Annotated in this window: 56 protein-coding genes and 1 pseudogene (1 of these 57 running past the window's edge); 30 read left to right on the plus strand and 27 right to left on the minus strand. The window is 44.0% G+C overall.

The features are described from left to right. The first annotated feature begins 503 nt into the window (after window positions 1–503). The 5 genes from F6K46_RS16600 to F6K46_RS16620 all read left to right on the plus strand — a co-directional run bounded on the left by F6K46_RS16600 (window position 504) and on the right by F6K46_RS16620 (window position 5,307). Entirely contained in the window at window positions 504–1,715 is a 1,212-nt protein-coding gene (locus F6K46_RS16600) for a transposase (RefSeq protein ID WP_293059982.1), read from the plus strand. A gap of 105 nt (window positions 1,716–1,820) precedes the next feature. After that, a complete protein-coding gene (locus F6K46_RS16605; protein ID WP_293059985.1) occupies window positions 1,821–2,663 on the plus strand; it encodes a YaaW family protein in 843 nt (280 codons plus the stop codon). Window positions 2,664–2,695: 32 nt separating this feature from the next. Then, window positions 2,696–3,991, plus strand: a complete 1,296-nt coding sequence (locus F6K46_RS16610) for an O-antigen ligase family protein (protein ID WP_293059988.1) — start codon at window positions 2,696–2,698, stop codon at window positions 3,989–3,991. Between the two features lie 218 nt (window positions 3,992–4,209). Next, complete coding sequence (locus tag F6K46_RS16615; protein WP_075903979.1) at window positions 4,210–4,830, plus strand: DnaJ domain-containing protein; 621 nt, start codon at window positions 4,210–4,212, stop codon at window positions 4,828–4,830. 204 nt (window positions 4,831–5,034) lie between these two features. Next, complete coding sequence (locus F6K46_RS16620; RefSeq protein ID WP_070395455.1) at window positions 5,035–5,307, plus strand: DUF3143 domain-containing protein; 273 nt, start codon at window positions 5,035–5,037, stop codon at window positions 5,305–5,307. A gap of 176 nt (window positions 5,308–5,483) precedes the next feature. Here the strand turns inward: F6K46_RS16620 and F6K46_RS16625 are convergent, their stop codons facing one another. The 3 genes from F6K46_RS16625 to lysA form a co-directional block, all read right to left on the minus strand. Next, window positions 5,484–6,224 carry an isoprenyl transferase gene (locus F6K46_RS16625; RefSeq protein WP_293017925.1) on the minus strand — a complete coding sequence of 247 codons (741 nt, stop codon included), beginning with the start codon at window positions 6,222–6,224 and terminating at the stop codon, window positions 5,484–5,486. Window positions 6,225–6,229: 5 nt separating this feature from the next. Beyond that, window positions 6,230–7,150, minus strand: coding sequence for a diadenylate cyclase CdaA (gene cdaA, locus F6K46_RS16630; protein WP_070395453.1), 921 nt, complete (start codon window positions 7,148–7,150; stop codon window positions 6,230–6,232). Window positions 7,151–7,330: 180 nt separating this feature from the next. Then, window positions 7,331–8,746, minus strand: coding sequence for a diaminopimelate decarboxylase (lysA, locus tag F6K46_RS16635; RefSeq protein ID WP_075903975.1), 1,416 nt, complete (start codon window positions 8,744–8,746; stop codon window positions 7,331–7,333). Window positions 8,747–8,819: 73 nt separating this feature from the next. Here lysA and rimI point away from each other — a divergent pair, with 73 nt between their 5' ends. The 6 genes from rimI to F6K46_RS16665 all read left to right on the plus strand — a co-directional run bounded on the left by rimI (window position 8,820) and on the right by F6K46_RS16665 (window position 15,633). After that, window positions 8,820–9,413: a ribosomal protein S18-alanine N-acetyltransferase gene (gene rimI / locus F6K46_RS16640; protein WP_293059994.1), complete on the plus strand. Its 594-nt coding sequence runs from the start codon at window positions 8,820–8,822 to the stop codon at window positions 9,411–9,413. 141 nt (window positions 9,414–9,554) lie between these two features. Next, a complete protein-coding gene (locus F6K46_RS16645; protein WP_075903969.1) occupies window positions 9,555–12,023 on the plus strand; it encodes an ATP-dependent Clp protease ATP-binding subunit in 2,469 nt (822 codons plus the stop codon). Between the two features lie 172 nt (window positions 12,024–12,195). Continuing rightward, window positions 12,196–12,399: a DUF751 family protein gene (locus F6K46_RS16650; RefSeq protein WP_075903966.1), complete on the plus strand. Its 204-nt coding sequence runs from the start codon at window positions 12,196–12,198 to the stop codon at window positions 12,397–12,399. A gap of 74 nt (window positions 12,400–12,473) precedes the next feature. Beyond that, window positions 12,474–12,872, plus strand: a complete 399-nt coding sequence (gene rbfA / locus F6K46_RS16655) for a 30S ribosome-binding factor RbfA (RefSeq protein ID WP_075903963.1) — start codon at window positions 12,474–12,476, stop codon at window positions 12,870–12,872. Then, window positions 12,869–14,629 (plus strand): glycoside hydrolase family 3 N-terminal domain-containing protein, encoded by a 1,761-nt coding sequence (locus tag F6K46_RS16660; protein WP_075903961.1) that lies wholly within the window; start codon window positions 12,869–12,871, stop codon window positions 14,627–14,629. Before rbfA ends, F6K46_RS16660 begins: the two co-directional genes overlap by 4 nt. 761 nt (window positions 14,630–15,390) lie before the next feature. After that, on the plus strand, window positions 15,391–15,633 hold the full coding sequence (locus F6K46_RS16665) for a DUF4327 family protein (protein WP_070395448.1): 243 nt from the start codon (window positions 15,391–15,393) through the stop codon (window positions 15,631–15,633). A 373-nt stretch (window positions 15,634–16,006) separates the two neighbouring features. On the opposite strand, the gene F6K46_RS16670 is transcribed toward F6K46_RS16665, so the two are convergent. From F6K46_RS16670 to F6K46_RS16685, 4 genes are all read right to left on the minus strand, one after another. Next, on the minus strand, window positions 16,007–16,399 hold the full coding sequence (locus F6K46_RS16670) for a hypothetical protein (RefSeq protein WP_075903958.1): 393 nt from the start codon (window positions 16,397–16,399) through the stop codon (window positions 16,007–16,009). Between the two features lie 218 nt (window positions 16,400–16,617). After that, window positions 16,618–16,965, minus strand: coding sequence for a hypothetical protein (locus tag F6K46_RS16675; protein ID WP_075903956.1), 348 nt, complete (start codon window positions 16,963–16,965; stop codon window positions 16,618–16,620). 224 nt (window positions 16,966–17,189) lie between these two features. Continuing rightward, window positions 17,190–17,771, minus strand: coding sequence for a protoporphyrinogen oxidase HemJ (gene hemJ, locus F6K46_RS16680; protein WP_075903953.1), 582 nt, complete (start codon window positions 17,769–17,771; stop codon window positions 17,190–17,192). Between the two features lie 215 nt (window positions 17,772–17,986). After that, the gene (locus F6K46_RS16685; protein WP_293060004.1) at window positions 17,987–18,175 is read right to left on the minus strand and encodes a hypothetical protein; all 189 of its coding nucleotides are present in this window, start codon (window positions 18,173–18,175) and stop codon (window positions 17,987–17,989) included. Here F6K46_RS16685 and F6K46_RS16690 point away from each other — a divergent pair. The 3 genes from F6K46_RS16690 (at window position 18,174) to F6K46_RS16700 (ending at window position 20,767) form a co-directional block, all read left to right on the plus strand. Continuing rightward, window positions 18,174–18,629, plus strand: a complete 456-nt coding sequence (locus tag F6K46_RS16690; protein WP_075903951.1) for a PilZ domain-containing protein — start codon at window positions 18,174–18,176, stop codon at window positions 18,627–18,629. The genes F6K46_RS16685 and F6K46_RS16690 overlap by 2 nt on opposite strands. 1,043 nt (window positions 18,630–19,672) lie before the next feature. Then, window positions 19,673–19,885 carry a HetP family heterocyst commitment protein gene (locus tag F6K46_RS16695; protein ID WP_070395443.1) on the plus strand — a complete coding sequence of 71 codons (213 nt, stop codon included), beginning with the start codon at window positions 19,673–19,675 and terminating at the stop codon, window positions 19,883–19,885. 189 nt (window positions 19,886–20,074) lie between these two features. Beyond that, a complete protein-coding gene (locus F6K46_RS16700) occupies window positions 20,075–20,767 on the plus strand; it encodes a PilZ domain-containing protein (protein ID WP_293060009.1) in 693 nt (230 codons plus the stop codon). Window positions 20,768–21,472: 705 nt separating this feature from the next. On the opposite strand, the gene F6K46_RS16705 is transcribed toward F6K46_RS16700, so the two are convergent. Continuing rightward, window positions 21,473–21,607 carry a hypothetical protein gene (locus F6K46_RS16705; protein WP_293060014.1) on the minus strand — a complete coding sequence of 45 codons (135 nt, stop codon included), beginning with the start codon at window positions 21,605–21,607 and terminating at the stop codon, window positions 21,473–21,475. A gap of 1,647 nt (window positions 21,608–23,254) precedes the next feature. Here F6K46_RS16705 and F6K46_RS16710 point away from each other — a divergent pair. After that, on the plus strand, window positions 23,255–23,968 hold the full coding sequence (locus F6K46_RS16710; RefSeq protein WP_293060017.1) for a choice-of-anchor E domain-containing protein: 714 nt from the start codon (window positions 23,255–23,257) through the stop codon (window positions 23,966–23,968). A 301-nt stretch (window positions 23,969–24,269) separates the two neighbouring features. Here the strand turns inward: F6K46_RS16710 and guaA are convergent, their stop codons facing one another. From guaA to F6K46_RS16735, 5 genes are all read right to left on the minus strand, one after another. After that, the gene (gene guaA, locus F6K46_RS16715; RefSeq protein ID WP_366510725.1) at window positions 24,270–25,913 is read right to left on the minus strand and encodes a glutamine-hydrolyzing GMP synthase; all 1,644 of its coding nucleotides are present in this window, start codon (window positions 25,911–25,913) and stop codon (window positions 24,270–24,272) included. Window positions 25,914–26,075: 162 nt separating this feature from the next. Continuing rightward, a complete protein-coding gene (locus tag F6K46_RS16720; protein WP_293060020.1) occupies window positions 26,076–26,213 on the minus strand; it encodes a hypothetical protein in 138 nt (45 codons plus the stop codon). 130 nt (window positions 26,214–26,343) lie between these two features. Further along, window positions 26,344–27,489 (minus strand): cobalt-precorrin-5B (C(1))-methyltransferase CbiD, encoded by a 1,146-nt coding sequence (cbiD, locus tag F6K46_RS16725; RefSeq protein WP_293060023.1) that lies wholly within the window; start codon window positions 27,487–27,489, stop codon window positions 26,344–26,346. 238 nt (window positions 27,490–27,727) lie between these two features. Next, on the minus strand, window positions 27,728–27,868 hold the full coding sequence (locus F6K46_RS16730; protein WP_293060026.1) for a hypothetical protein: 141 nt from the start codon (window positions 27,866–27,868) through the stop codon (window positions 27,728–27,730). Window positions 27,869–27,937: 69 nt separating this feature from the next. Further along, window positions 27,938–28,843 (minus strand): alpha/beta hydrolase, encoded by a 906-nt coding sequence (locus F6K46_RS16735; RefSeq protein ID WP_293060029.1) that lies wholly within the window; start codon window positions 28,841–28,843, stop codon window positions 27,938–27,940. 258 nt (window positions 28,844–29,101) lie between these two features. Between F6K46_RS16735 and moaA the strand changes: the two genes are divergently transcribed. Continuing rightward, window positions 29,102–30,088, plus strand: a complete 987-nt coding sequence (gene moaA, locus F6K46_RS16740; protein WP_293060089.1) for a GTP 3',8-cyclase MoaA — start codon at window positions 29,102–29,104, stop codon at window positions 30,086–30,088. Window positions 30,089–30,480: 392 nt separating this feature from the next. Here the strand turns inward: moaA and rpsD are convergent, their stop codons facing one another. Then, a complete protein-coding gene (rpsD, locus tag F6K46_RS16745; protein ID WP_070395435.1) occupies window positions 30,481–31,089 on the minus strand; it encodes a 30S ribosomal protein S4 in 609 nt (202 codons plus the stop codon). Window positions 31,090–31,168: 79 nt separating this feature from the next. Here rpsD and F6K46_RS16750 point away from each other — a divergent pair, with 79 nt between their 5' ends. Beyond that, entirely contained in the window at window positions 31,169–31,351 is a 183-nt protein-coding gene (locus tag F6K46_RS16750; protein WP_293017902.1) for a hypothetical protein, read from the plus strand. 123 nt (window positions 31,352–31,474) lie between these two features. Here F6K46_RS16750 and F6K46_RS16755 read toward each other — a convergent pair. Together F6K46_RS16755 and F6K46_RS16760 are read right to left on the minus strand one after the other, a co-directional pair. After that, a pseudogene (locus F6K46_RS16755) lies at window positions 31,475–32,161 on the minus strand (deoxyhypusine synthase family protein). A 103-nt stretch (window positions 32,162–32,264) separates the two neighbouring features. Further along, entirely contained in the window at window positions 32,265–32,555 is a 291-nt protein-coding gene (locus F6K46_RS16760) for a deoxyhypusine synthase family protein (RefSeq protein ID WP_293060032.1), read from the minus strand. Between the two features lie 780 nt (window positions 32,556–33,335). Here F6K46_RS16760 and F6K46_RS16765 point away from each other — a divergent pair. From F6K46_RS16765 to F6K46_RS16780, 4 genes are all read left to right on the plus strand, one after another. Then, window positions 33,336–34,052: a thermonuclease family protein gene (locus F6K46_RS16765; RefSeq protein WP_293060035.1), complete on the plus strand. Its 717-nt coding sequence runs from the start codon at window positions 33,336–33,338 to the stop codon at window positions 34,050–34,052. Window positions 34,053–34,178: 126 nt separating this feature from the next. Beyond that, the gene (locus tag F6K46_RS16770) at window positions 34,179–34,358 is read left to right on the plus strand and encodes a hypothetical protein (protein WP_293060038.1); all 180 of its coding nucleotides are present in this window, start codon (window positions 34,179–34,181) and stop codon (window positions 34,356–34,358) included. A 199-nt stretch (window positions 34,359–34,557) separates the two neighbouring features. Further along, the gene (locus F6K46_RS16775; protein ID WP_293060041.1) at window positions 34,558–34,692 is read left to right on the plus strand and encodes a hypothetical protein; all 135 of its coding nucleotides are present in this window, start codon (window positions 34,558–34,560) and stop codon (window positions 34,690–34,692) included. A gap of 204 nt (window positions 34,693–34,896) precedes the next feature. After that, a complete protein-coding gene (locus F6K46_RS16780) occupies window positions 34,897–35,349 on the plus strand; it encodes a hypothetical protein (protein WP_293060045.1) in 453 nt (150 codons plus the stop codon). A gap of 439 nt (window positions 35,350–35,788) precedes the next feature. Here F6K46_RS16780 and F6K46_RS16785 read toward each other — a convergent pair whose 3' ends face one another. From F6K46_RS16785 to F6K46_RS16800, 4 genes are all read right to left on the minus strand, one after another. After that, complete coding sequence (locus F6K46_RS16785; protein WP_293060048.1) at window positions 35,789–37,495, minus strand: HEAT repeat domain-containing protein; 1,707 nt, start codon at window positions 37,493–37,495, stop codon at window positions 35,789–35,791. Then, a complete protein-coding gene (locus tag F6K46_RS16790; RefSeq protein ID WP_293060050.1) occupies window positions 37,438–38,037 on the minus strand; it encodes an NACHT domain-containing protein in 600 nt (199 codons plus the stop codon). Before F6K46_RS16790 ends, F6K46_RS16785 begins: the two co-directional genes overlap by 58 nt. 113 nt (window positions 38,038–38,150) lie before the next feature. After that, window positions 38,151–38,666 (minus strand): hypothetical protein, encoded by a 516-nt coding sequence (locus F6K46_RS16795; protein ID WP_293060052.1) that lies wholly within the window; start codon window positions 38,664–38,666, stop codon window positions 38,151–38,153. Then, a complete protein-coding gene (locus tag F6K46_RS16800; protein WP_293060055.1) occupies window positions 38,632–38,856 on the minus strand; it encodes a hypothetical protein in 225 nt (74 codons plus the stop codon). The genes F6K46_RS16795 and F6K46_RS16800 overlap by 35 nt, the downstream gene beginning before the upstream one ends. Before the next feature lie 158 nt (window positions 38,857–39,014). Here F6K46_RS16800 and F6K46_RS16805 point away from each other — a divergent pair, with 158 nt between their 5' ends. The 3 genes from F6K46_RS16805 (at window position 39,015) to F6K46_RS16815 (ending at window position 41,261) form a co-directional block, all read left to right on the plus strand. Then, entirely contained in the window at window positions 39,015–39,824 is an 810-nt protein-coding gene (locus F6K46_RS16805) for a carbonic anhydrase family protein (protein ID WP_293060058.1), read from the plus strand. Between the two features lie 268 nt (window positions 39,825–40,092). Then, window positions 40,093–40,950 (plus strand): Uma2 family endonuclease, encoded by an 858-nt coding sequence (locus F6K46_RS16810; RefSeq protein WP_293060061.1) that lies wholly within the window; start codon window positions 40,093–40,095, stop codon window positions 40,948–40,950. 149 nt (window positions 40,951–41,099) lie between these two features. Next, on the plus strand, window positions 41,100–41,261 hold the full coding sequence (locus F6K46_RS16815; RefSeq protein WP_008190829.1) for a hypothetical protein: 162 nt from the start codon (window positions 41,100–41,102) through the stop codon (window positions 41,259–41,261). A gap of 209 nt (window positions 41,262–41,470) precedes the next feature. Here F6K46_RS16815 and F6K46_RS16820 read toward each other — a convergent pair whose 3' ends face one another. Together F6K46_RS16820 and F6K46_RS16825 are read right to left on the minus strand one after the other, a co-directional pair. Beyond that, complete coding sequence (locus tag F6K46_RS16820; protein WP_293060068.1) at window positions 41,471–42,613, minus strand: agmatine/peptidylarginine deiminase; 1,143 nt, start codon at window positions 42,611–42,613, stop codon at window positions 41,471–41,473. Between the two features lie 26 nt (window positions 42,614–42,639). Then, the gene (locus F6K46_RS16825) at window positions 42,640–42,825 is read right to left on the minus strand and encodes a hypothetical protein (RefSeq protein WP_293060070.1); all 186 of its coding nucleotides are present in this window, start codon (window positions 42,823–42,825) and stop codon (window positions 42,640–42,642) included. Window positions 42,826–43,089: 264 nt separating this feature from the next. Between F6K46_RS16825 and F6K46_RS16830 the strand changes: the two genes are divergently transcribed. After that, window positions 43,090–44,001 (plus strand): Uma2 family endonuclease, encoded by a 912-nt coding sequence (locus tag F6K46_RS16830; RefSeq protein WP_293060072.1) that lies wholly within the window; start codon window positions 43,090–43,092, stop codon window positions 43,999–44,001. An 83-nt stretch (window positions 44,002–44,084) separates the two neighbouring features. Further along, window positions 44,085–44,834, plus strand: a complete 750-nt coding sequence (locus F6K46_RS16835) for a Uma2 family endonuclease (RefSeq protein ID WP_293060074.1) — start codon at window positions 44,085–44,087, stop codon at window positions 44,832–44,834. 56 nt (window positions 44,835–44,890) lie between these two features. On the opposite strand, the gene F6K46_RS16840 is transcribed toward F6K46_RS16835, so the two are convergent. From F6K46_RS16840 to F6K46_RS16860, 5 genes are all read right to left on the minus strand, one after another. Further along, window positions 44,891–45,502: a Uma2 family endonuclease gene (locus F6K46_RS16840; RefSeq protein WP_293060076.1), complete on the minus strand. Its 612-nt coding sequence runs from the start codon at window positions 45,500–45,502 to the stop codon at window positions 44,891–44,893. A gap of 450 nt (window positions 45,503–45,952) precedes the next feature. Next, entirely contained in the window at window positions 45,953–47,551 is a 1,599-nt protein-coding gene (locus F6K46_RS16845; RefSeq protein WP_293060078.1) for an NAD(P)H-quinone oxidoreductase subunit 4, read from the minus strand. A gap of 104 nt (window positions 47,552–47,655) precedes the next feature. Continuing rightward, window positions 47,656–49,722 carry an NAD(P)H-quinone oxidoreductase subunit 5 gene (locus tag F6K46_RS16850; RefSeq protein WP_293060080.1) on the minus strand — a complete coding sequence of 689 codons (2,067 nt, stop codon included), beginning with the start codon at window positions 49,720–49,722 and terminating at the stop codon, window positions 47,656–47,658. A gap of 734 nt (window positions 49,723–50,456) precedes the next feature. Then, the gene (trxA, locus tag F6K46_RS16855; RefSeq protein ID WP_293060083.1) at window positions 50,457–50,888 is read right to left on the minus strand and encodes a thioredoxin; all 432 of its coding nucleotides are present in this window, start codon (window positions 50,886–50,888) and stop codon (window positions 50,457–50,459) included. An 86-nt stretch (window positions 50,889–50,974) separates the two neighbouring features. Next, entirely contained in the window at window positions 50,975–51,691 is a 717-nt protein-coding gene (locus tag F6K46_RS16860; RefSeq protein ID WP_293039625.1) for an NnrU family protein, read from the minus strand. A gap of 217 nt (window positions 51,692–51,908) precedes the next feature. On the opposite strand from F6K46_RS16860, the gene F6K46_RS16865 reads away from it, so the two are divergent. The 4 genes from F6K46_RS16865 to F6K46_RS16880 form a co-directional block, all read left to right on the plus strand. Then, window positions 51,909–52,922, plus strand: coding sequence for a LysR family transcriptional regulator (locus F6K46_RS16865; protein WP_293017627.1), 1,014 nt, complete (start codon window positions 51,909–51,911; stop codon window positions 52,920–52,922). A 354-nt stretch (window positions 52,923–53,276) separates the two neighbouring features. Beyond that, the gene (locus tag F6K46_RS16870; protein WP_293039624.1) at window positions 53,277–54,701 is read left to right on the plus strand and encodes a serine/threonine-protein kinase; all 1,425 of its coding nucleotides are present in this window, start codon (window positions 53,277–53,279) and stop codon (window positions 54,699–54,701) included. 59 nt (window positions 54,702–54,760) lie between these two features. Next, complete coding sequence (locus F6K46_RS16875) at window positions 54,761–56,197, plus strand: ABC transporter substrate-binding protein (RefSeq protein ID WP_293117173.1); 1,437 nt, start codon at window positions 54,761–54,763, stop codon at window positions 56,195–56,197. 500 nt (window positions 56,198–56,697) lie between these two features. After that, window positions 56,698–57,671 carry the 5' portion of an ABC transporter substrate-binding protein gene (locus tag F6K46_RS16880; protein ID WP_366510848.1) on the plus strand. 355 nt of this gene lie beyond the right edge of the window, so the window shows 974 of its 1,329 coding nt (coding positions 1–974); the start codon lies at window positions 56,698–56,700; its stop codon lies off the right edge, out of view.

Below are 57,671 nucleotides of genomic sequence, written 5' to 3' on the forward strand. Positions count from 1 at the left end.
CTTTTTTTGAGAAGACATCATGCCCTCAGCTGGTTCACTGTTACCGTGCTCATTGCATCCTCAAGGGATGGGGGTTAGGCATAGCCTAGTTGTGAAGAGTGTAATCGGATGAGCTGAGCATCGAGTGCGAGTGGGTCAGCGGTTCATCCTTCTGTTTCACCATTATCCGCAGCTGCTCAAGCATTTCTACCGCGCTGCACTAGTGCAGCCGACTGCATTGCTTGATTAAATCAAAAAAAAACCTGAAACTCTTGTCCGTGTCTTGATGCAAAGCACGAGTGGGACAAATCTCCCCATAAAGGCCAACCCACCGCTTCAGCATAACTGCCAAATGCCTAACAGCTTACGAGGGAGGCAAAGCCCTTCATCCCCGGGTATTTATTTATACCGGCTATGAAGGGCACTAGCAGCTTTAGCCGCCGTGAAAAAAATATTTTGAGAATTTTCAGGAATTTTATTCTAGATGTTGTAGAATAAAGTAAAGCGGGAGAGGTCGATAACCGATGATCATTCTGGAATTCAAAGCCAAAGGAAAAAAGAGTCAATACTCAGCCATAGATGAAGCCATTCGGACTGTAAAATTTATCCGAAATAGCTGCATCCGTTTATGGATGGACAATAAGGGGACAAACAAATTCGATCTCAGCAAGTACAGTAAAGTGTTGGCTCATCAATTCCCATTTGCTAATGAGTTAAACTCAACAGCTCGCCAGGCAGCATCAGAAAGAGCATGGTCATCGATTACTCGTTTTTCGGAAAATTGCAAGAAAAAGGTACCTGGCAAAAAGGGGTTTCCCAGATTCCAAAAGCATTGCAGATCGGTCGAATACAAACAATCAGGATGGAAGTTGTCCCCTGATAAAAAGTCAATCGTGTTCACTGACAAGAAGGCAATAGGGAAGCTTAAGCTGAAGGGTACATGGGACTTGTGGCGTTTCGGTAAGAAGCAAATTAAGCGAGTCCGGATAGTCAAGCGAGCCGATGGCTATTATGTCCAGTTTTGTGTTTCCGTTGATTGTAAGGAATCTTTAAAACCTACTGGCAATACTGTCGGTTTAGATGTGGGGCTAAAAGATTTCTACACCGACTCTAATGGCCACACAGAATCCTTACCCAGATTTTACAGAACAGGGGAAAAACGGCTTAAGTTTTATCAACGCCGAGTTTCCCGAAAAAAGAAAGGCTCAGCTAACCGCAGAAAAGCGATTAATAGACTAGGTAGGGCACACCTCAAGATAAGTAGGCAGCGTGAAGAACATGCCAAGAGACTGGCACGTTGCGTAATCCAATCTAACGATCTGGTCGCCTACGAAGACTTAAGGGTCAAAAATCTGGTTAAAAATCACTGTCTAGCCAAGTCTATTAATGATGCAGGTTGGTATCAGTTTAGAAGATGGTTGGAGCACTTTGGGCAAAAGTTTAGCAGGGCAACTGTTGCAGTAAACCCTGCCTATACCAGCCAAAATTGTTCTCAATGCGGCGAGATAGTCAAGAAGTCTCTATCAACCAGGACTCATAGCTGTAAGTGTGGTTGTCATTTAGACCGCGACCACAACGCTGCAATCAACATTCTTGAGAGAGCCTTGGGTACGGTGGGGCACACCGGAACCTGGATTTTAAATCCGAACTCTTCGGGAGATCTGTCCTCTACTCTTCTTGGTTCCGGCCAGGTTGAGCAAGACGGGTCATTGAGCGAAGAATCCCCGCGTCTTTAGGCCGGGGAGTGTCAATACATCAAACTAGATTCAAACTCCTACTAGAAAACTGATAGGAGTAGAATAGAGGACAGCACTAAAAACGGGGTTGTGGAGGGAAGAACGTTGGATGAGCTGAGAACTGCGTTAGAGTTAGCAACCGTTGAAGAGTTACAACAAGTGACAGACATTCTATTCTGTCGTAGGTTTAATCCCTTAGATTACCTTCAGCTCCCTGAGCCAATCGATATCCAAAGCCAAAACCGTGAAGCTTGGTTGGATTCCCTCGAAGAGCGATTTCGCTTCTTGGCAGCAGATGGAGTAACAGTACTCAAGGGACGCACGAGTGAAGTAACCTACCGACAAGCCCTGATTCAAGTTTGTCGTTACCTCAAAATTCCTTACTCTCAACGTCTGACTACAACTGACTTGGAAGCAGAAATATTTCTTCACCTAATGGAGAAAACCTGGAAACGCTTACCAACCCAAGAGCAGCAATCCCTAACAGTACAGGTACAAAAATGCTTAGCTAAGTCAAAACTCCCTGAACCCTTACCTGTACAAATCCAGCACAATCCTATAGAATTTTTACTCAAAGGTGGTAGCGCCCTAGCATTGACCTCGATTCTAAAGCCAATAATACTGCAACAGGTGGCACGTCAGTTTGCCCTGCATTTCGCTCGCTATCAGGTGGCTAAACAAGCCCTAGTCAAGGGAGGTTTGGCAGCAGCAGCTCAGTTTCAGAACTACTTTACACTACAAACAGCACGACAGGGAATGGCACTAAGTGCTGCTCGTTATGGAGTTACTCGGAGTGTTTTTGCCTGCCTAGGTCCGATCATGTGGAGCTATTTCTTTGTTGACTTAGGCTGGAGAGCGATCGCAACCAACTACGGTCGGATTATTCCAACAATCTTAACCTTAGCACAAATCCGCCTGACTCGTGCTGAGTGCTGGGAACCAGTTTAGATTGATAGTAGTGGTTAGTGGTTAATTGGTTCTTGGGAAAGAATAGACATTCAGACAATCACCTAGAAATAGCTTGGAACTGCGCTAAGCTGGGAACTCTTATCTTTCCCCTGTTTCCAGCTTTAGGCGCAGTGGGGTTAGTACTAGCTGTGGGAGATACTTGGCGGCAAAAGTACGCCAGTATGATCTCAAAACCCCTAAACTGGGGCTTGGCTATTTTGAGTATCTGGTTGCTCATTACTGCTAGCTTAGCCTTTAACCCCACAGAAGCGTTCCTAGGTTTAGGCAATTTTATCCCCTTCTTCGCCGTTTTCGCTGGTTTGTCTACCCTCATCAAAACCCCAGCACAGCTGAGGCAATTAGCCTGGATTCTAGTTATTCCTTCCCTAGCAGTAACCATCCTGGGTTTTGCTCAGATGGTTTTGGGTTGGACTAGCCCAAAACTCTTATCACTAGTCTTTGGTTCAACCTTGGTAGCTAACGGTAATCCTCCAGGTCGGATGGATTCAGTGTTTTTGTATGCCAATATCCTAGCCGCTTATCTACAAATACCATTAATTTTAGGGATAGGACTGTGGATTGAGAGGTTTCAAGCTAGGGGTTGGAGCTGGCATCGATTCGATTATCCGCTGTTGTTCTTGAGTGTGGTGGTGATCGGTAATGCGATCGCATTAGTTTTGACCAACTCCCGCAATGCTTGGATAATCGCTGTTTTGGCTTGCCTTGCCTTTGCCATTTACTTAGGTTGGTACTGGCTGGTGACAGCAGTTACTGCTGCTGTTGGTAGTGTTCTGTGGGCATCATTTGGTCCAATGCTAGGGCGTCAATGGCTGCGTAGTATTGTCCCAGCATACTTTTGGATGCGATTGTCTGACCAGTTGTATCCCAACCGACCCATCGCTACCTTGAGGACAACCCAGTGGAAATTTACTTGGTCAATGATTCAGGAACGTCCCTGGTTTGGTTGGGGGTTACGCAATTTCACTCCTCTTTACCAGTCACAAATGGAAGTCTGGCTTGGTCATCCCCATAATCTACCTCTAATGTTGACTGCTGAAACTGGCATCCCAGGCACACTGATGTTGAGTGGCTTAGTTGGCTGGATTATAGTACAAGGTATCCAACTATTAAGGGTTTGGTCAACCGTTGCGACCACTACCACTAGACAAGATTGGCATCAAGACAACTTAATTCTGTTCAGTTATCTGGTGGCTTTTGGCAGCTGTACTCTATTCAATCTGCTGGATGTAACTCTGTTTGATTTTCGGGTTAATACCTTGGGGTGGCTGTTGTTGTCAGCAATTCGTGGCGTGGCGTGTCACATTTAACCTAATTTAGTTCTTGATATTGCAATTAGCTAAACCTTAGTTGAAAAGGAATGGTTTAACCACGGGTCAGGATAACCGTTCCCATGTTGCCTAGAATAGGTGAAGTTAAGCTTAGTTTACCGAAATTGTCGGATTTTGTGGGATGATTAAAAGATCAGGATCCTTCCAAATGTCACAATAATCGAAAGCGTTGTCTAACCAGTTAGGATAAAACTGCAGTGGCACAAGATCGGGTCAGACAAAACATTAGGAATCGCGAAAGCCCAAACTCCACGACTTATTACGAAATACTGGGATTGCACCCTAGTGCATCACCCATAGCTATCCGACGTGCCTATCGGCAACTCAGTAAGCGCTATCATCCTGATACAACCGACTTACCCACTGAAACTGCCACGATTAAATTCCAAAAGCTGAACCAAGCCTATGCTACCCTGAGTAATCCAGAGCGACGAGCAATCTATGACCAAAAAATTGGTTATTCCCGCCTCAATGTGATTCAGCCACCCCCTAGTTTAAACAATCCAGTTAATCAAAAGCCACCAAGCTCCTCGTCCTCAGCTTACCTTGATCCCACTGACCGCCCCCTTTCAGCTGGGGAGATTTTTGTCTTATTCATTTTAGGACTAACCTTTTTAGGCTGCTTACTACTAGCCATAGCGATTGGATTAACCCAAGGTGAATCTGCTCTGCTAATTTCTAAACCCAGTGGCAATGATTTGCTTACCTTACCCGAGATTAATTTTATTCAACAGGCGAAACCTGATAATTTGGATAGTCAAATACCGGTTAATAACCAATCAGCCCAAAATACCCAGATAACCCATCTCTCAGAATAACTGATCAAGAATAACTTATAATATTAAGTCTGTTTAATCCCTTATAATGTTAATCCCTTATAATAGGGTTTATCCCATAAATGTTAATTGTCTTAATTGTTAATTGTCTTAATTTTTAATTGAAAATGGTCACGTGACCATTGACAATGTTCAATTTTCTACTGATGTACCACCAAGAATTATAAATAGTTAATCGGACTCGATATGACACTTCCGCCAGGTGATACCCCCTTGTATAACCACCCTCTACCTGAAATAGAGAGGTGGCTGAAAATACTAGGATGTGAACAAGACAGTAATGATCTACATTGCTGGCGTGTTGATCGACCTACCTGGAAAGCAGAACTTTGCCTTGAGGTAGAGGAGTTAATCGTGCGCTACGTCAAGTCTGGGGAAGATGGACAAGATATTCAACGATCTTTCAAGTATTCCCTCAGCCGCAAAGATATAGAAGATGCAGTTTTCTGTGGTCCTTAGTAGGTGAAGGGTCTGCGGTCGTTGAACGTTATAAGGTTGTCCCTTGTAGCGTGGCCTTTTGGCCAAGGTTAGAAGGTTGAAAGTTATAAGGTTGTTCCCTAGGCGAACAACTAAAAAACCTACCCTACAAGGAACGCCAAAAGCGAACAACTAAAAAACCTTTCACCATTCTTATCTTAGACTTTTCCAAACCGACGTTCACGCTGCTGATAAGTAGACAAAGCACGGTGAAACTGTCCACGGTCAAAATCCGGCCATAGGGTATCTGTGATGTAAAGTTCCCCATAAGCCATTTGCCAAAGTAGGAAATTGCTCAAGCGCATTTCCCCACTAGTGCGAATTAGCAAGTCTGGGTCACAGATATTGGCAGTGTAGAGATGGCGTGAAAATAGGGCTTCGTCAATGTCATCTGGTTGGATGTGACCAAGTTGGACCTGAGTAGCAATGGCTCGACAGGCTTGTATAATTTCCTGGCGGGCCCCGTAGTTAGTAGCCACAGTAAACTGAATGCCAGTATTATTGAGAGTTTCATTCATAGAATGCTCAATTTGTGCTTGCAACGATTGCGGTAAGGCGGTCAAATTTCCCACAAACTGAATCCGAACATTCTCCTCCATCATTTCTTGAAGTTCTCTAGCCAAAACCCGCTCAAACAAGGTCATCAGAAACTCCACCTCTTCTAAGGGGCGTCCCCAGTTTTCTGTAGAAAATGCATAGGCGGTAAGGGCTTTGATTCCCCAATCATCACAACAACGAAGTAGTTTTTTGAGAGCCTCCACCCCTTGCCGATGTCCTATAACTCGAGGTAGTCCCCGGCGTTTTGCCCAGCGACCATTGCCATCCATAATCACTGCCACATGTCTAGGCAAACGGTCTGGTGAAAGGTCGCTTGGTAATTTGTTTAGGATAGTTTGCATAGCAGTTATTTTTTCTCTTGAGACGTTGATGATGGAAGACGGAGGAAACGTGAAACTAGCACCCGTCCCTGGGACTTGAATTGGCGACCTAGGTTGCGTAGACCTGGAGCAACTACCTCACGATCCACGACTGGAGAAAATCGTTCCTCTAGCAATTGTTTGAGTTTCGTGCTAGTTAGTGGTCGGTACAATCCTCCTTTTTCCGCCAAAGAAATTGAACCCGTCTCTTCAGATACAACAATACAAAGGCAATTTTCGACACGTTCTGTAATTCCCATGGCAGCCCGATGGCGGGTACCCAGCTTCCGAGAGGCTGTGCGCTCAGAAAGAGGCAAAATCACCCCCGCAGCCACAACCCGAGAGCCACGAATTAATACAGCTCCATCGTGTAACAACGTAGTTGTTTGGAAAATGGTTTGCAGTAGTTCTTTAGAAATTTCAGCATTTAGCTGAACACCGGGTACAGAAACATCCCGCTCATCAATTGGACCATTGGTTTCTAAAGTTATCAAAGCGCCAACTCGATTTTGAGACAACTCTTTGACCGCGTCTACGATTTCATTGATTACACTGTCAGGCTTAGGAGTGGGACGTCGTTGTCCTTGAAACAACTGCACAATCTCTCCTCGACCTAACTGTTCAAGAAATCGACGAAACTCTGATTGGAAGATGACAGCCATTGCCACAGCTGAGCCAACCACCAACTTTTCTAGCACAAAACTCAATAGCGTCAACCCTAACCTATTACTTACTGCTGCGGCTAACATCAGGACAATTAGCCCTCGAACCATCCATAAGGTGCGTCGCTCCCCAATGATGAGGAGCACAAGATAAGTAAGGGCTAGAACCAACCCAACATCGATGCTGTGAAGCAACAATGACTGAGCCCAGCTATGGTCAGTACCAGGACCCGGCAACGGAGGCATTGAACGTTCAGGAAAGAATTAAGGATGGAGATGGAATCGAACTGGCTTGATTTTAGCGTCAGCCAAGTGATTAGTTATTAAAAAGTTAATGGTTAATGGTTAATGGTTAATGATTGGCGGTTAGCCAAAAGTCAACCATCAACAACCAATAGCTTTTAGCTTTTAGCTTTTAGCTTTTAGCTAATTTATGCTCTGGGTGAGTCGTTCTGGGATTCGATCTAGGCGAATTAAATCTTGGTAAGTTTCCCGCTGCACAATCACCTGGGCTTCTCCGTCCTTGACTAAAACTGCTGCTGGTCTAGGTAACCGATTGTAATTAGATGCCATGCTGTAATTGTAGGCACCAGTAGCCATTACCACTAAAATATCTCCTGGTTGAGTTTGAGGTAAGGTGGCATCTTTAATCAGAATGTCCCCTGATTCACAATGTTTACCAGCAATTGTGATTTTTTCGGTTAGGGGATCTGACATCCGGTTGGCAACCACAGAGCGATAAACGGATTGGTAGGTAATCGGACGCGGATTATCTGACATACCCCCATCAACCGTCAAGTAAGTCCGGATTTCGGGGATGACTTTAGAACTGCCTAGAGTGTAGGCGGTTACACAGGCTGGACCAACAATGGAACGCCCGGGTTCCGATAGCAGTTTTGGTAGGACGAGTTGCCGAGAGGTGCAAGCAGCAACAACAGATTCACAGATTCCCTTGACCCAATCATCAATAGTAGGAGGGTCATCGGATTCTAGATAACAAATCCCTAAGCCTCCTCCTACATTGATCTGTTCTACTGACAAACCGTAGTCAGCCGCTTTAACAATACACTCCACTAGCACTTTAGCCAGATCTTGATGGGGTTGCCTCTCAAAAATCTGAGAGCCAATGTGGGCGTGTAAACCAACAAAGTTGAGGGTTGGGTGTTGACTGATAAAGGTAAAAACTTCATCCCAGGTATCGGGATCAAAGCCAAACTTACTGTCTAGGTGACCAGTGCGAATGTAATCGTGGGTGTGACACTCGATCCCTGGGGTCAAGCGAATCATGATCCGGATACTCTCTTGTGGTAAAGAAGCCAGGGCTTTTAACTCCAGCCAGTTATCCACTACGATGGTGCAGCCACTCTCGGTAGCTAGTTCCAGTTCACTAGTAGATTTATTATTGCCATGGAAATAGAGTTTGTCAGCACTAACACCAGCTTGTAGAGCAGTGTAGAGTTCACCACCAGAAACCACATCGATTCCGAGGCTTTCAGAGTTTGCGATCGCACAAATTGCTAAACAATTCCAGGCTTTAGAAGCATAGAGGACTAGGGATTCTCCGGGATAATAGTTAGCAAAGGCTTCCCGATACTGATGACAAGCAGTTCTAAAGGTTACTTCGTCCACAATGTAAAGGGGGGAGCCAAATTGCTCGACTAGAGTCGTCACATCGCAACCACCAATTTCCAAGCAGTCACGGCTGTTAACTTTGGCGGTTAGAGGTAGCAGTTTCTGATTCGGTGAGGGGTTTGACCCACCATTATTTGGGTCTGGAGTGATAGATGAATCGAGATACTGAAGCCCTGAATTCTTAACCTGAGTGGGTTGAGTCGATAGCATTATGTAATTATTTTCCTGATTTTGCTTTAGAGTTGGAACTTGCGTCTCGTTAATCAGTGTACAATTGAAGGCTGTGACTGTCTTAAAACTTAAACCCCTCAAAGCAGAGCACCTAAGTGCCGCAGTGGCACTAGATCAGCTGTGTTTTGGTGGACTTTGGACTCGGTCGGGTTACGAGCGAGAGTTGGATAGCCCCAACAGTCAGTTGTTGGTTTTGGAAGCTCCTCCAAAAGGGGGCAAAAAAGAAACTTTGCTTGAAGGCACAGGTGTTCCCATCACCTCATTACCCAATTGCCTGGTAGGCTTAGGTTGTTTTTGGTCAATTTTGGAGGAAGCCCATATTATCATTCTGGCAGTGCATCCTGACTACCAACGTCAAGGTTTGGGTCAATTACTGCTTTATTCCTTGCTAGAGGATGCTAAACAGCGTAATTTAGAGTGGGCAACCTTAGAGGTGAAACCATCTAATCAAGCAGCACTGGCTCTTTACCAAAAGTTCGGCTTTACTGAAGCAGGACGACGTAGAAACTATTACAAAGACACTGGGGAGGATGCTCTGATTTTATGGCGGGGGGGTCTGAAAACCCCTGAATTTGAAAAAACAATGGCCGATTGTTACCAGGAAATTAAACAGCGCTTGGCCACTAAAGACCTGGAAATTGCTTAATGGCTAATCACCAGAAATGGCATCGGAAGTAAGTAAATAACTGTTTCAATTGCTGGGAGTTGTGTAAAAATCAACGGTGGGCTGATTTACCTGTGCTAGAATCAGCTTACACGGGCATGCAACAGGTGATGGGAATACGCCATGTTTGAACGCTTTACAGAAAAAGCCATTAAGGTGATCATGCTGGCTCAGGAAGAAGCACGTCGCCTAGGTCATAATTTCGTAGGCACAGAGCAAATCCTCCTGGGTCTGATCGGAGAAGGAACTGGCGTAGCTGCCAAGGTCCTCAAATCTATGGGCGTAAATCTCAAAGACGCTCGAATTGAAGTTGAGAAAATTATTGGCAGGGGTTCCGGCTTCGTTGCTGTCGAAATCCCCTTTACCCCCAGAGCAAAGCGGGTTCTGGAGCTATCCCTAGAAGAAGCTCGCCAGCTAGGCCATAACTACATTGGTACAGAACATCTGCTACTTGGGTTAATACGGGAGGGAGAAGGCGTAGCGGCTAGGGTTCTGGAGAACCTAGGAGTAGACCTGTCTAAAGTCAGAACCCAAGTTATCCGAATGTTGGGTGAAACGGCGGAAGTCACAGCAGGAGCATCTCAAGGTCGTACAAAGACTCCTACTCTCGATGAGTTTGGCTCGAACCTAACCCAGATGGCTAGTGAAGGCAAGCTAGATCCAGTAGTAGGACGGGAAAAGGAAATAGAACGGGTAATCCAGATATTGGGACGCCGTACCAAGAATAACCCAGTATTGATCGGAGAACCAGGGGTAGGGAAAACTGCGATCGCAGAAGGCTTAGCCCAACGAATCGCTAACAATGATGTTCCAGACATTTTGGAAGAAAAGCGAGTCGTTACCCTCGATATTGGCTTACTGGTCGCTGGAACCAAATACCGGGGTGAGTTTGAAGAACGCCTGAAAAAAATTATGGATGAGATTCGTCAGGCATCTAACGTAATCCTGGTGATTGACGAGGTTCATACCCTGATTGGTGCAGGTGCAGCTGAAGGCGCAATTGATGCGGCAAATATCCTCAAACCAGCCTTAGCAAGGGGAGAATTGCAGTGCATTGGAGCGACAACTTTGGATGAGTACCGCAAACACATTGAGCGGGATGCAGCCTTAGAACGTCGTTTCCAACCAGTAATGGTCGGTGAACCGTCAGTAGAAGAAACTATTGAGATTCTATACGGCTTGCGGGAGCGCTACGAGCAACACCACAAATTGAAAATTTCCGATGAGGCTCTCGAAGCAGCAGCAAACCTCTCAGACCGTTATATTTCCGACCGTTACCTGCCAGATAAGGCAATTGACCTGATCGATGAAGCAGGAAGCCGAGTGCGTTTGATTAACTCCCAGTTGCCCCCAGCAGCAAAAGAGCTAGATAAAGAACTGCGTCAGGTCCTAAAAGAAAAAGATGATGCGGTACGCTCCCAGGACTTTGATCGAGCTGGGGAACTACGCGATCGCGAAATGGAAATAAAGGCGGAAATTCGCTCAATTGCCCAAAGCAAGAAGAGCGAGTCTCGGGGTACTGATGACAGCCCAGTTGTAGATGAAGAGGACATTGCTCACATTGTTGCCTCTTGGACTGGTGTGCCGGTACAAAAACTGACTGAATCAGAGTCAGAGAAACTACTGCACATGGAAGATACCCTGCATCAGCGCCTGATTGGTCAGGAAGATGCGGTTAAAGCCGTTTCCCGAGCAATTCGTCGAGCTAGGGTAGGCTTAAAGAATCCCAACCGTCCGATTGCCAGTTTTGTCTTCTCTGGACCTACAGGGGTCGGTAAGACAGAATTAGCTAAATCATTGGCAGCTTACTTCTTTGGGTCTGAAGAAGCCATGGTGCGCCTAGATATGTCCGAATACATGGAGCGCCATACGGTAAGTAAGTTGGTAGGTTCTCCTCCTGGATATGTGGGCTACAACGAAGGTGGTCAACTAACTGAGGCAGTGCGTCGTCGTCCTTACACAGTAGTGCTGTTCGATGAAATTGAAAAGGCACACCCAGATGTGTTCAATATGCTGCTGCAAATCCTAGAGGATGGCAGGTTGACTGACTCCAAGGGTCGGACGGTAGACTTTAAAAACACCCTGCTGATCATGACCTCGAATATCGGTTCCAAGGTTATTGAAAAAGGTGGCGGACAACTGGGCTTCGAGTTCAGCGATAATCAAGCGGAATCCCAATATAATCGAATTCGGAATCTAGTGAACGAAGAACTTAAACAGTACTTCCGCCCAGAGTTCCTGAATCGTTTAGATGAGATTATCGTCTTCCGTCAGTTGACCAAAGAAGAAGTCAAGGACATTGCCAAGATTCTGTTAAAAGAAGTGTTTGGTCGTCTGTACGAACAAGGCATTACTCTAGAAGTCAGCGAGAAATTCAAAGACCGTTTGATCGAAGAGGGTTACAACCCCAGCTACGGTGCCAGACCATTACGCCGAGCCATCATGCGGTTGTTGGAGGATGTGCTGGCAGAAGAAATTCTCTCCAGTCGCATTAAGGAAGGAGATATTGCCTATGTTGATGTCAATGAAGAGGGTAAGGTACAAGTCAGTCGTAAGGAAAACCGAGAGCTTTTGCCTCAAGGAGTTGAGTAAGTGATTGTAGGGTAAAGCTCCTAATTATCCTGTGCTAACTCCCCTTAATCCCCCCTTACTAAGAGGGGGGAAATTTTTGGCATTGTTTATGACAAATTACCAGAATACGTACGGAAGAAGCTAAAAAAGTGCTACCAGTATTAAAAATGGCACTATAAGAGTTTATAGGATAATGGAAGACTTTTTTAAAAATGTATCTCGTTACCCACGCTACCTAATCAGTATTACTCTAGGAATATTCTATTCCGTGTTTTTGCTGGTAAAACCACTACTGAACCGCCCCCTAACTGCGATCGCATTAATTGGCATAGCCGTAGGAGTTTCTCTATTCATGGTTTTCACCCTACGTGGGATGCTCGGCTTCAGTCCGGTTTAGACTAGGTTTAGACTAGGTTTAGACTGGGTGCGCGCAGCTTTCGATGATGCCCATACTTTAACAAAGGGAACGTCATGACTACAAATCGCCGTGTTTATCGGGTTTCCTCCCTAATTCAACAGGAGGTTAGTCAAATGTTGCTTAACGATATCAAAGATGACCGGGTCGGTAGTGGGATGGTTAGCATTACCAACGTTGATGTCTCTGGCGACTTGCAGCACGCTAAGATCTATGTCAGTATCTATGGCACTGATGAGGCAAGATCTAAAACAATGGCTGGATTAAAATCAGCTACAGGTTATGTCCGTCGAGAACTAGGTCGGCGGATTCGCCTGCGCCGCACACCAGAGGTGATGTTTATTGAAGACCGTGGTCTCGAAGGAGGCGATCAGATGCTGAACTTACTGAATCAGCTTTCTCAAGAACGCCAGAGCAAGCAACTCGAAGACGATATTTCTGGAGCACAAGCTTGAATTCTCTCCCAAAGTCACTGCCTGATCTAAATAACCTTTCCCTAGCAGAACAGGTGGCGCAAATGGTAGTGGTTCGAGCATCCGGCTACCTATTTGATCACCAAATTCAGTATCCAATTTGGGAACCCCCAGCCGAGCAATTGCAGCGTTGGTTGCAAGAGTTAGGTATTGGGGGTGTTATTTTACTAGGCGGGAGTGCTGTGGAACTCGCCCTCAGGTCGAAACAACTCCAAGAGTGGGCAAAAATTCCCTTACTCATAGCTGCTGATATTGAAGAAGGTGTGGGTCAAAGGTTTGCCGGTGCCACTTGGTTTCCTCCACCGATGGCACTGGGAGCGATTGCCCAAAACGATCCTGAGCCAGCTTTGCAGTATGTCCGTACCATGGGAGAAATCACGGCTACTGAAGCGTTGGCCATTGGGATTAACTGGATCCTGGCACCAGTTGTTGATGTCAACAACAATTCCAAAAATCCTGTTATCAATGTCCGGTCGTTTGGTGATAACCCTCAAATCGTTAGCCAATTGGCTTCTGCCTTTATCCAAGGAACCCGACAGTATCCAGTCTTAACCACTGCCAAGCATTTTCCCGGTCATGGGGATACCGCGACAGATTCCCATCTGGATTTACCAGTCTTGCCCCACTCACCCCCCCGACTAGCTACGGTTGAATTGCCTCCCTTTACCAATGCGATCGCTGCTGGGGTAGATGCCATCATGACCGCTCACCTCCTAATTACAGCTTGGGATGACCAACACCCCGCCACCCTGTCTGAGCGAATTTTGACTCAACTGTTGCGCACAGACTTGGGATTTGAAGGACTGATTGTGACAGATGCTCTAGTAATGGGGGCAATTGCTAATCGCTATGGTGCGGATGAAGCGACAGTCATGGCTGTAGAAGCCGGTGCTGATATTCTCTTGATGCCGGTTAATCCCGAAACAGCAATTCAGGCAGTGTGTCAAGCAGTCGAACAGGGACGCATCTCACGGTCGCGGATTCAGGCATCAGTAGAGCGGATAAGTCGTGCCAAACGCAAAGTGGGGTATCACTGTCAAAGAGAGGGTTTAGAGGAACACTCCGCTGCACAACAAATACCATCTCTACAAAACCCGCCCTCACAACCTGTCCTGGAGTCGGGCTTAGACGATGATCCAGCTCAACAACCGATAACATTTCAACCCAACCCCAATTGGCTGTCGCAACTAGCTCAACCAACCACAATCACGACTGTAGCCGATATTCTCCAAGCTTCCCAGATAACTAGAGGTTTTCTAGCTTTATCATCAATACCCAGCAGCAGTAATCAACCGTTACGTAATCTAATTTTGGTCGATGATCTCTTAGCTTGTGACTTTTTGGGGCAGCACACACCAGCAGTCGCTTTACCAAGAAGGCTGGGTTACAAACTCCAACTGGTTGATAGTCACACTACCCTACCTTCGGAAGTAGTAGATAATTTTGTTGGTGCTAAAACTACTCTGCTACAGCTATTTATCCGAGGTAACCCGTTTCGGGGTAGTGCTGGATTGACAGCAGTAGCTAGGGCATGGCTTAAGATGTTGTTGAAAACTGGGGATTTACAAGCTCTCGTGATTTACGGTAGTCCTTATGTGTTAGAGCAGTTCCTTCCAGAGTTGCCACCGGAAACACCATATGTATTTTCTTACGGGCAGATGCCAGCAGCTCAAGCGATCGCTCTTAAAGCATTGTTACCGGAAAGCCCAACAATAGATACTTTTGTGAGATTTATTTAATTTTTAGGGAGTTTTAAGCTAATTTCTGCTAATTTGCCCCTCTACAGCTTGATTAGAGGAGAAGATGGATATGAACTACTGCAAGACCTATAGTAAATATTTTTTTTAATAAAACCGATATTATAACAGAAGCATATACCTCTGGTCAATTAATAGGAGTTGACAAAATACCCAATCCAATCTCAAAAAACACCGAGAATTCCAGCTTTACTCCTATCCCCTATTCCCTGATTATTGAGAGACTCTTTATAAAAGACTATTTATAAAGTAAATCTTAATACAGCTAGAGTAATGAAAATGGGTGGGTTACGGTGGACAGCTCTGTTATAAGATGAGCTTTTATCTTGGTGCGCGTTCACGCTTGTCGGGAAACCCGACCGGGGTCGGATCGCTACAGCACTCGCCCCCTATCCCACCCATTTAAGCTTTATTTAACAAACAGTCTCTAAAATATATCCGATATTGTGATTACTTAACCAATGCAGACAGGTTTGACAGCCAGGTGGTCCATAGAGAGACAGGGGGTTTGAGAGGAAGGTAGCTCCTACAGCCAATGACCAATGGCTCAGTCATAACCCAGTAGGCATTTTAGCTGAGCATGGGTTAGACTTTGACAACTTGCCCAAGGTATTTGAAGATCCTTATCAACAAATCTTGGTCAATGGTAACTTCTTATACTGAAATAATTTTAGTTCACAGTAAATAAATTTGGATTAATATAATCGTATCCCCGTTTTTTAGATCAAGCTGATAAGATATCCATGAGTGTTAACACAGTGCCATCTACCCCTTCTATCCGTTACTCAATCGATGTGATCCAAGACGAAGCACGTCGCTTGGTGGATAAAGGATTTGTCAGTCGTCAACAGCCCATTTACGTTCTTTGCCAATATATTCCAGCTCGAGAATGGCTGTGTGTGGAGTGTGAGCTAGAGCAGTGCGAATTCCTGCTAAGAGACCGCATTGCTGACCTGATCGGTTCTCAACAATGGGAAAATGACTAAGGGACCTCAGTGACACAGCATAGAAGCTGATCCTTAGACAAAAAAGTGCGATCAAGTCGGTAACCAGCAAAACCCCATCAATGCCACCGATAAAGGCTATAGTGACTTACCGGATTGGTTGGGCAACCGTCAGCGGTTGAGTAGATCTCAGCAAACTTCAGGGAATGGTGTTGGGGAGTAACAAAGCTGCCATTTTTAGTAAAAAGCCTTGAGTTGATGGTATCTCAGCGCTGAGTGGGTAAATCCATGTTTATGGGAACAGAAATGTCAGAGATTGAGCGGAGTTTCTGTTTCCCGTGCTTGATTTCTTGCCTATTAGGCTCCCGCTCTAGTCTCCCACTCAGACCTGAGTTTTTTCACGCTCCGCGTAAATCTAACTATTACTGTCTGATTTACGCAACTCCTCTAACTCCTTACGAAGATCAGCAAGTTGTGTTGTCAGTTCCTCAATATCATCCTGTGCATTGGACTGAACAGGATTGTTAGATGATGGTGCAGTAGGATCACTGGAGGTACCTGTTGTCGGTGGATCCACGGAATTACCTGGTTGATTCCACATCTGCTCAATAAAACGTCGGGCTTCAAGTTCAGTAGTCTCTCCTTTTTCCGCCCACTCAGTCATCTGTTGATTGAAATCTGACTGAAACTGAGCCAGACTTTCTTCACGCTTGTCAGGGTCTTGCAGGGTTTCAACGAAAGAGGCTGTTGCCCCCAAGGAGGCGCGAAACCCAGTTTGCAGTAATTCCAGGAGATTGTTGGAGTTCATTTATACTAACGATTTCCCATAAATTTTTTCTTAAGAACGTCCCACGGACGTGCAGTTCATCTGCTATGGAAGAGCCGAAACGGTTAACAAATTCTTCCCCATCTTAACCATCTCCCCCTGTTGCCTCTGACCCGCCTGTTGCCTCTGACCTTAGTTTCTTGAGAGACATTAGGCAGGATCTGACACGACAACAGTTGCTGGAAATGACACCCAAGCCTTCAGCTGACTTGTTCCAAATACAGGTTAACATCTTCTACCACACGAGTCAGTTCAGCTTCCGTACTCAAGCGGATGCGATCATCTCTGAGAGTAATTAAGACAATAGCCGCAAATGGAGAAGGATAGATATTGGGATTGCAGAAAATCTCAAGAAAGACATCCCCAGTAAATTGGTACTCCATCGGTTTTTGAGGCTTGGGTCTACCACCACTAGATACCTGAGCAGCAGCTTTCAGACTCTGCATCAGTTGGTAAAGCTCACCTTGCAATTTTTTGGCAGCATCGGCGGTGAATGGAAAAGACACCGAACCATCATTAAGATTTAATTTAAGTGGTATAGCGGACATAAGGCAAATCTGAGATGTTATCGATTGTTTGTTAATCGTTGTTGATAAGTTAAGTCGGGAAAAATAAACGAAACATTCTACCCAGGCGATGCAGTTCACGTCAACGGTCAACGGTTAACTTCAAGGGCAAAAAGATTAAGCCCTTATTATACTTTCCTATTGGGATTATACTTTCCTTTGGGGACTAACATCGGTCCCCAATGACTATTAATCAAAGTTGATAATCAAAGCTGAGGCTCTGCTTGGGACGTGGTAGCCAAGCTTTTCTCTTTGTCCCGCTTCCGCTTTTTGGCATACAGCTGAATTGAGGCAGCCATTACTATAATCATCGCAAGAATTAACCAAGAGGTAATATCTGTAGGCAAACTGTTCTTAAACACTGCCAGTAAAACAATTACCATCAGCAAGACAGTAGGTGCCTCATTGAGAGCACGAAACTGCTGACCAGTCCAACTGCATTCATTGGCAGCCAGCCGTCGCATAATCCTACCGCAATAGAAATGATAGACCAGTAAAAGGGCTACAAAAGCCAGCTTGATATGTAACCAACCTTGCTTGAGCACTTCTGGTTCTGTTAGCAGTAAACCAATTGCCATCGCTACCGTTACCACCATACCTGGGGTAGTAATTATGTGATAGAGACGTTTTTCCATAATCTCATACTGATTTTTGAGAATGGTTTGGGCAGGTTCGGGCTCTTGTGAAGCCTCTGCATGATAGACAAACAGACGCACCAGATAAAACAGACCGGCAAACCAAACCACTACACCAATCAAGTGAAACGCCTTGAACCAGAAATAAGCCATAGATTGTGTCCTCCATTATTACAACAGCGTCATGCAGCTCAGCAGTGTCTAGCCTCCTGACTTCAGCTATAGCGCTTGTCGCGTATCAGTTATCAGGTTCTTGAGGGAAGTCCCACGAATAATCATATACTCACGGTCCTGAGCCAAATGCCTAAGTTTTCCTTGCTTCAAAAGCTTAGTAGACCAGAGCTGATCGCTAAATGCTTACGATTATCTCATGTCTTCTTTAACTCATACAAAAACCATACAGAGTCAAACAGATAGATGAACCATAGCGTAAACCTGGGGTTGAGACAATGGACAAATAAAAAGCGATGCAGAGGTGCGACCCGTGGCGAATTTAATTCGACGACTGTAAGCACACCATTACGGTCTTGGGGTAAACCCCCACTCGCGCTTTGCATGGCTGACAGGGAAACGTTTTACTTAACCAATGTCAAGCATATGATTAATGCCAGCAGCATGCGAGAAAAAAGAAGATCACCTCGCCAACAAACCTCTATTTCTTATCGATTGGCTGGTCTCCTCTCAGCTCGTCAGCCAGTCGTTAATATTAGTAGAGGAGGTTGCAGCATTTGCAGTGAAAAACCTATCCCAGTCGGTCAAGTTATAAAAATACAGTTTTTCTTGCCACAAAATCACACAGTTACTGCTACAGTTAAAGTCATGTGGTGCAAAGGATCTAAAGGAAATTCTCTAGGAAACTATAGAGCTGGTTTAGAGTTTGTAACAGTCTCACCAGACAATATAGATTGTCTGTTGGGTCTGCCAGCAACACCTATTTCAACGCCTCAACTTCAGCTGAATAAGTTACTAAGAAATTATCCGGCTAAGACTTCTAACACCTGCTATACCTAATCCTCAGACTAAGTTGCGCTTCCAGAAAAGATATTACCCTTTTAACAGATGACGGGTGATGGGATTAATGATTAATAGGGTAAGCAGTTACTACTGATTAATTTTAAGTATTAATTTTAAGTAAACTTGGTATAAGTTGCAATCAAATATAGTTCATGTCTTTATGCAGTCGCTCATTGAAGTCCCCCCTATGAGCGACTGCATCGCTTTGTCAACGTGCTCATCAGGAGTGAACATCAAGGACAGTCAATCTTAACTATTAGACCATTTTCAGTTATTAAGGCTAAAGATGATTGACTGGTAATTGGGAAGAAGGTAATTGGGAATTGACCAAGGAATTACCGATTAGCGATTACTACGAAACAGTATGTATTTATAACAAGCGTACACAGAAATTAGAATTATCTGATTAGTTATTTATACTGATCAAATTATACTGATCAACTTAATGTCAAGGAACACAAACCAGCTTGTGGTTATTAAAACGATTGACGTAGATAAGCCCACTAAATTCAACTAATATTTACAACTTAATAAGGTTATTATTCACAAGTTTATGCGTTTAATTTAGTTAATTGGTGACCAAATATTTACTGGGCATTGCTTTCAGAGTAAAAAATCTGTTGATAAAGTCAAATTTTTGCCCAGTAAGGCGATAAGCAATTGGGGGTTATTGAGCAGACTATCTACAGAAGAGCTCTTAATCAGTGATATCCAATAAGTTAACTGCCATGGACTATGTCAAGGTTAATGGCAGTTTTACTGTGCTTTTTTTTTCGTTGTTAATGATCAAGTATAACATTTTTTGAATGCTCATATACCTCAAAAAAAAAGTATACATAAATATACAGAAATCATACTAAATCAAACCTGAACGCAAACCTAAACGTAAACCTATGGTCTAAAGAATAGATTTATACACAGCAGGATCGGTAATCTTACCATCTGCTATCATTTCAGAACTTCACCTAGCACAAGTTGCTTAGGAGTTGTTACAGTGAATTAAACCCTTTGCTTAGTTGCATCTACCTTTATATAGATTTATGAGTACTGAACAATTAAATCAAGTTATAGAAGCAATAATTTCTGGCAAGTATTCCTGGGCTTGTGTATTGATATTACGGTTTTCTGGCTACAATCCTTTGCAATATATGCCCTATCGAACTTACAATCGGTTAATCAAACAAAACTATAACTTAGGTAATCGGAATAAAACCTCATCCTCTCAACCATCAAAAATACTCAACAGGTGTTAATCATCAAGACAAGCACAATAAGAAATTACTCAAAAATCCTAGGCCCTAGGCTGTGAACTTTAGATCTTAGGTATTAACCCAGGCATTAAGTCCTAAAACCATTACTCATTAACCAAACACCAAACACCAAACACCAAACCCCTAACTCCTAAAACAAAAATCCTAATACCTATCTTTCAGGAGATTAATTTGACTAACACTCATCTACTTAAAGATCGGAGGAAATTTCCACGTCATATAACCTTACTAAATTATCAGATAGAAGGACTGATTTCCGAACAAAATGATTTAGTAGTTAATCTGAGTCGAGGCGGTGGCAAAATTTACATTAACAAACCCTTAAAAACTGGGGAACATAAAAAAATTAAGTTCTGCTTACCAGGCATAAGTTACACAGCTACTTCTATGGTTAAAATTGCCTGGCAAAGGGAAATTGCTTTAGATTCACCAGCTAAATATGAAGCAGGATTGACGTTTTTAGATATCTCACCAGTCAAGCTTAATACACTATTAGAACGGAAACAACTTATCTTCAGCAATCACTTTCAGTTCAAAGTATTACTGAAAACGTTTGCTGCTGCTGCCTGTATAGTTTCTGCACTTGCTCAGTTAGCTAGTAGTCAAACCGTTGCACCAGGAACTATTCTCAGTATTTTGCTGGAGGGTCTTAATGATCGTATCTCTTGGGTAGCAAGTCAAAATCTCACTGATGAAGCTAGCTTCAGCTGGCAGCAATCTCCTAGGCAGCATCCGATTGGATTTCACTTTAATCAGTCTTTAGTGAGTGTTGATGATTTAGAGTCTGCTCCTGAGCCAATAACGATGGCTAGTTTGGTCTTATTAGGTGCTACATTTCTGATCCCATGTCGTGACCTAGACTAGAGTAGTAATACCAAGTTAGCTTAATTCCCTATGGTGGCAGGATTAGATTAAGGGGTAAGGTTATGATTTTAAGCTTTCTGTTTTTTTTGCCTTGTTTTTAATTTTTTTTATGGCAGTTATTTTTATTAAAAATAAGTATTTTTATTGATGAAATTTAATTAGTTAGCTACAATATAAATATGAGCACTTAGGTTAAATCCCCTGCCTTCAGGTAGGGGATTTCTTAATGGTATTAATTAGTCAATTTACAAAGTATAGGGGTTTGCGAGTTTTTAAGTACATATTTATTTTTTAGGGAACAGGGAACAGCGGATCACCGGAACAGCGGATCGGGAGCATGTCACTTATGCAGCAACATTAGTACTAAGGTAATAGGTAATAGGTAATGGGTAATAGCGTGATTTGCGCGGTCTTGGGGAGGCAGTGCCGCCAAAGGGGGTTCCCCGGAGACGAAACCTGATTACGTTGAGCCTTTATGGTTGGTAGGTTATGCAGAAAAGGGTTAAAACTTATTGATTAGCGTGATTTGCGCGGTCTTGGGGAGGCAGTGCGGTCTTGGGGGTTTCCCCCATGAGCAACTGCCGTGGTTTCCCCCGGAGACCAAACCTTAGACAGGCTCGCCTTTATGGTTGTTCGGCTATGCAGAAAAGGGGTAAAACTTATGGATTAAGGCTCAACTGTCTTACGGTAAATTCAAACCACTCGCTATTGCATCAAGACAAGGCTCAACTGTCTTACGGTAACTTGGCCGTAGGCCACGCTTGGCCGTAGGCCACGCCAAAGGCGAACGCGAACAAACCATGAGCAACTGCCGTGGTTTCCCCCACTCGCGCTTTGCATCAAGACGGTAATAGGTAATAGGTCATCAGGGGAGCTAGTCCTGGATGAATATTTGTACATTATCTATAGCCCCCTCATGGGTAATTGCTTGCTCTACTGGAAAATAGTACTAATGTTTAAGCATTGCAAGACCTGCTCCCCAGCGGATCTGGGAATAGAGCAGTTGGCATCTAAACTAATTTATTTATTCTTGCCAATTAAGAAGTGGACTTTATCTTTTTCACCCCATTTTAATAATTAACTTATCTACAAATTCCTATAAATAAAAAATAATCAGTTAACTATTGACCCATACTTGAACATGAACACACCAGGTATAAATTCCAGGTTGAAGCTTATTTGCTTGTTCGCGTACCGTGGCCGTTCGCGCAGCGTGGCCTACGGCCTTAAGGCCAAGATTCAGAAGATAACTTTTAACCTAGCAACCTAGTAACCTGGTAATAGCGTTTCGGTTTACATATTAATTGTAAACATTGATGGAGAGATGGGCGGATGGGAAGAGAGTTAATTGAGACAAATGCAAGTTGTAAACAATTCCGATGCTATCAGATTTGATATAACCTGTAACCCTGGTTGACTGACAAAAGTTTGCGAGCGAAGCCCTAAAACTCTCTATAGACAAAGGTTCTAGGTCTTACAGGAAATGCACTTATGCATTGATCGTTTTGGGCTTCAGATTTTCAGCTTGATCATTTGCCTTCAAACCTTGCAACTATTGGGCTTCGCCGGGTTCGCTCGGAGAATGCTGAAACCCTTATTGAGCAGTCGATCTGAAATGTTTTGTCAGTCAACCAGCCTGTAACCTATAACCTATAACCGGCAACCTGTAACCTGTAACCTATAACCTGTAACCTGTAACCTGTAACCTGTAACCTGTAACCTGTAACCTGTAACCTGTAACCTGTAACCTGTAACCTGTAACCTATAACCTGTAACCTGTAACCTGTAACCTCCTCACCATCTGTAGCTCGAATAAATCAAATTGGGATCAGGTTTACTTTATGAATAAGATTTAAAGTTATAGCCCTAAAAATAAAGGGATTATAAATACGGATTTTGTACAAAAAGTATTTATACAAAAAATCTACATTAAAAATACATTTTAAGCTTAATTTAAACCTGATGAAAAACACGAGGTTCCTAGGATAAGTTTATAGCCAAAAAAAATTGTAATTGACTGATTGAGCCACCATGAACAACCCTATGGCTATCCCATAAAACCACAGTTTGCTCTTCCAATTGCATCACTATTATGGTCAGCTTTTAGAAGTTTGTTGAGCTGGTTTTGCAAGCTCAACCCAGTCCCAGTGGTAAGTACCTGAAAATAAATAAAGTTAACGTTGTCAACAATTGTCAAGGCATTGAATCCCTCTCTGTTTCGTGTTGCCTTGTCCGAAGGTTCCTTTTCTTAACAGTTTACTTTAATTTTATTCTACTACTTAACCGCTTAACCGCATCTATACTGACAAACCCGTAAAACTGGTGGTAATTCCTAAATTTTAGGATTTTTGTCGGAAATCAGGCAATTTATGCCATCGCTAGAGTTGCTTAGCTCAAAGAGACACAAATTAGCTCTCCACCTAAATGCGAAGTTGGAGTGACTTTTACGGAGATATGACCAGAAGACCTTAATCACTCGTTAGTACCATGACTCAATCCATAGCAAAGACCTATTCCCGTCTGAACGTATTTCTAGCAACTACTGCGACTACTTTGGTTGGTATGCTGGCGACTACTGGTGCAGCTAATGCAGCTAGTATCACCCATACTCAGACCATTGAATGGCGACCGACAACTGTTGATAAATCTTTCATTCTCCCCAAATTCGATGAGGCTTTGGGGACTCTCGAAAGTGTCACGATTGACCTGATCGGATTTGTCAAGGGAAATGCCCGTGCGGAAAGCCAGGAAGGCGCTCCAAGTACAGTAACCTTGGATCTGGCATCTAAAATTGCCTTAATCTTGAGTGAACCTGATATTACCCTAGTTGAAGTGAAGCCCCTAGTTTCAGAACAGGTTGGTCTCTCTAGCTATGACGGTGTACTTGATTTCGCAGGATCTTCTGGAGTCACATTGCCTGAGCGTACCGCTTCGGATAGCACAAGTAATACGTTTATGTCTGGGGACTCTGAGTTGAGTTACTTTTTAGGATCTGGAGACCAGGACTTTATATTCAAAGCGCTTGGTACTTCCACAGTAACGGGTGCGGGCAATTTGCTTTCTGGGTTCCAGACACAGGTAGCAGGGGAAGTTACATTGACCTACGACTACCAGTCGGTGCCAGAACCTACCAGTGTTATCGCTCTTGGTTTGGTAGGACTGGGGTTGTTGACACAAACCAAACGAACTAGGAAGAGTTGAAAATTATTTAATATTGCTTTTGCCATAGTGTATCGACCGAAGTTTCACTGAACTGGAAACTTCGGTTTTATATTGTTTAGTGATTAGTCATCTGGTAAGCATATGCGCACTTATCACAGGCTAGAAGCCTGTGCCACGCACGCGTGCGCGTTCAGCTATCAGCTATCAGCTATCAGCCTTTGGCTGAGCGCTGACGGCTGATAGCTTACGTCATCTGACCAATGAACAATGGCTAATCACTAATCACTAATCACTAATCACTAATCACTAATCACTAATCACTAATCACCCTTTGAAGAAACTATTCCCACTCTATGGTTCCAGGAGGTTTAGAGGTAATATCATAGACTACCCGATTAACTCCCTTGACTTCATTAACAATCCGGTTGGAAATAGTTTCAAGTAAGTCATAAGGTACTCGTGACCAGTCAGCGGTCATACCATCTTCACTGGAAACAAAGCGCAATACAATCGGATGAGCGTAAGTGCGCTTGTCCCCCATTACTCCGACACTGCGTATTGGGAGCAATACGGCAAAGGCTTGCCAAAAGTCGTTATACATCCCCTGTCGGCGAATTTCATCTCGAACGATGAAATCAGCATCTCGCAGAATATTCAACCGTTCTGGGGTCACTTCACCAATGATGCGAATCGCCAACCCTGGTCCGGGGAAGGGATGTCGGCGCACAATCGCTTCTGGCAAGTGGAGGTCACGACCGAGTTGGCGCACTTCGTCTTTAAATAGCTTGCGTAATGGTTCTACCAACTTGAAGCGCAGGTTTTTAGGTAAGCCTCCGACATTGTGATGGCTCTTGATTTTCACAGCTACCCGCTCACCGGTTTTGGGATCAACGTTAGTATGGGCTGATTCAATCACATCGGGATAGAGGGTACCCTGAGCTAAATAATCAAATGGACCAAGACGCTGGGATTCTTCTTCAAAGACGCGAATGAATTCGTGACCGATGCGGCGACGCTTTTCTTCTGGGTCAGTGACACCAGCAAGGCGAGCCAAAAAGCGATCGCGAGCGTTCACATACTCTACTCGAATACAAAATTCTTCCTCAAATAGCTTCACCAACTGCTCTGGTTCCCCTTTGCGCATGAAGCCTTGGTCAATAAACATACAAGTTAGTTTATCCCCAATGGCGCGATGGAGTAAGAAAGCAAGGGTAGAGGAATCTACTCCACCAGACAGAGCCAGCAGAACCCGTTTGTCCCCTACCTTGGCACGCACTTCTCGAATCGCTTCCTCGATAAAAGCAGCAGTGGTCCAAGTGGGTTCACACTCGCAGATGTTGTAAACAAAGTTACGGATTAGGGCAAGACCATCGGTTGAATGCACAACCTCTGGATGGAATTGCACGCCATAAAGTTTTTTCTGATAGTTAGCGATGGTCGCACAAGGGGTATTCTGAGTATGGGCAAGGACTTCAAACCCATCTGGCAAAGTCACACAGGAATCCCCGTGGCTCATCCACATGGTTGAGTGGTCTCGCACATTGCTCAGTAAGTCAGTGGGGTGATCAATTAGTAAGGCGGCTTTACCATACTCAGCTTTTTTTGCCCTGGTAACTGTTCCACCTAGTTGTTGCACCATCAACTGCATCCCATAGCAAACCCCTAGCACGGGTATACCTAGATTCCAAATTTCTGGGTCACATAGGGGAGCACCATCGTCATAGACGGAATTGGGGCCTCCAGATAGAATGATGCCCTTGGGATGAAGCTGCTGTAGCTGTTCAGCTGTGGTCTGATAGGATAGCACCTCGGAGTAAACGTTAGTCTCGCGAATGCGACGAGCAATCAGTTCCGAGTATTGAGAGCCGAAGTCCAGAATCACAATCATCTGGCGATTCAACTGCTCTGCTAGAGAGGCTACAGCCAATGCCTCTTTCTGGTAAGATAGTTTGTTGGTCCTTAGGGTTACTGCTGTGTTCGTCATGTTTAGTTGTGTGAATGTACGAACAGGTCGCTGCCTAGGTGTTCTTCTTGGCAGCATAAATTGATTGCTATGAACAGATAGGTTGAAAGCTGATGGTTTCCGTAAATTAATCCTTCAACGCCCCAACACTTTGATGTGGATGGTAGCGCTGGCATTAACCAGTTAGTCTGAGTCGTAGACTCTCATCGACGATACAGAACTCAATCTGTTTACGGTTATGTCAGTTTCCACTCCCACACGCACTTCATAGACCTGCCTGGCAGTGGTATGTCTGTTGACACTCTCGTGACTTCTAGTCATGAGATTTTTCAGGGTTTCAGTCTATATGTCCTGAAATGCGAAGTTTCAGCTGATAATCAAGTTAATTTATCATACATTGGGTTCGGCTACAAGATCCGCCCGCCAATGTATTAAGATTTATAAAAATTTATCACAAATTTGAAATTAATGTGCAACCTGTGGGACTGGTAACAATAATTTTGCGATCGCGATCGAACAATACAGAGCCGACCTGGATATGGTGCTCACTGTGTTTGCGGATGTAGTCAAAGCAGCGTTGGTCAATGGTTAATGCGATCGCATGATAAACCTGATTTACCCAATCAGTGCCCTGAGTCTGATCCCATTGACGCAGACAATTGAGAGCAGCTTCAGTGGTTTGACTGCCAAATACTTGCCTGATCAGTGGGGTTGGTACTCCTAACTGCGCACAGTGAGCGGTGATAATTTCCAGTCGTCCATCAGCTAGGTGGTGGTGAGTATGAAAAATTCCTCCTGCCAGTTTAATTAACTTACCATGATAGCCAAATAACAAAATTTCTGGCACCTGGCAGTATCCAGCTGCTACCAACAATGGTCCAAGCCAATTAGCTGTTTTAACCAGCCGCTCGGGATTAATCCCCAAGCCTCGCGCCAAATCTAAGCCATTTTCTCCCACACAGAACACTAGTGTTGATGAATGTGAGGAGGATTGCTCTTTTAGCAATTTGCTGGCTTTTGCTTTTAATTCCTCCTGGTAAGCAGCTAATTGACCAGGAGCACTCAGAGGCTGGGAAATGCCAGTAGTTCCTAGTAGGGAAAGTCCTTCTACTACACCAAAGGCAGAATTAGAAGTACGCTGTGCCAACTTCCGCCCTTCCGGCAAGATAATCGTCACCTGAATTTTCTCTGGCGCTACTAGCAGACAACTCAAGTTATGGTGCAATAGTTTCTTAGCGTAAGCATAGATGGCTGGTTTCCCTCCGGCATTGATTTGTCGTCCAATTCCTTCACCCCCTAATAACTGTATCGATTCAGTTTGCTCCGAGGAACCCCATTCTACGACTGCCCAAATCGGGGTATTACGGGTAAGGTCAAGGTTATCACCAGGGTTAGAGTGAGTGATAGCTAGCGCTACCCCTTCTCGAATCCTAGCCACTTGCTCAATGGGAATGTCTGCGGTTTCAGGAGGGTTAATTAAGTCCACTGATACCGTTTCCAAGGGTTGGCCGTTGCGTAACTGATGGAGGGCGGCTATTGCTGAGGCACAGGCGAATACAGGTAAGGTATATCCAGATTGAGGTAGGGAGGTCGTCATCTAAACAGGTGAAATTTGCGGACGCTTAGTTCTTCATTGTCTAATTGGTAATTTGTAGTTACCGTAATCGGTAACTACAAATTACCAACTATAGCTTTTTCAAGATAGTTCGGTAATACATTATTTCCGGTAAAGTTTGATTTGCTAGGGATTTTTTAATTAGTTTTTTCAAGTTTAAATTAACAATACTAATCCGTGTAGGAATTGTGATAATTTGTGATGCCATATTCCCTATTCCCTACGGGTGAATCTCAATGCAGGCAAAAACAATCTTCCGCAAGAGAATGCTAATATAGAATGCTAATATCATATTATGACAATTACCCTTGATACAAATCTCCCCCATCTCCCCCATCTCCCCATCTCCCCATCTCCCCACCGTGCCCACACTTCCTTTAGTTAATAGATTTATAATAAAAAGATGCACCCACTCCCTACTCCCTACTCCCTACTCCCTACTCCCTACTCCCTTTGCTATATTCTCAAGGGTTTGATATAAGGCTTGAGTATGTATCCAACCTACAAAACCACTGTAGAGACAGTCTCCTTCAGGGCTAGCTACAAATACATGGTGTATTAGTAAAGGATTCTTCCAAGTCCGAATGGAAATGCCATTTTTAAATGTTATATAGGTCTTGGCTCGGTGAAAATTTCGACCATGACCATCGGTCATACCTGGGACTGAGTGTAATTGTTGAATTAAGCTAGTAATAAAGTCTCCTGGTGGAGGAGATTTTGTGATAACTGGATTCGCCCAAAATTTCTGGATTTCTGCTGCGACTAACGGATGATTTTTCAGAGCAGCATGACGCAGATTAGGTAAACAAACGAATTGACTAGGAGAAAACTTGGTTGTCTGTATTGTAATCGTACCGTCGCTACCGTGATCACTATCACCAGCTATTACTAATGTGGGAATCACTGCGCCAATGGACTCTGCTAGTTGTCGGCGGTTGATACCTAAATCCTTTGCGATACCAATACCAATGCCCAAGGGGTCAATAATTCTAGCTAGATCTGCACCACCAATAGGAGAACCAATCAACACTAAGGATTCTACTTGTGACCACCAGTCTTGGTGACGACTGAGGAGTTCTAGCCAAATTAAGCCACCCATGGAATGAGCAATAATTCGGATTGGTGTTTGGGGATATGTGACAATGGTATCTAAGACGATGTGTTCGAGTTGGTTGATTAGGGGTTCTATCCAGAGCCAGGTTTTGAACCAACCGAGATCGGGAGCAATGATGGCAGTGCGGGATGTGGCTATGGATTGGGCAAGGCTTGCCATCGCTTTAGAGGTATCCGCCCATCCGTGTTGTGCGTATAGAAGAAAATCTGGTTTATCGGTCATTGCCCCTAAATCTAGGATACTGGTAGTTTCTTCTCGATTTTAGGTAGGGGAGTAAACCATGAGTCAGTAATTGTGACAATCCCTTGAGGGTCACATAATAGGCTTTCCAAGAAAAGGAATGCACCCTAACCGTTGCAGTATCACTGGATTCTTGGAAAGAGATGCTGCATAGCATTAGCTACAAGGGCTGAGGGACTTATTCCGGAATAGATATAACCTATTACCAAAACTGTTTGAAACCCCATGGTTCCAGCAATGATGAATACTGTAGACTATCTCCGGATTAGCTTGATTGACCGCTGCAATTTCCGTTGTCAGTACTGTATGCCTCAAGGAGCAGAACTTGACTATATCCTACGCCAAGAATTACTCACTGACCAAGAACTGCTGACTCTGCTCAAGGAGGTGTTTATCCCGGTAGGGTTTAGAAAGTTTCGCCTCACGGGAGGTGAACCCCTATTGCGTCCAGGTGTAGTGGAGTTAGTTAGAGCGATCGCATCTTTACCAGAAACACAAGATTTAGCGATGACTACCAATGCCTTTTTACTGGCTGGTATGGCAAAGGAACTCTACCAAGCGGGTTTACGGCGGATTAATATTAGTCTGGACTCCCTCAATCGAGAGACATTTGACAAAATTATTGGCAATCGGGGACGTTCGCGCTGGGAACAAACTTGGGAAGGGATAAAAGCTGCCCATCAGGTTGGATTTGACCCGTTAAAGCTAAATGTGGTGGTAATTCCAGGAACTAATGACCAGGAAGTGCTGGATTTAGCTGCTCTAACCATTGAGCGCTCCTGGCACGTTCGATTTATCGAGTTTATGCCCATCGGGAACTCCCAGCTATTTGGTGAGCGGGCGTGGGTACCTTCGGAAGAATTACGGCAACGGATTCACTTACGCTGGGGTTTGATAGAATCCAGTGTCCGGGGTAATGGCCCAGCTGATGTGTTCCAGATTCCTGGTGCCAAGGGCACCCTGGGATTTATTAGTCAGATGTCAGAATGTTTTTGCGATCGCTGCAATCGGATGCGTCTATCTGCTGATGGTTGGCTGCGTCCCTGCCTACTTAATGAACAAGGTCAAGTTGACTTAAAAACTGCTCTACGCAGCGGCGTTGATACCGCTGACTTAAGAGAGCAGGTCAGACAGTTGCTGATGATTAAACCAGAAATCAACTTCAAGGAGAGAGACTCTGGTACTGATAGTTCATATACAAGGACGATGTCACAAATTGGCGGATAGTTTTTTAGGTTACAGGTTAGCAGGTTAGCAGGTTAGCAGGTTAGTCAGGTTGAAGGTTGAAGGTTATTTAGGTTGAAGGTTGAAGGTTATTTAGGTTGAAGGTTGCAGGTTACTCCGGTTGAAGGTTGAAGGTTACTCCGGTTGAAGGTTGCAGGTTACAGGTGTTCTTGGTCTTGGTTACAGGTTAGCTGGTTCGAGCTTAGTAGGTTCGAGGTTAGAACCTTGGCCTTTCGGCCACGCGTGCGCGTTCAACCTTCAACCTGTTAACTTTCAACGGTTGTCAACCTTCAACCTGTTAACCTTCAACGGTTGTCAACTTTCAACCTGTTAACTTTCAACCTGTTAACCTTCAACCTGTTAACCTTCAACTCAAGCCGAACCTTCAACTCGGGTTAGACTTTCCTGGAGTAGTACTCAACCACCAGTAGCTCGTTAATTTGTAATGCTACCCATTCCCGATCAATAATCCCATTCACCTTCCCGGTGAAGGTGTTCTTATCAAACTCTAAATGGCTAGGAAGGTTTGCTAAGCCAGGAAATTCCAAGTTGCGTTCTACTAGACGGCGGGATTGATCACGGTTTCTAACCGCAATCACATCGCCAGGGCGACACTGATAGCTAGCAATATTAACTACTTGACCATTTACAGTAACATGACCGTGATTCACGAGCTGACGAGCCGCTGGGATGGTACCTCCCATACCCATGCGGAAGACTGTGTTATCCAGTCGCATCTCTAGCAGTTGCAGCAAAGCTTGTCCAGTGGAACCGGTGGCTCGACGAGCTTTACGGACATAGCGAATTAACTGCTTTTCAGTCACTCCGTAGTTATAGCGCAGTTTCTGCTTTTCTTCGAGACGGATCGCATATTCTGAGCGTTTCCGACGGTTTTGACCATGTTGACCAGGGGGATAGGCACGGCGGGGTGTTTTACGACTTAAACCGGGCAAATCACCCAGACGGCGAACGACCCGCAGACGCGGGCCTCTATATCGGGACATATAACTTCCTCTGTACTATCTTGTGTACTATCTTTACTAAAGATTTCCCAAAACTATTATCATACAATTTATTAGGGCAGTGGGGATAAGGAAATTGCCATGGGGAAAATTTCCAGCAGGTGTTAGGTCAATAGCCCTATCTACGGAAATTTCTATACTGCAAACCACCTTAGTGCTATATAACGGGATTAGCGCTACCCAACCCATACGCGATCGCTTCACGAAAGAAGGCGGGGTAAAGGCTTTGACGCAACTACCCTAAATAATCACTTCTAGGTTTATATCATGTCCGGATAATTAGTGATAAAAAAAAACCTTATTCCTTTACTTCTGCCAAATGGCTTCGATTGGGCACAAGCGTGTAAGTATTCAACCGGAGATGATATTAGTGACCAAGGACGTAATTAAAAATCAGCGGAGCTACAATTGATGCATCCGATTCAATCACGTAACTAGGGGTGTCCGTATCAAGTTTGCCCCAACTAATCTTTTCACTAGGTAGTGCGCCACTGTAGGAACCGTATGAGGTGGTACAATCACTAATTTGGGCGAAGTAACTCCACAACTTACAGTCTTCCTTGAGATCCTGGTGGATCAGTGGCACAACGCAGATGGGAAAATCTCCAGCAATTCCACCCCCAATTTGAAAGAACCCCATGGAAAAATCTCTAGTATTTTCCTTATACCAATTCACAAGAAATACCATCAGCTCAAGACCGCTACGCACAACATTCAAGCGACTGATATTGCCTTTGATAACTTCAGAAACAAAGGAATTTACCAGAGTTTAATCCTCCCATCCAGGAACAAAAATAGGAATTTGTTTCTGCCATGCTGCGATCACCCATGAGTCACGAGGATCAATTTCATAAGAGTCTTTCAGCTCTTGACTTTCAAGAAGTTGATAAATGAACTCGTATGGGAAAAAGCTTTGGCCAGATTGATCAGCTGCTTGCCACAGTTTTAGCATATGCCGATCAATTTTTCTCATCGCTTCTTCTTCAGGGATACAGGTATCAGTAACTCGATTCATACCGGACTCAAAAAGAACCTTTTCCTCTTCTGGTTTCAGTGAACGATAATCCGGTACTTTCTTATATAGGACTTACGCATTTGCCCCCTAAATCCCCCAATTCTGGGGGACTTTGACATCATTACCCCCCAAAATTGGGGGGCTAGGGGGGCGAAATCCACTTAACCGCGTAAGTCCTGTTATATTGAGAGTGGGCAACTAGATTGAAGATATCCTCTTCAAGATTCGCTCCGGTACAGCAAATAGCATGTACCTTGTCTTGGCGAATCATTTCAGCCAGAGAGATACCCAGCTCTCCTGTACTCATGGCCCCAGCCATAGTCAGGAACATTTTATTACCAGATTCCAGGTGTTTCACCCATCCTTCAGCCGCCTCAACACACACGGCTGCATTAAAGTGTCGAAAATTTCTGTTCATGAACTCTCGAATCATAGTTTTTCCTCCAATAGTGGGTCTTACATTTGAGTACTTTACAGAACTATAGATAAACGTTTTATAAACAGCAAAATCACCCATTGATAAAATGGTAAAAAATCGGAAGCAGCAGTTAGTTAACAGCCTTGATAAAAACTTGCTACTGCCAACTGAAACTCTCCCTCAGCTAAAGCACGAAGGAAACAAGCTAGGATATCAAGTCTTCATATAATTGAAAACATAGTACCGTTGGCTCCGGAGCAAAACTCCCAGGGCTGACTTTGACTATACTTAAGCCTTGATGCAGTCTCTCAAGGGGAAGCAGCTAGGGTTTTTTTCACCACCAAACACTGCTAGAAAATCCTGATCTAGTTAACTAGCTTTTGACGTTTATGATTCCTCGTCACAAATTTAGTAGACAAGGGGAATCACGCCCCTAAGTTATGTTCATCCCCGGCGCTTGTACACAAGGGGTTTCAACTGCGTTTGAGATCAAGAAATACCTGATCACCAGCAACGCTTCTCGATTTGGTGTTGTTTTTAACAATTATCACGATCTCTGATTATATATCAATCTGGTAACACCTGTGTTGAAGGTTACTGCTGGAGCGGACAGGGAAATAAGTGACCTCCCTGATCTGGCGTTGCTCCTGTTGTGGGATGATTGAAGCGAATGGACAGCCAATAAGTGTTTTGCTATGGTTAGTCTTAAATCTAGAATAGCATCGGCTGTTGATTTGAGGCACTGATGGCCTGTTCATCGATTACTTTTATCTGAGTCCTGATACGATTTACACCATGACAGACTTGATTAGTGAAATTTTAAGTAAAGTAGGGTCAGTTGCTCCTCAAGTACCGCCATACTTTGAGTCCCTAGAAACCTACGCTGTTAAGAAAGTTTCCGATGCTGACACGATTGATGTGATTGATGGCTCCGGAGAAGAGATTACAGTGCGCTTCGTTTACATTGATGCACCAGAAACTCCTAAGGGGTGGGGTTACAAAAAACTTGAGGATAAAAATCAGGACAATGCGCTCTATCAAAGTCAATTTAAGTGGGGCAATGAAGGTAAAGACTGGGTCAAACATTTGGTAGAAGAAAACGGTAATAAAGTTAAATTGAGAATTACCGACATCGACACTCGCTACAATCGTAGCATTGGCGAAGTTTACTTATTGGATGGCACCTTTCTTCAGCATAGTTTAGTAAAAGAAGGATTAGCACTGATTTATTACGATTATTTTAGTAAGTGCCCTCGGGAGATGGCTATCTCTCTTCTGTTGGCAGAGGCAGATGCGGAAGGCCAAGGCAAAGGGTTATGGCAAGAACCGAAGTCAGGATTTATCCAGCCTTGGCTGTTTCGTCCCCTTAAGAAAAAGCAAAAAGCCTTGCTTGGAGACCCAGATGCATATCAGCAGCTTACAGAAAAAATTCAAACCCTCTGTGAAGACCTAGAAGCTGGCAAGATGACTAAAGATCAGTTTGAGGATACGTTTAAGGAGACGCTGAAGTAATACTATCAATTGGGTGCATCTCATATTTGTAAAAAAGAAGGGAAGTGTGGGGAGATGGGGAGATGGGGAGATAGGGAGATGGGGAGATGGGGAGATAGGGAGATGGGGAGATAGGGAGATGGGGAGATGGGGAGATTTTTATTATGGGTAATTATCCGTAAGCATTCAGCTATCAGCATTCAGCTATCAGCATTCAGCATTCAGCATTCAGCTATCAGCATTCAGCATTCAGCTATCAGCTATCAGCTTATGCGCAATGGGCTTTTACTCAGACTTTCAATTCTCATGCTTCTCTATCAATATTAAATTCTCCCGTTCCCCTAGCGTGGCCATAGGCCAAAGAAGTTTATTTTAAGCTGAACGCGCACGCGTGAGCTAAAAGCTCACGGCTGACGGCTGACTGCTGTTCGCGTAGCGTGCGCGTAGCGCATATGCTTACAATTATCCTAACATGATATAAGTTGATAAACTGATAAACAGTTAATATATCAATTATCAATGAATTGTGATAATTTTTGTTACCTACTCCCTACTTCCTACTCCCTGTTACCTACTCCCTGTTACCTACTCCCTACTCCCTACTCCCTGTTCCCTGTTTCCTGTTCCCTGTTCCCTTGGATATATAGATTTAAGCTACTAGCTAAACAAATTACCATTCTAATCGTTAGATTATAACTAATTATTACAATTTATGTAAATTGCCTTGATTTTTTTGTTTTTTTTCTTGACAAGAATAGTAGCCATTGGTTATACTATAATCATTGGAAAAAGAGCCGCGCTCATCGGCCACCAACCTGGAAGCGCGGCTCTCCCCCCCAAGTTACATGGAGGTAATTCTATAATAATGGCAAAACAGCGATTCGTTTATCATCCCATCGATTATCACGAAGCGATGGAGCGCCTTGAGCAGCTTGCACAACAAAGGGAGTCGGAGGGAGAAAATTCCTATCCCTATCCCATAACGGAGCGCGAGCAAATCCTAATCCGACTGTACAGTTACTCCGAATTGCGTATGACACCGCAACGGTTTTACAATAAGTGGGACTTGAGTCGGGAAGATATGGCCTTGATCTGCTCCTGCTCCGTTCACACTGTTAACGGCTGGTTTAACACCAGTCGTCGCTGTTACCCTCTGACTCCTGGTTACTTGCGCCATCTGGCCATTATGGATTTCTTGTTGGAGGATTTCGAGACAATTTCTAAACCGTTATTGGAGCGATGCAGCGCGGTCTTGGGGGTTTCCCCCATGAGCGACTGCATCAAGACAGCGATTGTTCTCGAAGGAAGGCAGAATTAAGAATTAAGAATTAAGAATGTAGAATTCCAGATTATACATTCTTAATTAAAAAAGCTTGAAGGTTTAAGGTTGAAAAGTTAAGGTTGAAGGTTGTTTGTCAGAATGTAGAATGTAGAATGCATAATTATACATTCTACATTCTTAATTATACATTCTACATTCAAATCTATTCCCATGGTTAGATTTGTACAAGTCAAACAGGGATGCTAGACTGGATTTAATGTAACCTAAAATGACTCTCCCAAGGTTTTAGACTTTGGGAGTGCTTTACTGGCTGTTAAGCAATTTACTATATTTTATAATACTTATCAAGCCTTTTTAAGAGCTTATTGATAATAGCTAGCAGTTATCAATTGGGTGAGGTAAATCAGTTGAGAATTTTAGGAAATAGGAAACAGAGAACAGCTAAAAAATCCTGTATACTTGATTACTATCAGAACTACCGTAATTTTGCTAATTGCCCCTGAGCAAACTTCCGCAGTTTAGGATCGGGGTCATGCTCTGCTCTATCCTGCAATAAGGATCGGGTTTGGGAATGGTTAGGATAATATTTCAGGATGGCCTGAAGGGCTACTTGTCGAGGATTGACATTGTCGTAATCCTCGTCTTGATCACGCTCAAAGGGGTCATTGAGAGTGCGATGCTCTGAAAGAGCCGCTACGCGAACGCATAAAAATTCCCATAACCAAGGCTGATCGTGCCAACCTAGAGCTAACTGTTCAATTGCTTTAGCTCGCACCAACCAATGCTGATCACAGCGAGCCCATTCTTGAAGTATGGCTAAGGTATCTGGGTGGTCTTTGTAACCTAGAGCTAACTGTTCAATTGCTCTAAGTCGCACATAGCAATAAGTATCAGAGCGAGCCGATTCTTGCAGTAGGGCTAAGGTATCTGGGTGGTCTTTGTAACCTAGAGCTAACTGTTCAATTGCTGTACCTCGCACGAACAAATCAGTATCAGAGCGAGCCCATTTTTGAAGTAGGCGTAAGGTATCTGGATGGTCTTGCCAATGGGTGGCTACTGCTACAACAGCTTGAGTATGAAGATCACGGACTAAATTGGCCTGATATCCATATGGGTCATAATCATAATTTAGATCATAAAAAATTAAGTCTTTGAAGCGATTCAGTAATCGAGCATCCGTTGATTTAATTTCATACCGATTCCTAACTTCAGACAAACAATCCGCTGCCATAAATAAATTATTAAACTTATTACATTCTCTATCTTGTGCCATCAAATACTCAATAATTTCTCCAGCTTTGTTGGAATCAATCATGCCCACAATCAACCTGAGCACTTCATGCCAAGATTCATCCGGCCAGTGCTGACCAAAGACTTCAGTTTTCAACTGTTCTAGGGAAATCTCCTGTTTTTTTTCAAATTTCCTGACAAATTCCCAAGCACAGAAATATTCCAAAAATGTCCGATGCACAAAGGCGTAATAATTGGCTCCCATGAAACACAAAATAAAATTGCGGGTGCGCAACTGATTAATCATTACCTTAGCAACGGCTCTGGGATTAGTAACGTCTCGTAATTTCAGCTCCTCTTTGATAATCGTTTCTAAATCCTCTCCACTAATCATATTTCCCGCTAACCCTGCTTGATTACCCTGCATTAAATCTGCTACTTTTCCTAGCATCTGTTGCTTATCTTTATAATCAATAGTCTTGGGATCAACACGATTATCTTCTAGTAATGCTCGCTCTACATCCCATTGATAAAGCAGTAATCGAGACGCTTGGTTATAGAGTTCAGAACGGTCACGAGGCAATTCTTGATTGCGGTTCAGGATTGCCATCATAGTTAGTAATAGGGGATTTACCGCCAGTTGTCGAATTGGGTATGATGTGTTTATTGCTTTGTGTAAGCGCTCCTGTTTCCTAACTTTATCGGCTTGATTCGTAAAGGTTAACTCATGCCAGTGCTCGATAAAGGTTTGAATTTGTTCTGACTCCAAGTCTTGGAGCATAACATGACGAAAATAAGCATTTCGTAGCCGTTGGGGTTTATAACCAATTACCCGAGATGTAACAATTACTCGTACCTTAGGATAGGTATTGCTAAAGCGATGAATATCGGTAATCACATCTTCTCGTTTCCCTGGCTCAAAGACTTCATCCAAGCCATGGCCGTTGGCCACGCTACGCGAACAAACATCACTAATACCTTACCAGCCTTTAACTGGTGATGCAGTTGATGTTGATTCAGATGACAGATGGAGCCACTGCTTTGATGGCAGAATTCCAAGAAGTTATTACACTGTCCACTATCGCGATTGCGGATATAGGTGCGTAATTCAATCAGTAAGGGAATTGGTATAGAAAGGGCAGTAGTCAAATCTGTTCTTGCCCAATTTAATGCTAAATATTGCAGCAAAGTAGATTTACCGGAGCCTGGGTCTCCTAAAACTACGAAATAGGGATAGCCTTGAGAGTCATTAATAACATCCAATACGGATTTAACCGGCTGTTGATGATAAGCGTCTTTAGCTCGTTTCAACTCCTCTATATCAATAGTTATTTCTAGTTGACCACTGTCTCCCAGTTGTTTATAATATTCTTTAGGAAGTTCATGAATAGCTGACGGCATCAGGTCATGAACCTCTCGCACATTTTGGGGGATAAATATCTTCCAGAGTTTTAGTTCGTTATAGGCATAGCCACTGGTATCTAAACTATCCAAGCCGAGATTACCGTAGCGCTCTAAAAGTGCTTCTTGATAGGTGCTTAAGTCAAAGTCTGGGATAATGCCTGCTGTAGCTTTAGTGTTGTTTGCGATTAGCCCGAAGGGCTACGCTACGCGATCGCATCCAAGGTTTGGGAATCTCGGATAGGCCGTAACTGATCCGATTCCCGGATGATAGTTTGTACTTGCTTGAGATACTGTCTACCAATATACTTCCAACGAAATTCTTCCGGTAATGGTAATAACTTAAGCTCAATCCAAGTCTTGGCTAATGTCTCGGTATCTATTTGTTGACAGCCATACTTAAACGCACTTCCTAGGATAGCTTTAATGGATTTGTTCTTAATATACTGCTTGAGGGGTTTAGTATACTGTTTTAATTCTTGCTTAGATAAATCAGCATCTTCCAATTCCTTTTCCACTAAGGCTACAAATTCTTTTAAGGCTTTACCGAAGAGTTTTTTCTGGGTATTTTGATCCGATAGTCCAGTATACTCTTTGATAGACTCTTTGAAGAAGTCTTTGGTGTAGTCTTCTAGAGCGTCTTTGGCCAAGGGACCGATCACTTCTTTGGCGAGATAGCCACCGGCACTAGAAATTCCCCAAATTGCTAACCAATCCAGCATGATATTGGTAGTTGTTTTTTGATTTATTTATCATTATAGAGGAAAGGGAGTAGGGAGTAGTAGGGAGTCGGGAGTCGGGAACAGGGAGTTTGACCCGGTGGTGCGTTACGGGCCGGGCTGTCTCAACCGATGTCAAGAGGCGTAAAATCAAGGGGAGCCCGTCCCTAACACACCCTACGCAACTTGACATGGGGTTTGGATATTTGAGCTGCGGGGGCACGTTCTTTTTGGTATTATCAATACTTAAGCGTACACGGAGCAACTTTCGATGTCGCTGTAATTTAATCTAAGCAATAGGTTCAGGCATTTTATCCAACTGGTCTGTACCCAGTAGTACATACATTAGTAATGACAATTTGGCACATGAGGCAAGAAGTGTTATTTGTATCTGTTGGACTTGGATTGGTAATTTTAGCCAGTCATGAGACCCCTGCACATGCACAACTCGAACAAAGTCCTATTGACATACGCTCTGAAAACAAAGTAGATAGTCTACCTTCCCTAAATTTCACCTACAGTGATGACACTGAACTAGCAATAATTAATACTGGTTCACCCGACGAGTTCGGCACTATTGAAGCAGTTGTAGAGGATGGTGCAGGTATTCTGGAGTTTGAATCTGAAGAATTTGAACTTAAGCAGTTTCACTTCCATTCGCCCAGTGAGAACACACTGGATGGACAAGCTTTTCCAGGGGAATTGCACCTGGTTCATGAAAGTGATGATGGTGATTTATTAGTAGTTGCCAGATGGATTGAAGAAGGTAAATTCAACGTATTGCTAGACCCAATATTTTCAAATTTACCGCCACAAGAAACGAGTACTGAGATTCCCATCAATAACTTTGAGCTGAGTAGTTTATTACCCAATGATCTATCCTCATATCAATTTACTGGCTCATTGACAACGCCACCCTTTACTGAGGGCGTAAAATGGGTTGTGCTGAACGAAACACTCGAATTGTCCCAAGGGCAACTTGACAATTTTCAGACGCTCTTTCCCAATGGCAATGCTCGCGATGTACAATCCCTCAATAGTCGGATCGTTCAGACTGATATTGTAGCATCTAGTGCCGTTCCCGAACCCGCTTCTACCCTTTCTCTTATTGCTTTGGGTGTTATTGCAGCTGGCGGCACATTGAAAAAGCAGACAGCATAAAGAGCTGACTCAATAGCTGTTTAAGGGAGGTCGCCATCTCCTTTATCCAGGGGTTTTTTGAGCCTGGTAGACTCAATTTGTATATAGGGAATTTCTTTATTACAAATTGAGTCTACGGGTGCTGTATCACCTTCTGTGTCTAGGTTCTCAGTCTTTAGTTTATCTGCCCATTTACGACTTGCCCCTTACGATCGGCGGCAAAGGCTAAATGCTTAGCGACAGTTGCTAAAATCAAAGTCATGAGTCGGACAAAAATTGAGGTAATCTCATGTCTGTTGCCAAACCCTTATTTGAGCAGGTTATTCTCCCTCATCCGGCCAAAGAAACCCTGCCAACCATGTATGATTTACCCAGTGAAGATCCCGAGGAGCCGGGTTTGCCTGACGAATTTCATCTTTGGCAGCCACAACTGTGTACTGAGACCTTTCGCCCTCCCAATTATGAGAGCGAAAGGGTGTTTGTCGCCAGTGACTTAAATTTATATTATGACCCCAAACATACCGCTTGGTACAAACGACCGGATTGGTTTGCTGTAGTGGGGATTTCCCGATTCTACCAGGAACGAGAGCTCAGAATGAGTTATGTGATCTGGCAAGAAGACGTCAGACCAATTGTGGCCATAGAGTTGCTCTCTGCTAGTACCAAAGATCAAGACCTTGGTTACAGTGAACGAACGGGAGAAGCACCAACCAAATGGGAAGTGTACGAGCAAATTTTAGCAATTCCCTACTATGTTACCTTTGACCGAGTCAGTAACGAATTACAACTTTTTCAGTTAGATGGTGGCAGCTATCAACCCCAAACCATAGACAATTCCAAATTTTGGATGCCTGAGTTGCAATTGGGTTTAGGACTATGGCTTGGGGAATATCGGGGATTGAATCGGTTGTGGCTACGTTGGTATGATCAACAGGGGAATTGGATTCCTACTGAGGCAGAACGAACCGAACTCGAACGCCAACGAGCTGAACAGGAACGGCAACGAGCTGAACTCGAACGGCAACGAGCTGAACTGGCTCAACAACGAGCTGAACAGGAACACCAACGAGCTGAACTGGCTCAACAACGAGCTGAACAATTAGCAGAACGGTTACGAGAGATGGGTATTAATCCCGATGAAATTTAACCTCTGTCTGAGTTGGTGGGTGTATGTCATTTAAGCTGTTTGACCCGCTGGTGGGTGAGATTATGTTCGGATAATTGGGGACAATACTGATAGATTGGCAATCTTTTTCAGTGCTACTGACACTGACGATAATTCCTTAAACGCAGTGCATGGCGAAAATTCGGAAAACCGTTGTGAACACGATTGGGTTAAATCCAGATTACCTGATTCCCGTTCCCAAAGAGACAATTCCGAAAACAGGGATTGGCAAAATTCAGCGCCAGGAATTGAGAAAAAGATTTGAGGCTGGTGAATTCCATGGCATCTTTTGAAAGGCTGAAGTTAATAACCTGTAGTTTGAGCAGATTATCAATAAAATTATCTAGGAATTAATAATATAAAACTGTCATAAAATCAGAGACTATTTGTTAAATATTGCTTAAATAGTTATTTGTGTAAAACAGGCATGTTGGTGGAACGGGCATCTTGCCTGTTTCCTGCCCCAAAATTTACTGACTGCTGACAGCTGACGGCTCTATGCTTACTTAGCAACCGGTACCTGTTGGGTAATACAATGAACCCCTCCTCCACCTTCAGCCAGAATCAGACCATCCACACCAACAACCCTCCGCCCAGGGAAAACCTCACGCAGAATAGCAAGGGGAGCATCATCTTGGCTGGAGTCACCAGCAACTGGAACGATCACAGCATTATTAGCAATATAAAAATTCATATGAGCAACATCTAAGCCAAGAGGAATCTCAACAATCTCAAACTTACGTCCGCGAGCATCAGTACTTTGTTGTAATCGATGCTTAGCATCCCGACAAATCTTGTAGTTTGGATCATTCCTATCATCAGTGCTATGGAGTAAGACCAATCCAGGTGCGGCAAATGCGCAAATCCCATCCACATGTCCATCTGTCACCGGATCAGGTACGATACCACGACCTAGCCAAACCACGGTTTCAGCCCCGAGATAGTGCTTCAACAATCTCTCAACTTGAGACTTACTCATGGTGGGGTTGCGATTAGGGTTAAGTAAACATTCCTCAGTGGTGATAATAGTACCTTCACCATCTAATGTCACACCACCGCCCTCCAAGACTAGAGAGGATGAGTACATGGTAGTATCAAGATAGTGAGACAATCGCGCCTTTAGTAAAGCATCGTCGTGATAGGGGGGAAACTTACCACCCCAACCGTTGAAAGTAAACCCAGCTACCCGACGTGAACCCTTGCCGTTCACCAAAAACATCGGACCGGAATCCCTTGCCCAGCCATCGTTTACGGGAAACTCAATCAGTTCGATATCGGAACTCAACAAGCCCTTAGCCACACCCTTGTCTTGAGGATGAACAACCATCGAAACCGGTTCAAACTCATTGACAGCATTCGCCACTGCTGCCCATTCCCGCCTTGCCTTCTTCAGACCATACCCTTTCCAATTCTGAGCTGGAGGAAACACCATGATCGTGAATTCATGGGGTTGCCATTCCGCCGGAAAGAAAAAGCCATCCTCAAGGGGTGTTGTCTCTTGTAATAACGTCACTCCAGTGCTGCTATAGTCCGGCATTTCACTACTACTAACCTCAGTTCTCACCCTTGAGCAAACTGCTGACCAACCCAAGGCACTAGCAGCTGAAAGAACACTTAACTTTAGTAACCTTCGACGATTCAACATAGCGTTTATCTATTCTAGAGTACTTATCACTTGGGTAGGGAGTAGGGAGTAGGGAGTAGGGAGTAGGGAGTAGGAATTCTCCCATACTTCCCACCCTCCCCACACTTCCCACCCTCCCCATAGTTCCCACCCTCTCCACACTTCCCTCTCTCCCCACACTCTTCTTCTCTCCCCACACTTCCCACACCTCCCATACTTCCCACACTTGCCATGGTTTTCGATGGTTAATGCTAGCAGCGTTATCATAGAGTGGCTCAAATGTCCAGTGACAGGTGATCTGTTTTTTCTACTGATGGTCAAATTAAGGTAATTAGAGATTCTGTAATGCGGTGTGATTGCAATTACACCTTTGGGTAATGGGGAAAGTGTTTTCACCATTACCCTTCTTCCCCATAGAGAAAAGGTTCACTAATGTAAGCTATCAGCTATAAGTTTCAAGTTTCTAGTTTCAATTTTAATCAGAAGGTGTCTTTCCTATGACTAAAGTACCTATTACTAAAATAACTGACGAACTCAAAACCGAAATTTTCTACCCCGATAGTGATGGTAAACCTATGACAGAAAGTGATCCTACTCGGGATTATCTGATTTATGGCGTAGAAGCCTTAAAAAGTTATTTCAAAAATCGGGAAGATGTTTATGTTTCGGGTAACTTATTTATTTACTACCAGAAAGGAGAACCCGATCAGGTAGTCTCTCCTGATGTATTTGTGGTTTTTGGCGTGGAAAACAAACAGCGAAGAAGCTACAAGGCTTGGGAAGAAGGAGGAAAATTGCCCAGTTGGGTATTAGAAATAACCTCAAAAAGCAGCCGGAATAGTGATCAAACCACAAAACGCCAACTATACCAAACAATGGGAGTATTAGAATACTTTCAGTATGATCCTACCGGGGATTATCTTAACCCGCCACTTAAGGGATTACGTTTGGTGAAGGGAAAGTATCAACCTATCCCCAGCAAGCCCTTAGGGGATGGAGATTTTTCTATTGATAGTGAAGTGTTAGGTCTAGAGCTGCAAGTGCATCAGGTAAAACTAGAATTTTTTGATCCGAAGCTGGGGAAAAAGCTATTAAATTTTCAAGAACTGGAGATAGCTTATCAACGATCAAAGTTAGAGCAAACTGCCGAAGCTCAAGCCCGACAACAAGCGGAGTTAGAGCGAGCTGCTGAAGTTCAAGCCCGACAACAAGCGGAGTTAGAGCGAGCTGCCGAAGCTCAAGCCCGACAACGAGCGGAGTTAGAGCGAGCTACCGAAGCTCAAGCCCGACAACAAGCGGAAGAAGCGCTAAAGAATGCTATTTCCCAGTTATTAAGCTTAGGCTTGACTGTTGAACAGATAGCTGAAGCACTAAATTTATCAGTGGCAGAGGTTAACCGTCACATTTAAATTGGTTATTCCCCCTTACCTATTCCCTGTTCCCTATTCCCTATTCCCTATTCCCTGCTCCCTACTCCCTTGCTGAATGACCAATGACTAATGAGCAATTAAAACCTAAATTTTTCTACCGCAATACTAATGGTACACCAATGGCAGAAAGTGACCCTAACCGAGATTATATCATTTATGGCGTAGAAGCCTTGAAAAACTATTTCAAAAATCGAGACGATGTTTATGTTTCCGGTAACTTATCGATTTACTACCTAGAAGGCGTATATGATGCCGTAATCGAGCCTGATGTATTTGTAATTTTCGGAGTAGAAAATAAACTACGAAAACACTACAAAGTTTGGGAAGAAGGCGGAAAGTTTCCGAGTTGGATCTTAGAAGTAACTTCAATAAGTACTAAGGGAACTGATCAAAGGTTTAATCGCCAAACATACCAAGATATGGGAGTATTAGAATACATGCAGTATGACCCTGTGGAAGATTATCTCCAACCACCCCTGAAAGGATTACGTCTGGTGGAGGGAAACTATGAGCCTATAGCTAGCAAACCTTTAGGAGATGAAGATTTCTCGATTTACAGTGAAGTCTTAGGTCTAGAACTTCAAGTGAATCAGGGAAAATTAGAGTTTTTCGATCCAAAGTTAGGTAAAAAGCTATTAAATTTTCAAGAACTGGACATGGCTTATGAGGAAGCTGAACAAGCACTACAGAAAACTGAACAAGCACTACAGAAAGCTATTTCCCATTTATTAGGATTAGGGGTGAGTGTGGAACAGATAGCTGACGCTTTGAGTATATCAGTAGACGAGGTTAATCACAGACTGCAAAAATAACTAAGGTCAGTTTTGGATAAGAAGGAGCGAAGGGAGTAGGCTGAAAGTACTACCCCTCAACCTTCCCAAATTTCTTCCATAACCATGACAAAACCAGGCAGCACTGAATCATCCCCCTTGACCGTAGCGGGATTTTCCAATTGCTCCACATCAGCACCAGGACGGTAAATATACACCCGACGACTATTTGGCTCAATCAACCACCCCAACCTCGCACCATTGTCCATGTACTCCTCCATCTTGTCCTTGAGGTCTTTTACCCTATCACTGGGGGAACGCAACTCAATCACAAAATCTGGGCACAGAGGAATAAATTTTTTCCTTTGTTCTTTACTCAGGGATTCCCACCGCTCCAGCTTGAGCCAAGATGCATCAGGAGAACGATCTGCCCCATTGGGCAGCTTAAAGCCACAAGAAGACTCAAAAACTTTCCCTAGCTTTGTTTGGCGGTTCCATAACCGTAGCTGAAAATTAATGTCGGAATTTCTGTCAGATGTTTCACCTCCTGTTGGGGGCATAACAATTATTTCTCCGTCTAATGTGCGTTCAATACGTAAATCTCGATTAACCTGACAAAACTCAAAAAATTGGTCATCATCCATATCCAATGCTGGAGGCATCCTCAGCACAATGGGATTAGTTTCAACAGCTGTGGTGGCTACTGTCATGATTTAGCTACTTCCCGCACAAAAGAGTTTATTCTATTCTAAGATCAGTTTTGGTTAAGCGATCGCTGGCAAGAGCTTTTATAATATCAAGTTCGGTTGAATACCCATAATAAAATTGTGGGGAGATGGGGAGATGGGGAGATGGGGAGATGGGGAGATGGGGGAGATTTTTATTAAGGGTAATTATCCTGACATGATATAAGGGAGCTTTTTGGCTGCTTTGGCAACAAAAAAATGTAGGGGTTGGTTCATACTACCCCTACATTAAACGCTAATAATTTGTTAAGCACTTCTTGATGCAATAGCGAGTGGGGGAAACCCCCAAGACCGCGCTGCATCGCTAGTATGGTGGGCAAAGTAATCTAGTCTCGAATACTCAAAACAATAGAACTGTTTGTGCCCACCCTACTAGTTTTTGCTACTAGCTAGTCAACAGTAAAATATCAATCCTTAACGAGTACCAATAGAACGAGGACCAATGGATGGAGCGACAGAAACTATTGGAGCATTTTCTAGTGCTACTGGTGCTTCGTTGACCAAGGTTGGTACGGAGTTGCGGAGTCGTGCGATTAGCTGGACGGTGGTAGCGTCATAGATCTGAGTCACAATTTTCGGATACAAACCAATGCCGATAATTGGTACTAACAGACAGGCAATAATAAACACTTCCCGAGGTTCAGCATCAATCAAGGCTTCGTGGGCAACTAATTCCTTGTTTTCCGGACCATATAAAATCTCCCGCAGCATGGAGAGCAGGTAAACTGGTGTTAAGATAACCCCGATAGCTGCCAGGACGATCACTAATACTTTGAACAAGGAACCGTAAGCATCACTGGTCGCAAAGCCAACAAACACCATCACTTCTGCCACAAACCCACTCATTCCGGGTAATGCTAAGGATGCCATGGAACAGGTTGTCCACATGGCGAACATTTTGCCCATTCTCTTACCAACACCCCCCATCTCATCGAGCATCAAGGTATGGGTACGGTCATAGGTAGCTCCTACTAAGAAGAATAGGCTGGCACCAATTAAACCGTGAGAAATCATTTGCATCACTGCTCCACTCATGCCTAAGTCGGTAAAGGAAGCAATACCAATTAAGACAAATCCCATATGGGAAATGGATGAGTAAGCAATCTTACGCTTGAGATTACGCTGGGCAAAGGAGGTAAGGGCAGCATAGACAATATTGACAATCCCTAAAATTATCAATACCGGAGCAAACACAGCATGGGCATCGGGTAGCATCCCAGCATTCATACGGATTAGGGCATATCCCCCCATTTTCAGCAGAATGCCAGCCAAGAGCATGTGTACCGGTGCTGTGGCTTCCCCATGGGCATCTGGTAACCAGGTATGTAGAGGGAAGATGGGTAGCTTGACCCCGTAAGCAATCAGGAAGCCTCCGTAAAGCAGTAGCTGGAAATTTAGGGCGTAATCTTTGAGGGCGAGCGATCGCATATCAAAGGTTACGGTATCTCCATAGAATGCCATGCCTAAGGCAGCTAGCAAGATAAACAGGGAACCCCCTGCGGTGTAGAGGATAAACTTGGTAGCTGCATAGAGACGCTTTTTGCCCCCCCAGATTGACAGTAGCATGTAAACCGGAATTAACTCCAGTTCCCATACCAAGAAGAACAACAGCATATCCTGAACAGCAAATACAGCAATCTGACCACCGTACATTGCCAACATCAGGAAGTAAAATAGCTTAGGCTTGAAGGTTACCGGCCAAGCTGCCAGCATCGCTAGGGTAGTAATAAAGCCAGTCAGTAAAACGAGAGGCATGGATAAGCCATCTACACCTACTGACCAATTCAAGTCCATTTGAGGCACCCAGCTGTATTTTTCGACCAGTTGCAGTTCTGGGTTGCTCAGGTCGTACTGGGTCACAAAAGCATAGACAATTAGGGCAAAATCAATTAGCCCGATAATTAAAGAGTACCAACGCTCCCAAGTCCCATTTTTTTCTGGCAGAAACGGGAGCAGAAGCGATGCTGCAATCGGAAACAGAATAATTATTGTTAGCCAGGGGAAATCTGTCATAGTCAACTAGTCAGTCACCATTGGTCAAAATAAAATTGCAAATTGTTAATTGTTAATTGTTAATTGTTAATTGTGTATAAACAACTAACAATTAACAAAGCAGGTCAGGTCACACCTGAGACAATTACTAAACCCAGTACTGCGAGGAAGACAATTAGAGCATAGAATTGGGCACGACCGTTTTCTACGTATTTCAGTGCTTCACCACTAAGCAGGGTGAAAAAGCCAGTCAGGTTGACTACACCATCAACGATACGGTAGTCTACTTCCATAACTTGCCGTGCTAATCGACGGCTTCCCTGAACAAACAGCCGGTCATAAATTTCATCGAAGTACCACTTATTGAGAGACAGCTGATATAGGGGCTGGATTTTTTTAGCGATCGCATTGGGGTCAATCTTGCCCTGTAAGTACATCAGTACCGCAACGGAAATCCCAATCAGACCGATTCCCACGGAACTGCCGCCCATAATCAGAAATTCTGACCAGTCAAAGGCTTCTGCTTCTGCCACGACTTCGGCTATGGTTTCACTGGCTGGGTGGATAAATTCCTCAAAGTAGTTGTTAAAAGGAGTTCCCACCAAACCAATCAGTACCGATGGCACGGCTAACACTAACAACGGTAGGGTCATCGTTAAGGGTGACTCATGGGGAAACTCACTGTGGTGGTGGTCGTGGTGATCATCGTCAGCCTGAGCCTCAAGTTCCCGTACATCCATAGCACCAGGACCAAAAGCAGGTACAGCTACACCAGCAGCTTCCTTGAGTTGATGACGGATTTCCATCTCATTGCCCCGAAATTCCCCTTCAAAGGTGGAGAAATACATCCGGAACATATAGAAAGCAGTCATTCCAGCGGTCAGCCAGCCAATTCCCCACAGGAAAGGACTTACTTCAAAAGTACTGCCTAAGATTTCATCTTTTGACCAGAACCCTGCGAAGGGGGGAATTCCACAAATTGCCAAGGTTCCAATTAGGAATGTCAGGGAGGTAATGGGCATAAACTTACGCAAGCCTCCCATTAACCGCATATCCTGAGCCAAAATCGGGTCATGGCCAACCACAGCTTCCATACCGTGAATTACTGACCCAGAGCAGAGGAACAGCATGGCTTTGAAATAAGCGTGGGTCATCAGGTGAAATAAGCCAGCACCATAGGCTCCAATGCCCATTGCCATTACCATATAACCCAATTGAGACATAGTTGAATAGGCTAACCCTTTCTTAATATCATTTTGAGTAATAGCAATGGTTGCCCCTAAGAAAGCGGTAAATGCTCCCGTCCAGGCAATCACAGTCATGGCGACTGGAATCCCTTCAAACACGGGGTACATCCTCGCAATCAAAAACACCCCAGCGGCTACCATAGTTGCGGCGTGAATTAGGGCAGAGATTGGGGTTGGGCCTTCCATGGCATCGGGAAGCCAAACGTGGAGGGGAAATTGTGCGGATTTAGCCACCGGACCGAGAAACACTAAGACAGCGAACACAGCTGCCATGCCTGCACCCAGGTAACCGGATTCGACAAAGGCTTCCAGATTGGCTCCCATGGCATCAAAGTCGAAGGTGCCAGTTGCCCAGTAGAGTCCCAACATGCCTAACAGCAGACCAAAGTCTCCGACACGGTTAGTCACGAAAGCTTTTTGACAAGCATCTGCTGCTGCCTTACGGTCATACCAGAATCCAATGAGCAGGTAGGAACACATTCCCACCAGTTCCCAGAAAATATAAACTTGCAACAGGTTGGCAGAAACCACCAAACCGAGCATAGAGGAACTAAACAAGCTTAAATAAGCATAGAAGCGCACATAACCGGGGTCATGAGCCATGTAGCCATCGGTATAAATCATGACCAGAAAAGCTACGGTGGTCACCACTACCAGCATCAGTGCGGTTAAGTGATCGATGGTATAGCCCATCATTAGGTGAAAATTGCCAGCAGCAGCCCACTCCAGGGTGCGTTGATAGGGTTCATGACCATGAAATTGACTCCAGAGTATAGCAAAGGAGAACACCATGGACGCCCCCAACCAGGAGACAATAAATACAGCTAACAGCTGCCGCAGACGGTTTGTTGCTCTATTGAAGGAAATTAGCCCCAGACCAACCAGCATTGCCCCTGCCAAGGGAAACACTGGGATTAGCCAGGCATATTGATAAAGCGGTTCCATTGAAGACAGCCTACTTCAGATTTCGTTACTATTTTGGCAAACTGTAAACCGCTGATGTCTAAAGTTTTTCTTTTTGTTTGTCTGTAGAAGGCCAGATCCTTTAATCTCAACTGCACTATAGCAGCCTAGACCATGGACTCACGGTTGGCATTGGTTTGCGGTGACTACTACCAACAGCCGCCATCCGGTGAATAGGCCACTAAGGTCTCATATCTGATACAAATCTTAACCTTTTTAGTAATCTTCATTACAAAATATCTGATCAAAACGAGTAATCATCAGATAATCCCAATATTTGATGAAAATAATAAGAAAATTTAATTAACAAAAATTTATCTTTTTGGCACGGATACTTTCCCAATTCCTAGCCATGAAAGTGGTATAATATAACTTTTATCAATTCACAGGGACAGTTCAGGCACAAGAGTCAGAAACCAATTAGTAATTGGTAATTGGTAATTGGTAATTGGTAATTGGTAATTGGTCATGGGAAAGGGAAATTGGTCATGGGAAATGGTAAACCCACAACCTGGTTACCGATGACCAATTCAATGGCTAATTAGGTTAAGAGTCGCTAATTAGCTAATTAGTTTAAGTGAAGGTTTTAGGCTTTTAGGTTGAATGGCTAAGGGTGTTCTGACCCAGTTCCCTAGCGCCGGGTAAAGCAGGTCGGGTGTCAACAGCTTTCCTTGTGTACCATTACCCTCTTGCACCTAAGACCTAAGACCTAAGACCTAAGACCTAAGACGTAGAATTTCTCTAGAGGGGATATTGGCCGAAAAAGCTTTCAAACCTTGGCGCTGCCTTTTATCCAACTCCTTGGTCAAATCTGGGTATTGGCAGTGTGATTTGAGCAGCCTGGCAATTTCCCTGAGCAGCTCATCCCGACCTTGGAAACCTTCTATTCGTGAGACCAACTGACCTTGCTCAAAGAATAGCAATGTCGGTAGGGTCTTGAGTCGATAGGTATTGGCAAGCTTGAGATTGTTATCGGCGTTTACTCTGACAACCTTGACATAATTGCTTCCTTGAGTTTGGAATTCCTCAAGTATGGGGTGAACAAACCGGCAAACTCCACACCAAGGAGCCCAGAAATCAACGATAACTGGCTCAGAAGAGTCTAAAACTGTTTTTGAAAACGTCCGTTCATCAACAGACAATACCATGATTTTTTGAAATATAAGGGTTTTTAGATTTGTTTGGGATCATGCTACATCGAATCGGGATCATCTGAGCAACAGAAATGTCCTAATTACCAATTTACTTGGGCTACAGCTGTAATCATGAGGGGATGTACCCACCACAACAGCCCAGTAAAACCGATGACTCCTAGGTATGCCGGACGAACAAACTCCTGCCATCTCAGGAATTGACGTCCCTGGATAATTGCCAAAAAAGGGATTACGGATGTGCGAGCTTTGAGTGTACAAAAGGCTTCTCCATGCCGTGCCAACAACCGGCGGTCTCCATGCCAGACAGCGAAAAGATGGTGGAGAATTAATCCCACGGAGGTCAATAGGGTAAAGGTGCTACCAATCCAGAGGGTATGGGCAATACACCATATTACTTGTCCTACCATTTGGGGATGCCTGGTAACCCGCATAATGCCAGACTCATACAGATGGACTTGGGGCTTTTGAATCGCAGCAATTTCTAATAAATTAAACGTAGCTGGATAAAGAAACAAGAAAGAAATGACTGAAAGCCCCCATACTAATGACTTAATACCTGGCAGGTCCTGAAGGAGCCACAACTGTATACCATCATATCGATGGTTCAAAAAGTAAATAATTAATACAACTGCTAGCGGAAGACTCACTAAAGCAAAGACAATACGATAAAGCCTTGGACCAATTATTTGTTCACCCTTAGAACGCAGGGCGGCTAAACCACTATGAGCGATCGCAAAAGTCAATAGCAACCCAAACATGACAAAGTGGCTGACACTCAGCCAATTTGGAAATACCATAGGCAAGGGTGATAGATGGGAAATAACGCTCTATTATAGCAAAAAAGCGATGCAGAGGTGCGACCCGTGGCGAATTTAATTCGCCTACGGAAAAAGCACCATTACGGTCTTGGGGGTCCCCCCCATGAGCGACTGCATCAAGACGGAGTAGGAACTTGAGTCCTGGTTATGTTAGTTTCGATTTCAGCTCGCTCCTTTCTGTTAATGGTTTAGCCCTATGTCTGACCTACCTTTTTCTCTCGATCAACTCCGTATACTCAAAGCGATCGCTACTGAGGGGAGTTTCAAGCGTGCTGCTGATAGTCTATACGTAAGCCAACCTGCTATCAGCCTGCAAGTACAAAATTTAGAGCGACAGTTAGAGGTGCCGTTATTTGACAGGGGTGGACGCCGTGCCCAACTGACGGAAGCTGGACACCTGCTGTTGGACTATGGGGAAAAAATTCTGGCTCTATGCCAGGAAACCTGCCGAGCCATTGACGACTTACAAAGTCTCCAAGGTGGGACCTTAATTATTGGTGCATCTCAAACTACCGGAACCTATCTACTACCTCGGATGCTTGGTATGTTCCGACAAAGCTATCCTGAGGTGACAGTACAATTACAGGTTCACTCCACTCGCCGCACTTCCTGGGGTGTAGCCAATGGACTAGTGGATTTAGCCATTATTGGTGGTGAAGTTCCCCCAGAACTTCAAGAAACCTTGACCATTAGTCCTTATGCTGAAGATGAGCTAGTACTAATCTTGCCTGCATTTCATCCCATGGCTAATTTGGAGAAGATCCAAAAAGAAGACCTGTATAAGTTACAGTTTATTGCTTTGGACTCCCAATCCACCATCCGTAAGGTAATTGACCAGGTATTAGGTCGCAGTGGCATTGATGCTAAACGGTTTAAGGTGGAGATGGAACTTAACTCCATTGAAGCGATTAAGAATGCAGTACAGTCAGGACTAGGAGCTGCCTTTGTATCGATTACAGCTATTGAAAAAGAATTACAAATGGGGGTGCTACACAGGGCAAAAATAGAGGGGGTAGTGGTTAAACGGGTATTGTCTTTGGTGATTAACCCCAATCGTTACCTTTCCAAAGCAACAGAAGCCTTCTGTAGGCAGATTTTGCCCTTGTTTGGCTCAGTAGCATGGCACGGGCAATCCTTGGCACTATCAGGGATGGTAACTAATCCTAAAAATTTAGAAGTGGATAGCCCCCACGCTGAAGCTGGGGGTTGAAAGCGATGCAGCGCGGTCTTGGGGGTTTCCCCCGGAGACAAAACCTTAGATAGTGGAGCCTTTATAGTTAGCAGGTTATGCAGAAAAGGGTTAAATATTTTTTAATAAGGCTCCACTATCTTACGGTAAATTCAAACCACTCGCTATTGCATCAAGACAGGGTTGAAAACAAGTGACGAGATTTATTCCGCTGCCTACGAGAAGATCTGATCAGTAATGCAGAAAATTCCAGGGGCTTCTTCAAAATGGCGTGAGTTCACTAATATCTAACGACTAAAATAAACACAACAAGCAGTGACTTGCTAGAGCTTGTCAGCTGGTAGCGCCTTGTATTTCGTAGTGATCCTGTAAAACATGGAAATTTTTTGCACCCGTCCTGGCTGCCCAAATCCCCATAATTACTTTGATGATCTAGATAACAGAACCACTCTAACCACCACGGAGCAAAGGTACTGTAATAGCTGCGGTATGCCCCTGATTGTAGCAAGTCGCTACATTCCCTCCCAGCTGCTGCGCAAAGGAGGATTTGGAGCGGCATTTCTAGCACGCGATCGCTATACCCCTACCTTGCGTCAATGTGTCGTTAAGCAGTTCCAACCGTCTGGGAGAATTAGCCAGAGGGAACTACAAACTGCCCACAGATTGTTTGAGCGGGAGGCAACGGTTTTAGAGAAATTGGGCAGGCGTCACCCCCAAATCCCCGATTTGTATGCCTACTTTCCGTTGACGGTGCCGAGTCGGAAACCGGGTAAACAAGACCAGTTTTTCTATCTGGTACAGGAATATATTGATGGACAAAACTTGGAGGAAGAACTCAACAGCTTAGGAGCATTCTCTGAAGCCAAAGCCATAGAAGTGTTAACAGAAATTCTCAAAGTCCTCCAATTTGTCCATGACAATGGCTCCATTCATCGCGATATCAAGCCTTCCAATATTATGCGCGATCGCAATGGGCTTCTCTATCTATTAGACTTTGGTGCAGTTAAGCAACAGGTAAACCCAGGAACAACAGCGGCGAGGTCTACTGGTATTTATTCCATCGGATTTGCACCACCGGAGCAAATGACCGGTTCTCAAATTTACCCTTCAACGGATTTGTATGCTCTGGCAGTGACTGTGATGGTTTTGATGACTGGCAGAGAACCTAATGAACTCTACGAACCTGTTACCCATGAATGGAACTGGAGAAGTTATATCCAAATCAGCAATGAACTTGAGAGTATTTTCAATCGACTACTTATGCCAATGCCCAATCAACGCTTTCAGTCTGCTCAGGAGGTTCTTGATGCCATAAATAGTTTAAACATTGCTCAGACAACCCCTCAACCCCGTCACGGATCAGTTCTACCAGTATCCCCACCCTCCCGGCCCCACACCAGGCAACCACAAACCCACTCACCCCTATCCAAACCCCTTAGAGCAAAATTCTCTCTACTTGAGGTACTAGGAGCAGCTGCTTTTACTGGATTTGAGGGAGCTTTATTATTCATTGCTGCAACTGCTTTTGCTAAGATAGTCTCCTCCAACCCACTGGGTATGCTTTTATGGGGAATGAGTTTGGGAGGGCTAATTTATGCTCAATATCGCAGGTTTATTGAAAAAATTGACCTAGTGATTATAGGAGGCATCAGCTTGGGACTGTTGATACTTTTCCCGGTGTTGCGAGTCCAGCAGTCAATCCAGTTAGTTATCATAATATCAGTTCTAGCAGCAGCAGCAGCGATCGCTCTGACGGCACTTTTCCGGCTGGTATATCAACTGTTATCTCGAATACTATAGCAGGGGCGTTGCTGATTAATGGAATGATGCAGGGTAACTGACAACGGAACTTATGTCCGATGAAAAACGAAACGAGTGTTCTTTTGCTATCGATGGTGATTACGGTAGCTATGGTGTTGGGAGGCTTATGGTGGCTTCAGAAAAGTCAGATAATCACACTGCCATTTCCGGAGGAAACGGAGGAAGATGAACCTAGGGCTAAGGTAACTCCAAAAACTACAAACATTAAGCCTGAGATAATCATCGCAGAGCACCTTAGTGCCGGAGATAGAACCTTAATATCAACAGAGGTAACACCAGCCAAACAGGCAGCAGTCAAAGCATTTGCTTCTGGGAATTATGGTAAAGCGGCTTCCTTACTGGAGGCATCCCTTAAAGCTAAGAAAAATGATCCAGAAGCTTTGATTTACCTCAATAATGCTCGGATCGGTACATCTAAGTCTTATACAATTGCGATCTCAATACCTATTGGTGTAGAGGTAAATGCAGCCAAAGAAATGTTACGGGGTGTTGCCCAAGCCCAACAGGAAATCAATGCTACGGGTGGTATTAATAATGTACCCTTAAAGGTGCTCATTGCTAATGATGACAATGATACCAAGGTTGCTAAAAAAATAGCTAAAGCTTTTGTGGATAATCCAGATGTTTTGGGGGTTATTGGTCATTTTAGCAGTGAGGTCACCCTGGCAGCCGCAGAGGTTTATCAAGAGAATCAGTTGGTGGTGATTTCTCCGACTAGTACCTCAGTAACTATTTCAAGACTGGGTAATTATGTCTTTAGGACTATCCCTAGCGATCGCTTTTTTGGTAGCGCCCTGTCTCGCTACATGCTCAATCAATTAAATGTACGCAAAGCAGCTGTCTTTTTTAATTCCCAGAGCAACTACAGCCAATCTCTTGCCGATGCATTTACCACTGCCCTGTTTGCTGATGGTGGCGAGGTAGTGGGAGAGTTTGACTTTGCCAAACCTAACTTTAATGCTGGTGTTGATGTCAAACAGGCGATCGAGAAAGGTGCAGAAGTGTTGATATTAGCTCCCAATTCCGCCACCCTTAACCAAGGGTTACTAGTAGTGCAGGTCAATGATGGACGTCTACCGATGCTAGCAGGGGATAGTCTTTACAAACCCAAGACCTTGCAAATCGGTGGTAGGGATGCGGCTAGTATGGTGTTGGCAGTCCCCTGGCATATTTTGGGCGCTCCAAATTCCCCCTTTCCCCAAGCCGCCACGAAATTATGGGGTGCAGATGTGAACTGGCGCACTGCCTTAACTTACGATGCTACTCAAGCTTTAATCGCAGCCCTCAAACAGCAGCAAAGCCGTTCCGGTGTACAAAAAGCCCTATCCGGATCAGGTTTTCAGCCCCAAGGAGTATCCAGCAAAATTCGGTTTTTACCATCAGGCGATCGCAACCAGGCTGTCCAGCTTGTCAAGATTGAAGCAGGTAATCGTTCCAGCTTTGGTTATGACTTTGTGCCGATTCCTAGCAAGTAGAAACCGGGCAATATAGAAATAAGAGCGTTGCCCAATTTTGGAATAACTGATCAATATTTTTGCCATTTTGTCACCTGATCAGTGGTCAAATCTTGTACCATAAGTTATTTAGCTCAGTTATTTAGCTAAGTTATTTAGCTAAGTTATTTCCCTAATCAGGAGTATCCAACAAGGGCTTTTGTTAACTAGTTGTATTTAATTGTATTCAGTTGTATTCAGTTGTATTCAGTTGTATTCTACAGGGTCACTATGTGAACCACCGTTGATGGTTTTTCGTTGACCCTCAACCGTCAACCGTTAACCGTCAACCATTCCACTCATCAATTACCTTGAAAGATTACAAAACAAATTAGTATTAAGCATTATTCCGGATAATCAACTGGGTTAGCCTGTATAAAAATTATCACTAGCGTATGTATCAGAACAACGAAACTAAGCTTCTTGGGCTATCATTGATGATCTCCTTAGCTTTGGTATCAGGGTGTCTGTGGTGGTTTAAAGTGACCACATCTCCCTTATCTATCCTGGTATCGAACAATACGTCTTCAGATAAAACAAGCATACCAAATTACCTTAGTGAAGGAGACCATATTTTATTTTCTGATTCAACAACACTGGAAAAACAGCTAGGAGTAGAAGCGGTTACTGCTGGTAACTACGACCAGGCAGTTGTTAAATTCACGGAATCCTTAGACCTCCACCGTGATGATCCAGAAGCTCTCATCTACGTTAATAACGCTCGTATTGGGGACAAACCCTCTTACACCATTGCTGCTGTTGTGTCCATTAGTGATAACGTAAATACTGCCAAAGATATACTTCGGGGTGTGGCTCAAGCCCAACAGGAAATCAATCAAGCTGGTGGAATTAAAGGTATTCCTCTCAAAGTACTGATCGCTAATGATGATAATAATCCAGAGGTGGCCAAAAAATTAGCATTAAAGTTGGTGAGTAAGCCAGAGATTTTGGCAGTTGTTGGTAATTTCAACAGCAAGGTGACCCAAGCTACAGCAGATAGCTATGAATCCGGTAAATTAGTAACAATTTCTCCCATTAGCACTTCAGTAAACCTATCAGGAATTAGCGACTTTGTTTTTCGTAGTGTACCGAATGATCTCCTGGCAGCTAGAGCATTAGCTAAACACATGGTGCAAGACCTCAAGCAGCATAATGTTGCTGTTTTCTACAATTATCAAAGTGAGTCTAGTCAGTCTCTTAAGTCAGAGTTTGTAACCGCTGTCTTCTTGGAAGGAGGACGAGTAGTTAGTGAGTTTGACGTGTCTGAGAAAAATTTTAGTGCTGCTAAAAGCTTTAAACAAGCGATTAATCGTGGTGCTCAAGTTCTGATGTTAGGTGCTGATTCTAGCAGCCTTGATCAGGTACTAAATGTGGTTCAGCTCAATAGCAAACACCGCAATAGCTTGGGTCAACAATTAGTTATTTTGGCGGGAAATCAAGTTTACAGTACTAAGAC

The sequence above is a fragment of the Moorena sp. SIO3E8 genome (assembly GCF_010692445.1).
Classification (GTDB): domain Bacteria; phylum Cyanobacteriota; class Cyanobacteriia; order Cyanobacteriales; family Coleofasciculaceae; genus Moorena; species Moorena bouillonii.

Excerpts from the sequence above, each read along its gene's own strand:
- F6K46_RS16600 (WP_293059982.1), top strand. The coding sequence starts at position 504 with ATGATCATTCTGGAATTCAAAGCCAAAGGAAAAAAGAGTCAATACTCA.
- F6K46_RS16620 (WP_070395455.1), top strand. The coding sequence starts at position 5,035 with ATGACACTTCCGCCAGGTGATACCCCCTTGTATAACCACCCTCTACCT.
- F6K46_RS16625 (WP_293017925.1), bottom strand. The coding sequence starts at position 6,224 with ATGCAAACTATCCTAAACAAATTACCAAGCGACCTTTCACCAGACCGT.
- cdaA (WP_070395453.1), bottom strand. The coding sequence starts at position 7,150 with ATGCCTCCGTTGCCGGGTCCTGGTACTGACCATAGCTGGGCTCAGTCA.
- lysA (WP_075903975.1), bottom strand. The coding sequence starts at position 8,746 with ATGCTATCGACTCAACCCACTCAGGTTAAGAATTCAGGGCTTCAGTAT.
- F6K46_RS16645 (WP_075903969.1), top strand. The coding sequence starts at position 9,555 with ATGTTTGAACGCTTTACAGAAAAAGCCATTAAGGTGATCATGCTGGCT.
- F6K46_RS16650 (WP_075903966.1), top strand. The coding sequence starts at position 12,196 with ATGGAAGACTTTTTTAAAAATGTATCTCGTTACCCACGCTACCTAATC.
- rbfA (WP_075903963.1), top strand. The coding sequence starts at position 12,474 with ATGACTACAAATCGCCGTGTTTATCGGGTTTCCTCCCTAATTCAACAG.
- F6K46_RS16665 (WP_070395448.1), top strand. The coding sequence starts at position 15,391 with ATGAGTGTTAACACAGTGCCATCTACCCCTTCTATCCGTTACTCAATC.
- F6K46_RS16670 (WP_075903958.1), bottom strand. The coding sequence starts at position 16,399 with ATGAACTCCAACAATCTCCTGGAATTACTGCAAACTGGGTTTCGCGCC.
- F6K46_RS16675 (WP_075903956.1), bottom strand. The coding sequence starts at position 16,965 with ATGTCCGCTATACCACTTAAATTAAATCTTAATGATGGTTCGGTGTCT.
- hemJ (WP_075903953.1), bottom strand. The coding sequence starts at position 17,771 with ATGGCTTATTTCTGGTTCAAGGCGTTTCACTTGATTGGTGTAGTGGTT.
- F6K46_RS16690 (WP_075903951.1), top strand. The coding sequence starts at position 18,174 with ATGGCTGACAGGGAAACGTTTTACTTAACCAATGTCAAGCATATGATT.
- F6K46_RS16685 (WP_293060004.1), bottom strand. The coding sequence starts at position 18,175 with ATGCAAAGCGCGAGTGGGGGTTTACCCCAAGACCGTAATGGTGTGCTT.
- F6K46_RS16695 (WP_070395443.1), top strand. The coding sequence starts at position 19,673 with ATGAGTACTGAACAATTAAATCAAGTTATAGAAGCAATAATTTCTGGC.
- F6K46_RS16705 (WP_293060014.1), bottom strand. The coding sequence starts at position 21,607 with ATGCAAAGCGCGAGTGGGGGAAACCACGGCAGTTGCTCATGGTTTGTT.
- F6K46_RS16710 (WP_293060017.1), top strand. The coding sequence starts at position 23,255 with ATGACTCAATCCATAGCAAAGACCTATTCCCGTCTGAACGTATTTCTA.
- guaA (WP_366510725.1), bottom strand. The coding sequence starts at position 25,913 with ATGACGAACACAGCAGTAACCCTAAGGACCAACAAACTATCTTACCAG.
- F6K46_RS16720 (WP_293060020.1), bottom strand. The coding sequence starts at position 26,213 with ATGACTAGAAGTCACGAGAGTGTCAACAGACATACCACTGCCAGGCAG.
- cbiD (WP_293060023.1), bottom strand. The coding sequence starts at position 27,489 with ATGACGACCTCCCTACCTCAATCTGGATATACCTTACCTGTATTCGCC.
- F6K46_RS16735 (WP_293060029.1), bottom strand. The coding sequence starts at position 28,843 with ATGACCGATAAACCAGATTTTCTTCTATACGCACAACACGGATGGGCG.
- moaA (WP_293060089.1), top strand. The coding sequence starts at position 29,102 with ATGAATACTGTAGACTATCTCCGGATTAGCTTGATTGACCGCTGCAAT.
- rpsD (WP_070395435.1), bottom strand. The coding sequence starts at position 31,089 with ATGTCCCGATATAGAGGCCCGCGTCTGCGGGTCGTTCGCCGTCTGGGT.
- F6K46_RS16760 (WP_293060032.1), bottom strand. The coding sequence starts at position 32,555 with ATGATTCGAGAGTTCATGAACAGAAATTTTCGACACTTTAATGCAGCC.
- F6K46_RS16765 (WP_293060035.1), top strand. The coding sequence starts at position 33,336 with ATGACAGACTTGATTAGTGAAATTTTAAGTAAAGTAGGGTCAGTTGCT.
- F6K46_RS16770 (WP_293060038.1), top strand. The coding sequence starts at position 34,179 with ATGGGGAGATTTTTATTATGGGTAATTATCCGTAAGCATTCAGCTATC.
- F6K46_RS16780 (WP_293060045.1), top strand. The coding sequence starts at position 34,897 with ATGGCAAAACAGCGATTCGTTTATCATCCCATCGATTATCACGAAGCG.
- F6K46_RS16795 (WP_293060052.1), bottom strand. The coding sequence starts at position 38,666 with ATGCTGGATTGGTTAGCAATTTGGGGAATTTCTAGTGCCGGTGGCTAT.
- F6K46_RS16800 (WP_293060055.1), bottom strand. The coding sequence starts at position 38,856 with ATGTCAAGTTGCGTAGGGTGTGTTAGGGACGGGCTCCCCTTGATTTTA.
- F6K46_RS16805 (WP_293060058.1), top strand. The coding sequence starts at position 39,015 with ATGACAATTTGGCACATGAGGCAAGAAGTGTTATTTGTATCTGTTGGA.
- F6K46_RS16810 (WP_293060061.1), top strand. The coding sequence starts at position 40,093 with ATGTCTGTTGCCAAACCCTTATTTGAGCAGGTTATTCTCCCTCATCCG.
- F6K46_RS16815 (WP_008190829.1), top strand. The coding sequence starts at position 41,100 with ATGGCGAAAATTCGGAAAACCGTTGTGAACACGATTGGGTTAAATCCA.
- F6K46_RS16820 (WP_293060068.1), bottom strand. The coding sequence starts at position 42,613 with ATGTTGAATCGTCGAAGGTTACTAAAGTTAAGTGTTCTTTCAGCTGCT.
- F6K46_RS16825 (WP_293060070.1), bottom strand. The coding sequence starts at position 42,825 with ATGGCAAGTGTGGGAAGTATGGGAGGTGTGGGAAGTGTGGGGAGAGAA.
- F6K46_RS16830 (WP_293060072.1), top strand. The coding sequence starts at position 43,090 with ATGACTAAAGTACCTATTACTAAAATAACTGACGAACTCAAAACCGAA.
- F6K46_RS16835 (WP_293060074.1), top strand. The coding sequence starts at position 44,085 with ATGACTAATGAGCAATTAAAACCTAAATTTTTCTACCGCAATACTAAT.
- F6K46_RS16840 (WP_293060076.1), bottom strand. The coding sequence starts at position 45,502 with ATGACAGTAGCCACCACAGCTGTTGAAACTAATCCCATTGTGCTGAGG.
- F6K46_RS16845 (WP_293060078.1), bottom strand. The coding sequence starts at position 47,551 with ATGACAGATTTCCCCTGGCTAACAATAATTATTCTGTTTCCGATTGCA.
- F6K46_RS16850 (WP_293060080.1), bottom strand. The coding sequence starts at position 49,722 with ATGGAACCGCTTTATCAATATGCCTGGCTAATCCCAGTGTTTCCCTTG.
- trxA (WP_293060083.1), bottom strand. The coding sequence starts at position 50,888 with ATGGTATTGTCTGTTGATGAACGGACGTTTTCAAAAACAGTTTTAGAC.
- F6K46_RS16860 (WP_293039625.1), bottom strand. The coding sequence starts at position 51,691 with ATGGTATTTCCAAATTGGCTGAGTGTCAGCCACTTTGTCATGTTTGGG.
- F6K46_RS16865 (WP_293017627.1), top strand. The coding sequence starts at position 51,909 with ATGTCTGACCTACCTTTTTCTCTCGATCAACTCCGTATACTCAAAGCG.
- F6K46_RS16870 (WP_293039624.1), top strand. The coding sequence starts at position 53,277 with ATGGAAATTTTTTGCACCCGTCCTGGCTGCCCAAATCCCCATAATTAC.
- F6K46_RS16875 (WP_293117173.1), top strand. The coding sequence starts at position 54,761 with ATGAAAAACGAAACGAGTGTTCTTTTGCTATCGATGGTGATTACGGTA.